Annotated in this window: 47 protein-coding genes (1 of these 47 running past the window's edge); 6 read left to right on the top strand and 41 right to left on the bottom strand. The window is 54.9% G+C overall.

Annotated features, from left to right (window positions below):
- Positions 1 to 11: the 3' portion of an alanine racemase gene (gene alr / locus DEP07_RS02415; protein ID WP_122964071.1), read on the top strand. It extends 1,171 nt beyond the left edge of the window; the window shows 11 of its 1,182 coding nt (coding positions 1,172–1,182); its start codon lies off the left edge, out of view; the stop codon is at positions 9 to 11.
- A gap of 122 nt (positions 12 to 133) precedes the next feature.
- Positions 134 to 1,735 (top strand): alkaline phosphatase family protein, encoded by a 1,602-nt coding sequence (locus DEP07_RS02410; protein WP_280648750.1) that lies wholly within the window; start codon positions 134 to 136, stop codon positions 1,733 to 1,735.
- A 14-nt stretch (positions 1,736 to 1,749) separates the two neighbouring features.
- Here DEP07_RS02410 and DEP07_RS02405 read toward each other — a convergent pair whose 3' ends face one another.
- Complete coding sequence (locus DEP07_RS02405) at positions 1,750 to 2,223, bottom strand: DUF4188 domain-containing protein (protein ID WP_122963983.1); 474 nt, start codon at positions 2,221 to 2,223, stop codon at positions 1,750 to 1,752.
- 10 nt (positions 2,224 to 2,233) lie between these two features.
- Positions 2,234 to 2,872, bottom strand: coding sequence for a TetR/AcrR family transcriptional regulator (locus DEP07_RS02400; RefSeq protein WP_122963982.1), 639 nt, complete (start codon positions 2,870 to 2,872; stop codon positions 2,234 to 2,236).
- Positions 2,873 to 3,051: 179 nt separating this feature from the next.
- Between DEP07_RS02400 and DEP07_RS02395 the strand changes: the two genes are divergently transcribed.
- The gene (locus DEP07_RS02395; protein WP_122963981.1) at positions 3,052 to 4,179 is read left to right on the top strand and encodes a glycosyltransferase family 1 protein; all 1,128 of its coding nucleotides are present in this window, start codon (positions 3,052 to 3,054) and stop codon (positions 4,177 to 4,179) included.
- 48 nt (positions 4,180 to 4,227) lie between these two features.
- On the opposite strand, the gene DEP07_RS02390 is transcribed toward DEP07_RS02395, so the two are convergent.
- Positions 4,228 to 4,971: an IclR family transcriptional regulator gene (locus DEP07_RS02390; RefSeq protein WP_122963980.1), complete on the bottom strand. Its 744-nt coding sequence runs from the start codon at positions 4,969 to 4,971 to the stop codon at positions 4,228 to 4,230.
- Between the two features lie 186 nt (positions 4,972 to 5,157).
- On the opposite strand from DEP07_RS02390, the gene DEP07_RS02385 reads away from it, so the two are divergent.
- On the top strand, positions 5,158 to 5,943 hold the full coding sequence (locus tag DEP07_RS02385; protein ID WP_229049719.1) for a YheC/YheD family protein: 786 nt from the start codon (positions 5,158 to 5,160) through the stop codon (positions 5,941 to 5,943).
- A gap of 170 nt (positions 5,944 to 6,113) precedes the next feature.
- Here the strand turns inward: DEP07_RS02385 and DEP07_RS02380 are convergent, their stop codons facing one another.
- The 33 genes from DEP07_RS02380 to DEP07_RS02220 all read right to left on the bottom strand — a co-directional run bounded on the left by DEP07_RS02380 (position 6,114) and on the right by DEP07_RS02220 (position 46,095).
- Entirely contained in the window at positions 6,114 to 6,938 is an 825-nt protein-coding gene (locus DEP07_RS02380) for an aldo/keto reductase (protein WP_122963978.1), read from the bottom strand.
- A gap of 108 nt (positions 6,939 to 7,046) precedes the next feature.
- Positions 7,047 to 7,685 (bottom strand): pyridoxamine 5'-phosphate oxidase family protein, encoded by a 639-nt coding sequence (locus tag DEP07_RS02375; protein WP_173596885.1) that lies wholly within the window; start codon positions 7,683 to 7,685, stop codon positions 7,047 to 7,049.
- Between the two features lie 87 nt (positions 7,686 to 7,772).
- On the bottom strand, positions 7,773 to 8,717 hold the full coding sequence (locus DEP07_RS02370; protein WP_229049720.1) for a GntR family transcriptional regulator: 945 nt from the start codon (positions 8,715 to 8,717) through the stop codon (positions 7,773 to 7,775).
- A gap of 133 nt (positions 8,718 to 8,850) precedes the next feature.
- Complete coding sequence (locus DEP07_RS02365; RefSeq protein ID WP_122963975.1) at positions 8,851 to 9,378, bottom strand: phage tail protein; 528 nt, start codon at positions 9,376 to 9,378, stop codon at positions 8,851 to 8,853.
- A gap of 16 nt (positions 9,379 to 9,394) precedes the next feature.
- A complete protein-coding gene (locus DEP07_RS02360) occupies positions 9,395 to 9,892 on the bottom strand; it encodes a phage tail protein (protein ID WP_173596883.1) in 498 nt (165 codons plus the stop codon).
- Positions 9,893 to 9,923: 31 nt separating this feature from the next.
- On the bottom strand, positions 9,924 to 10,436 hold the full coding sequence (locus DEP07_RS02355) for a phage tail protein (RefSeq protein WP_122963973.1): 513 nt from the start codon (positions 10,434 to 10,436) through the stop codon (positions 9,924 to 9,926).
- A gap of 107 nt (positions 10,437 to 10,543) precedes the next feature.
- Positions 10,544 to 15,523 (bottom strand): Ig-like domain-containing protein, encoded by a 4,980-nt coding sequence (locus DEP07_RS02350; RefSeq protein WP_173599124.1) that lies wholly within the window; start codon positions 15,521 to 15,523, stop codon positions 10,544 to 10,546.
- A gap of 246 nt (positions 15,524 to 15,769) precedes the next feature.
- A complete protein-coding gene (locus tag DEP07_RS02345; protein ID WP_281868176.1) occupies positions 15,770 to 16,765 on the bottom strand; it encodes an agmatinase family protein in 996 nt (331 codons plus the stop codon).
- On the bottom strand, positions 16,762 to 18,036 hold the full coding sequence (hutI, locus tag DEP07_RS02340) for an imidazolonepropionase (RefSeq protein WP_287102057.1): 1,275 nt from the start codon (positions 18,034 to 18,036) through the stop codon (positions 16,762 to 16,764). The genes DEP07_RS02345 and hutI overlap by 4 nt, the downstream gene beginning before the upstream one ends.
- A 5-nt stretch (positions 18,037 to 18,041) precedes the next feature.
- Entirely contained in the window at positions 18,042 to 19,712 is a 1,671-nt protein-coding gene (gene hutU / locus DEP07_RS02335; protein ID WP_281868174.1) for a urocanate hydratase, read from the bottom strand.
- Between the two features lie 165 nt (positions 19,713 to 19,877).
- Complete coding sequence (locus tag DEP07_RS02330; protein ID WP_173596878.1) at positions 19,878 to 21,374, bottom strand: helix-turn-helix domain-containing protein; 1,497 nt, start codon at positions 21,372 to 21,374, stop codon at positions 19,878 to 19,880.
- Between the two features lie 93 nt (positions 21,375 to 21,467).
- Positions 21,468 to 22,037, bottom strand: a complete 570-nt coding sequence (gene lepB / locus DEP07_RS02325) for a signal peptidase I (RefSeq protein WP_122963967.1) — start codon at positions 22,035 to 22,037, stop codon at positions 21,468 to 21,470.
- A gap of 142 nt (positions 22,038 to 22,179) precedes the next feature.
- Positions 22,180 to 23,955, bottom strand: coding sequence for a sigma-54-dependent Fis family transcriptional regulator (locus tag DEP07_RS02320; protein WP_173596877.1), 1,776 nt, complete (start codon positions 23,953 to 23,955; stop codon positions 22,180 to 22,182).
- A gap of 64 nt (positions 23,956 to 24,019) precedes the next feature.
- Complete coding sequence (locus DEP07_RS02315) at positions 24,020 to 25,183, bottom strand: ArgE/DapE family deacylase (protein ID WP_287102055.1); 1,164 nt, start codon at positions 25,181 to 25,183, stop codon at positions 24,020 to 24,022.
- Positions 25,184 to 25,199: 16 nt separating this feature from the next.
- Positions 25,200 to 26,441 (bottom strand): diaminopropionate ammonia-lyase, encoded by a 1,242-nt coding sequence (gene dpaL / locus DEP07_RS02310; protein ID WP_287102054.1) that lies wholly within the window; start codon positions 26,439 to 26,441, stop codon positions 25,200 to 25,202.
- 440 nt (positions 26,442 to 26,881) lie between these two features.
- Complete coding sequence (locus DEP07_RS02305) at positions 26,882 to 27,763, bottom strand: putative RNA methyltransferase (protein ID WP_287102053.1); 882 nt, start codon at positions 27,761 to 27,763, stop codon at positions 26,882 to 26,884.
- A 240-nt stretch (positions 27,764 to 28,003) separates the two neighbouring features.
- On the bottom strand, positions 28,004 to 28,987 hold the full coding sequence (locus tag DEP07_RS02300; RefSeq protein WP_173596873.1) for an ATP-grasp domain-containing protein: 984 nt from the start codon (positions 28,985 to 28,987) through the stop codon (positions 28,004 to 28,006).
- Positions 28,984 to 30,267: a diaminopimelate decarboxylase gene (locus tag DEP07_RS02295; RefSeq protein WP_173596872.1), complete on the bottom strand. Its 1,284-nt coding sequence runs from the start codon at positions 30,265 to 30,267 to the stop codon at positions 28,984 to 28,986. The genes DEP07_RS02300 and DEP07_RS02295 overlap by 4 nt, the downstream gene beginning before the upstream one ends.
- Entirely contained in the window at positions 30,254 to 31,432 is a 1,179-nt protein-coding gene (locus tag DEP07_RS02290; RefSeq protein ID WP_173596871.1) for a DegT/DnrJ/EryC1/StrS family aminotransferase, read from the bottom strand. The genes DEP07_RS02295 and DEP07_RS02290 overlap by 14 nt, the downstream gene beginning before the upstream one ends.
- A gap of 2 nt (positions 31,433 to 31,434) precedes the next feature.
- Entirely contained in the window at positions 31,435 to 32,463 is a 1,029-nt protein-coding gene (locus DEP07_RS02285) for a GNAT family N-acetyltransferase (protein ID WP_173599114.1), read from the bottom strand.
- Positions 32,432 to 33,079 (bottom strand): sugar transferase, encoded by a 648-nt coding sequence (locus DEP07_RS02280; RefSeq protein ID WP_122963958.1) that lies wholly within the window; start codon positions 33,077 to 33,079, stop codon positions 32,432 to 32,434. The genes DEP07_RS02285 and DEP07_RS02280 overlap by 32 nt, the downstream gene beginning before the upstream one ends.
- Positions 33,063 to 34,076, bottom strand: coding sequence for a polysaccharide deacetylase family protein (locus DEP07_RS02275; RefSeq protein WP_173596869.1), 1,014 nt, complete (start codon positions 34,074 to 34,076; stop codon positions 33,063 to 33,065). The genes DEP07_RS02280 and DEP07_RS02275 overlap by 17 nt, the downstream gene beginning before the upstream one ends.
- Positions 34,042 to 35,268 carry a glycosyltransferase family 4 protein gene (locus tag DEP07_RS02270; protein ID WP_287102052.1) on the bottom strand — a complete coding sequence of 409 codons (1,227 nt, stop codon included), beginning with the start codon at positions 35,266 to 35,268 and terminating at the stop codon, positions 34,042 to 34,044. The genes DEP07_RS02275 and DEP07_RS02270 overlap by 35 nt, the downstream gene beginning before the upstream one ends.
- Positions 35,237 to 36,436 carry an O-antigen ligase family protein gene (locus tag DEP07_RS02265; protein ID WP_281868159.1) on the bottom strand — a complete coding sequence of 400 codons (1,200 nt, stop codon included), beginning with the start codon at positions 36,434 to 36,436 and terminating at the stop codon, positions 35,237 to 35,239. Before DEP07_RS02265 ends, DEP07_RS02270 begins: the two co-directional genes overlap by 32 nt.
- 3 nt (positions 36,437 to 36,439) lie before the next feature.
- Complete coding sequence (locus DEP07_RS02260) at positions 36,440 to 37,156, bottom strand: phosphocholine cytidylyltransferase family protein (RefSeq protein ID WP_280648737.1); 717 nt, start codon at positions 37,154 to 37,156, stop codon at positions 36,440 to 36,442.
- On the bottom strand, positions 37,101 to 37,928 hold the full coding sequence (locus DEP07_RS02255; protein ID WP_122963953.1) for a CDP-alcohol phosphatidyltransferase family protein: 828 nt from the start codon (positions 37,926 to 37,928) through the stop codon (positions 37,101 to 37,103). Before DEP07_RS02255 ends, DEP07_RS02260 begins: the two co-directional genes overlap by 56 nt.
- On the bottom strand, positions 37,925 to 39,346 hold the full coding sequence (locus DEP07_RS02250; RefSeq protein ID WP_173596866.1) for a flippase: 1,422 nt from the start codon (positions 39,344 to 39,346) through the stop codon (positions 37,925 to 37,927). The genes DEP07_RS02255 and DEP07_RS02250 overlap by 4 nt, the downstream gene beginning before the upstream one ends.
- Before the next feature lie 28 nt (positions 39,347 to 39,374).
- Positions 39,375 to 40,064: a CpsD/CapB family tyrosine-protein kinase gene (locus DEP07_RS02245; RefSeq protein WP_063228054.1), complete on the bottom strand. Its 690-nt coding sequence runs from the start codon at positions 40,062 to 40,064 to the stop codon at positions 39,375 to 39,377.
- Entirely contained in the window at positions 40,045 to 40,797 is a 753-nt protein-coding gene (locus tag DEP07_RS02240; RefSeq protein ID WP_122963951.1) for a YveK family protein, read from the bottom strand. Before DEP07_RS02240 ends, DEP07_RS02245 begins: the two co-directional genes overlap by 20 nt.
- Positions 40,790 to 41,899, bottom strand: coding sequence for an LCP family glycopolymer transferase (locus tag DEP07_RS02235; RefSeq protein ID WP_287102050.1), 1,110 nt, complete (start codon positions 41,897 to 41,899; stop codon positions 40,790 to 40,792). Before DEP07_RS02235 ends, DEP07_RS02240 begins: the two co-directional genes overlap by 8 nt.
- Positions 41,896 to 43,794 carry a polysaccharide biosynthesis protein gene (locus DEP07_RS02230; protein WP_287102049.1) on the bottom strand — a complete coding sequence of 633 codons (1,899 nt, stop codon included), beginning with the start codon at positions 43,792 to 43,794 and terminating at the stop codon, positions 41,896 to 41,898. Before DEP07_RS02230 ends, DEP07_RS02235 begins: the two co-directional genes overlap by 4 nt.
- Before the next feature lie 44 nt (positions 43,795 to 43,838).
- A complete protein-coding gene (locus tag DEP07_RS02225; protein ID WP_287102059.1) occupies positions 43,839 to 45,119 on the bottom strand; it encodes a nucleotide sugar dehydrogenase in 1,281 nt (426 codons plus the stop codon).
- On the bottom strand, positions 45,112 to 46,095 hold the full coding sequence (locus DEP07_RS02220; protein ID WP_287102048.1) for an NAD-dependent epimerase/dehydratase family protein: 984 nt from the start codon (positions 46,093 to 46,095) through the stop codon (positions 45,112 to 45,114). The genes DEP07_RS02225 and DEP07_RS02220 overlap by 8 nt, the downstream gene beginning before the upstream one ends.
- 224 nt (positions 46,096 to 46,319) lie before the next feature.
- Here DEP07_RS02220 and DEP07_RS02215 point away from each other — a divergent pair, with 224 nt between their 5' ends.
- Complete coding sequence (locus DEP07_RS02215) at positions 46,320 to 47,858, top strand: glycosyl hydrolase family 28-related protein (RefSeq protein WP_173599109.1); 1,539 nt, start codon at positions 46,320 to 46,322, stop codon at positions 47,856 to 47,858.
- A 67-nt stretch (positions 47,859 to 47,925) separates the two neighbouring features.
- Here the strand turns inward: DEP07_RS02215 and DEP07_RS02210 are convergent, their stop codons facing one another.
- The 5 genes from DEP07_RS02210 to DEP07_RS02190 all read right to left on the bottom strand — a co-directional run bounded on the left by DEP07_RS02210 (position 47,926) and on the right by DEP07_RS02190 (position 56,190).
- Complete coding sequence (locus tag DEP07_RS02210) at positions 47,926 to 48,321, bottom strand: hypothetical protein (protein WP_122963945.1); 396 nt, start codon at positions 48,319 to 48,321, stop codon at positions 47,926 to 47,928.
- A gap of 130 nt (positions 48,322 to 48,451) precedes the next feature.
- Positions 48,452 to 49,675 (bottom strand): MFS transporter, encoded by a 1,224-nt coding sequence (locus DEP07_RS02205; RefSeq protein WP_287102047.1) that lies wholly within the window; start codon positions 49,673 to 49,675, stop codon positions 48,452 to 48,454.
- Between the two features lie 38 nt (positions 49,676 to 49,713).
- On the bottom strand, positions 49,714 to 51,498 hold the full coding sequence (locus DEP07_RS02200; RefSeq protein ID WP_287102046.1) for an ABC transporter ATP-binding protein: 1,785 nt from the start codon (positions 51,496 to 51,498) through the stop codon (positions 49,714 to 49,716).
- A gap of 59 nt (positions 51,499 to 51,557) precedes the next feature.
- The gene (locus DEP07_RS02195; protein ID WP_122963942.1) at positions 51,558 to 52,100 is read right to left on the bottom strand and encodes a MarR family winged helix-turn-helix transcriptional regulator; all 543 of its coding nucleotides are present in this window, start codon (positions 52,098 to 52,100) and stop codon (positions 51,558 to 51,560) included.
- Positions 52,101 to 52,404: 304 nt separating this feature from the next.
- Complete coding sequence (locus DEP07_RS02190; RefSeq protein WP_281868148.1) at positions 52,405 to 56,190, bottom strand: DNA translocase FtsK; 3,786 nt, start codon at positions 56,188 to 56,190, stop codon at positions 52,405 to 52,407.
- A 168-nt stretch (positions 56,191 to 56,358) separates the two neighbouring features.
- Here DEP07_RS02190 and DEP07_RS02185 point away from each other — a divergent pair, with 168 nt between their 5' ends.
- Positions 56,359 to 57,627 carry a hypothetical protein gene (locus tag DEP07_RS02185; protein ID WP_122963940.1) on the top strand — a complete coding sequence of 423 codons (1,269 nt, stop codon included), beginning with the start codon at positions 56,359 to 56,361 and terminating at the stop codon, positions 57,625 to 57,627.
- The last annotated feature ends 44 nt before the right edge of the window (positions 57,628 to 57,671 follow it).

The following is a 57,671-nucleotide window of genomic DNA, read 5'->3' as shown; positions in this document are numbered from 1 at the left end:
CAAAAGGATAACCGCTTGCCCACTCCCCTGTACGAACAGCATCCGCTGTCAGCAGGGGAGTTTTTTCGCATAGATTAGCCGCCAGCAACAAAACATAAGAGAATCTTGCCATGGAAAGGATTGGATTGAACCCATGAAGTCACGATGGACCTGCGCCATTCTTGCCTTTTTGCTGCTCAGCCTGCCCCTTTTCGGCTGCAAGGCTGGTGAACCATTTCAGCTCCAGGAGAAAAAGGGGCCAGCCCCGCTTTCTGACGACGGCTCGGTTCAGGCGCATAAGCCAGTCGTGGTCATCCTGATCGATTCGTTAATGGACAAGCCCCTGCAAGAAGCCATCCGCCAAGGCCGCGCTCCTGCCCTGGCTTTTTTGCAGGCAAAAGGACACTACTTCCCGCGCATCGTCAGTTCTTTTCCCACGATGTCTGTCACCATCGACAGCACGCTGCTCACAGGAAGCTACGCCGATCGCCACCACATCCCCGGACTTTCCTGGTACAGCGAAGCGGAAAACCGGATGATTTACTACGGATACGGCCCGAAAGAAGCGCTGAAAATCGACCAGCCGCAAGTGCTGCTCGATGCCATTCAGCAATTGAACCAAACCCAGTTGAGCAAAGACACAAAAACGATCCACGAAGAACTCGCGGACCTGGGCAAAGACTCTGCTTCCATCAATGCGATTGTCTGGCGCGGAAAAACAGCCCATACCTTGAAAATCCCCCATCTGATCGAGGTGGCCGCTCAACTTCCCGGCGAGCTTTCGGTTACGGGACCGACATTCATGTCCTACGCCGCCTTTGCCCAACTCGATCCGAATCAAAAGCGGCACACGCGAATCTGGCGCAAATACGGCATGAACGATGAGTTCTCTGCGCAGGAAACCGCCTTTTTGATCGATCATAGCCGACTGCCTCCGCTGACCATTGCCTACTTGCCGGAAAATGACGCAGAGGTACACAAAAAGGGGCCAGCGACGATAGACGGGATTGAAAATGCGGACAAGGCGCTGCAAAGTCTGCTTGATACTTTTGGATCGTGGGACCAGGCGGTCGAGGAAGTGCGTTGGATCGTCATGGGAGACAGCGCACAAAGCGCGGTAAAAGCGGATCGGCAAGCCGCTATTATCGACCTGCGCAGCTTGCTCGCGCCTTTTCTCATCCCCCCGATCAGCCGTCCTCCGCAAGCGAATGACCAGGTCGTCATCGCCGCCAATGAACGGATGGCGTATGTGTACGCCCTTGATCCAAAACTCTCCCTCTCTGCGCTCGTCACTCAGCTTCAGCGCGAGCCGAGGCTCGATATCATCGCGCGCAAAGAAGGATCGTCCATCGTCGTCTCCGCTGGCGGAAGCGATGGCAAACGCCGGGTGGCGTACAAGCCAGGCGGGCCTTTTCAAGATGAGTACGGGCAGTCGTGGAGCTTGCAGGGTGACGCGAGCGTGCTCGATATCAAGCGGGCAAAAAAGCGCATCACGTACGGAAAATACCCCGATGTGCTTGCCAGGCTGAACGGTGCCTTGAACTCCCATCCTGGGCGCTACGTGGTTGTCACCGCCCAGCCTGGCTACGAGCTGGCGACAGAAAGCTCTCCTGCCCATCTGGGAGGTGCTGCACACGGCTCGCTGCATGAAGTCGATTCACTCGTCCCGCTCTTGGTCACCGGGACGGACAGCCGACCGAAAACGAACCGCATCGTCGATCTCAAAGAATGGCTGCTTCGTCTCGTAAACGAATAGGCTTGCCGACGCGCTTATTCTTTGTTGATTCGCTGCCGGGCTGATTCCCGCTTGCCTGTGGCGGGAACCAGCTCTCCCACTTCTCCCAGGCCAAAAGCAGGCATATTGACGTACACGCACTCGTAGTTCCCTGCTTCCACCAGATACGTCTCGTGATAAATCCCTACCGAGCCATCCGTCCCTACCGCCTGATTGAATTTTCGCCACGCTGTCAGGTGAAGGGGCGCATGCCGCGCATACTTTTCCAAATGCTCAAACGACCGCCAATATTGAATCTGCGTAATCGTCCGCATGTTGACGCTGGAGCGGCTGCCCAAAAACCCGAGTTCGGGATTTTGATACAGTTCCTGCATCATCCCGCCCATCGCCTTCGCCACCGGAACCCATTTGTGCACAGCCAGCAGCTGGTTGATTCGCATACCGATAATGAACACCACATAAGACCCATCCACTTTTGCCGTATACCGCCCTGGCATTACGTTTGCCATCTGCAATCCCCTACCTTGTCAACGTTTTGAGATGAAGCTCATAGTAAGCCATGAAATCATCAGAATGAAACAAATGCGCCGACAAATACGCTCCGTAAAACATCGAGAATAACAAAACGACTGCCTCTTCGTTGCTGACATGAGCAACCAACTGTCCGTCTTCGCGCGCTTCCTGCACACACTGCTCAAAAATCTGGTGCATGTTCTTGCCGCCGATTTCAGCTCGCTGCGCCGCTTCGACATCGGGGAACAGCAAGGACAGTTCCGCCTCCGACAGTGCCGGAACGCACGGATGCATCTTTTGCTCGGCGAGAAAGCTGATCAGGCTGAGCATGATTCCAGGCTGCTTTTCCGCATATTCCGCTACCATGGAAAAAGCGTGGCGCACGGCGGCAAAGCCTCGCTTCCCGTTGTCTGCCAGCTCTTTGTAACACCGCACCTGCCAAATGCTCATAAAATAAATCAGCAGCTCTTCTTTTTGCGGGAAAAATTTGAAAAAGGTCACCTTGGAGACTTCTGCCTGCGCGCATATGTCATCCACAAGCACGCTGCGGAATGTGCCTTCGTTGATCAGCGCAAGCGCTGCCTCCAGCAAGGCGAGCTTCGTCTTCGCTTTCTTTTTCTCACGCAACGAAATCGTTTCAGCCATTGTTTCCTTCCCTTCCAGTTACACCCAAGACTAGGATAGCACTTAAGTTAACTTTAGTAAAGTTTTATATTAGAGTAAACAAAACTCAAAATCGCTTGCTGATTTCTCCTCCCCCAGTAGCCAATGGCCCAAAAACCCATACGATAGGGAAAGAGCCTTGTTGAAGGAGAGAATCCCCCGTGAGAATTTGTTTTTCCTGCAATCTCATCGAGTTCAAGCCAAAGGGGAACGTCCTGCAATTTTTTATTTTGCTGCGCTCCCTCGACCGCAAAGTGGCGAAGCTTGGGGCAAACGAACGCAAGCGGTACGTGCTCGACTGCGTCCTCCCCTTTCAGTTTCGCAACGGGATGGGCGGCTTTACGTTTGAACACGTCCGCTTTTACAAATCCGACCAGCTCGTCGACGACCTCATTGCCCGCGACCAAAAGCACAACTACGACTTTTTGTTTATCCGCGGCCGCAACGAAGCGTTTCATCTGGTGGAAAAAAAGCCGTCCCTCGGCAAAAAGCTGCTGTATTTGGCCGTCCAGTACAACTTGCGCGATCCGTACATCATGGGCAGGCTGGATCACATCTTTCAGCATTCCCGCGTCGTTTTTTTCCAGACCGAGCCGAATGCCGAGCGCTATCGCCGCTACCAGTTAAGCAAAGCCAAATACGCGGAAAAGGAACTGAACCGCAAAATCCAGGTGCTGCCCCAGTTTGTCGAGCATCAGGAAGACGGGGCGCTCATCCGTCAGCCGGGAGATCCGCTGCACCTGATCTGGGCAGGCGTCATCCGACCACGCTATGGACTTGCTGTAGCCACCAAAGCGATCCGCCTGATCCGCAAATCGGTTCCGCAGGCGAAGCTGCGCGTCCTTTACCCGTCCATCGTCGGGAGCTATCAAAAGAAAGCGCGGCTTCTGCTGCGCACGCCCGGAGTAGCCGACCACGGGCAAAAATCGATGTGGGCGACGAAAAAAATGATCGTCCAGAGCGGGATCGGCATTGCGCTGCTCTACGACAACACTCCGGACCAAAACCCGTCCCACTCCTACTTGTCGCGGATCATCGAATGCATGGCGCTCGGCGTACCCGTGCTGACGACCCGGACGATCGGCAATCTCGCTCTGCTCGGAGAAGCGTATCCCCTTTTCGTGCAAGATGCCCACGACATCGCTTTTCATTACGAAAAGCTGCGCAACCCGGCCTATTACGCGGACATGAGCGCGTACGTGCGGTCGCGCGGGGAGCGCTTTCTCGCCGACAACGCCGTCCAGTCTTTCTGGCGCGTCCTGCAAACGGAATTTAGCTACCGCAAATAGCCAAAAGCCAACACGCTCCTTGAGCAGAAGCTGTGTTGGCTTTTGGCGTTATTTCATCATTTTTCCCATGCGATAGGCTGCTTCCATAATGTACGGCGCGTACTGGCTCATTTTTTCCGGTGTCAGACGATTGGACGGGCCAGAAGCCGCAATCGATGCGACAAGCTGCCCGTTGCGGTTGAAGATCGGAACCGCGACCGCCGCTGTCCCAAGCTCCCGTTCCTCCACACTGGTGGCAAATCCTTGTCTTCTGATCTGGTCGAGCTGCTCGATGTACGCTTCCTGATTCACGAAGTCGGGCCAGTTCGGATCGTTCAAGACTTGCTCCAGCACATACGGATCGGCATAAGCCACCAACACCTTGCTGGACGCTCCCACAGCCAGTGGCATGCGCGCCCCGATCGGAGCGACCCGGCGAATCGGTTGTCTGCTCTGCACAGCCTGAATACGTATCCGCTCGTTTCCATCCCGCACATACAGGCTGATTGTTTCTTCGACCAAATCCCGCAATCTCTCCATCTCAGGCAAGAGAAGCGTAGCCGGATCATCGTTATGCGTCAAATTGGCCGAAAGCTCCCAGATTCGAAAGCCCAGCCGGTATTTCTCCGTCTGAACATCACGGATGAGAAAGCCCTTGTTCTCCAGCGTCGCCAGCAGACGATGCACGGTGCTTTTATGCAAGGAAAGGCGACTCGATATCTCACTAAGCCCAAGGTCTGTGGCGTCCGTAAAACAGAGCAGGATATCCAAAGCACGTTCGACAGAGCGAACGTTTGCTTTTTGTTCATCCATTGTTTCTTACCCCTTCTTCCTACTTGGTTCCGTTCGTTTCATCTGATGAAACAAATATGCTACTTTTCAGTATACAAAAATTAAAGGCATAGTAAAGAGCGAATCTTCGCCCTCCCCGCCATATCCTACCTATTTTTTGACAGCAAGGACATTCCCACAAGCGCTGAAACAAGCTGCACATACATTATGAAGAAGCAAAAGACGTTTCATATTTCGATTGGGGGAATGACCTCTTTGGGCAAAAAAAGCGAGTCCAAGCTTACCAAATACTACGTCTTGCGCGCAAGCTCCACCCTGTCCGGCGCATTGCCGCGCACGCGTCCCTTTTCCAAACGCGCCTTGTACGATTTCCTCGATCGCTACAGCAAAGTGATCGCCAAGCCAGCCGCAGGCAGCGGCGGAGCCGGAGTCATTCTCGTAACCGGACTGGGCCGCAGCAAATACCGCATCCAGCGCGGTGCCAAACGCAAGACCAAGCACAGCAAAAAATCGACCTACAAGTATTTGCGCAAAAAAATTAACAGCCGCTATCTCGTGCAGCGAGGCATCTCTTTGGCTCGCGTCAGCGGATCTTTGTTTGACGTCAGAGTCATGGTGCAGCGAAAAAGCGGTCAGCCGTGGGTCGTGACCGGAATGCTTGCCAAAGTGGCCGGACGCGGCTATATCATTACCAACATCAAGCGCAGCGGCGGCAAAGTGCTCCCGCTCTCCACAGCCCTCCACCGCTCGAACATTCGCGGCGCTTCTCCTGCTGCCGTCATCGCCCGCATGCGGCAGGTTGCTCTGCTCGCTGCCCAGCGTCTGTCCCGCTACTATACAAGTCAGCGCGTTTTCGGCCTGGACATGGGCGTCGATGCAAAAGGGCGGGTGTGGATCATTGAAGCAAACTTGCGTCCTGACATCTCTCTATTTTTGAAGCTCGCGGACAAAAGCATGTACAGAACGATCGTTGCCTATCGCAGGCGCAGATAAACCGGGCATAAGCTCCTGATCGGGACGAAATCGTCCGGCGGGGGCTTTGCCTTTTTTGAGCACGCCTTGCCTTGATCTTGTTCGACCAGGAAAAGGCAAAAGAAAAGGGGCACATCCCCTTCGTCTGCGCGAGACGTTCGGGACAGCCCCCTGCTATTATCACCGTGATTTTAGAAATCGAAGTTGTCCGGGTCTGGCCCAAAGCGCTTGTTCTCGTTCAACGCACTGATTTTGTCCACGTCTTCCGCGCTCAACGCAAAATCAAAGACGTCGGCATTTTGCTCAATCCGAGCAGGCGTGATCGATTTCGGGATTGTGACGACCCCGTTTTGCAAATCCCAACGAATGACGATTTGCGCAGGCGATTTGCCGTATTTTTGTCCCAGTTCCACCAGCAGCGGATGATCGAGGTTTCCTTGCATCAGCGGACTCCACGCCTCCAGCTGGATAGCGCAATCCTTGCAGTACGCATGCAGCTCCTTTTGCGTGAGCAGCGGATGGTATTCGACCTGGTTGACAACCGGCGTAATTTCGCTGTGCTTGCGCAGCTCCTCCAGATGGTGAATGTGGAAATTGCTCACGCCGATCGCGCGCACGTAGCCGTCCCGATACAGCTTTTCCAAGGCTTTCCACGTGTCCACGAACTTGTCTTTTACCGGCCAGTGGACCAGGTACAAATCAAGCGTGTCGAGCTTCAGCTTTTTCATGCTCACGTCAAAAGCTTTGAGCGTCGACTCATAGCCCTGATCCGCATTCCAAACCTTTGTCGTGATGAACAGTTGATCGCGATCGATTCCCGCCTGACGGATACCTTCTGCTACGCCTTCCTCGTTGCCGTAGACAGCTGCCGTGTCCACACTGCGGTAACCCGCCTCAATAGCCGAGCGGACTGCCACTGTTTCGTTGCCTTCCTTTGCTTTCCAGACACCCAGGCCCAACCAAGGCATTTCCACTCCGTTGTTCAAAACGGAACGATCCGTGATTTTTGTTGCCATCCGATCTCCTCCCGACTAACGCTGTTTATGTACTTACATTAAGAAAGTATATCACAGGTTGGTCGATCGGAAAACTTGTCTCATACAAGCTGGCAAAAAGCCCACCTTTTAGTACAACCGATTTTTATAGCTATCCTGCAATCCCTCAGCCACTTCTTTCGCCCCTAAACCGGGCAGCTTCACATGATCCGCGATCATTTTGGCGATATCCGGGGTCGTTCCAGCCTCAGGCCACGTGTCCGGCTTCCACAGCCCGGAGCGCATGAACGCCTTGGCGCAATGGGCGTAACATTCTTCCACTTGCACGCCGATTCCATGCGTCGGCACCTTGCCTTTGACCGCCATTTTCTCCAAAATATCCTGATCCTGGATGATGCACGCCCGACCGTTGATCCGCAGCGTTTCTTCCAAGGTCGGAATCAAAAAAATCAGGCCGATGTGCGGATTCACGAGGATGTTGGTGATCGAATCCATCCGCTTGTTGCCCGGGCGCTCCGGGATAACCAGATGGTGGTCGTCGACGATGTGCACGAAGCCTGGAGCATCGCCGCGCGGGGATGCGTCACAGTTTCCTTTTTCGTCGGCAGTCGAGATAATCAAAAAAGGCGACTGGGCTATATAATTGCGGCAATGGTCGTCCAGTTGGGTAATCACCTTGTTTTGCACCAGACGGCTCGGCTCTCCGAAAATTTCCCGCAATTGGGTTTCCGATGTGATTACTTCACGAAATATTCCGAATCCTGACATGATAGCACCTCTTTTTCCTTTTGTGGAAAAGCTCTCCCCTTCATCATACCATAACGATCGGCGGACAAGTCCGGGGATTTGCTTTGCTCACTGCCGGAAGCCTTCGACGAATTGCTGAATGTACTGCACCGACTGGACATTCAAGAAGCGATCTTCAATCAGCAGCGGCAAAAAACGCGCCTGCCTTTTCAAATAGGCACCGACGATGCTGGTGCAGACAATCAGCTCGGGCTTGGCCGCCAGCACTTCATCCAGGGATGAGGGGTACTCCATCGTGCCGACCAAAAGCTCCAGATGAGTCATCCCGGCATTCATAATCGACTGGCGGAAATTGTGCGCGCCCTCCCAGGTCGTGCCCCCGATTCCGACCAGGCTTCCGGGCGGCAATTGCTGAAGCTCGCGGATCGACTGGAGATTGGAATCCAGGAGGCAGCCGATGACGATCGGCACGTTGTCTCCTTCCAGACGATCCAGCCATTTTTGCACTTCTTCTATATGCAAAAACGTCGTGACGACGAGATCGTAGTAGCCGTTCACGATGCTTGTGGCAAACTGGTCCAAGTCTTTGATCAGGCATGGCTTCACCGTGTAGCCTGTCGCTTTTTCCAGCTCGACTGCGTACTCCTGCACTTGCACGACATTGCACTCGGCAAACAGGATCGCTGGCTTCGTCCTTTCCTCCCGCTTGAAGCTGGCCGGATGTCCCGGCTTTCCTGAAACGGGCGGTGAAACAGCGGCATCCTTCTGCTGCTCTCGCGAAGAAATGCCACTCGCAGCGGGCATTCCGCTTTTTCTCGGGAGCGGGTCCGCAACCACTGCTTCGCCATCGTTTCCAATCGTGACGTAGCCCTCTGCTTTCAGCGCCTCGTACGCCTTTTGCACGGTATCCTGATTCAGCCGCAAAAAGCCGGATAGCGCACGGACTGTTGGCAATGTTTCACGTGGCTGATAAATTCGTTGTTCCATCAAACTTTTTAGTTGCTCTTTCAATTGAACAGAGACAGAGATCGAGGATGAATCATGGACAGGCATCTGCATCAAATCACCCCAAGGAAACGGTATCGCAGTAATATTCTGTCATCTTACAATAGGTCAATCGGACAAAGCAAGTGCCAGATGCAGGGCAGCTTCGCATCTGGCACTTCTTTTTGAGATCAGGCTTTTGTTACGGCTTTTGTGGAAATTCGCCTTCCAGACAAATGATATAGTGAACACCCAAAAACGGCTGTCGATTGTTGTGCGGCATTCCTTCACCCGCAACTGAAATCGCGGCTTGGCTGAAAGGAGTCTGCTCCGAAGCGTTCGGCGCTCCATAGGCAAAGACACGTCCTCTGCCTTCCGTGTTCGCCCAGATCATCCCGTCCGGATTGTTCGTCGTCGGCTTTTCCGCTGCATTGGGAATGTGCGTATGCGCAGGCATCTCCTGAATCGTCAGTCCGACCTCGCTGCTCCCGCCCTGCTCGCCAATCGTGCGCGGCGTCAAATCCGGCGCTGCTCCATGGTGCATAGGTGCCGCCCCTTGCAAATTGGGCAGAGCAAAGGTGTTTATGCCATCTCCGCCAAATCTCGTGCCCAGGATGGCGTACAGAGCGGTATTCTGCCGAATTTGCATTAAGGCTCCATCGCAAAAAGCCCAGCCTCTTGGAGCGAACTTTCCTGTAAAAATGCGAATTTCCCCGTAATAGGCTTCCATTCGTTTTCCTCCTCTATCAATCGCGGCTCGGATATACTCCTTGGGTGGCAATGCAGTAATTGAACACCTGATACGGCTGCATGTTATAGTGCGGCTGGCCCCCGCCCGTTGTGAGCAGAGCATCCTGGCGCATCGTCGCATTAGGCTGGGCAGCAAATGCCTGATAATCCGTCTTGGCCCATACGTTCGCAACTGCTTTTTCCGTTACGCCCGTTGTGACAAGAGGCTTGGCCACGTGCTGATGCTGCGGCATTTCGCGAACCGTCAGAGCATGGACCTCCTCACCGCCAGCTTGTCCATACCCCACGCCATTTCCGACATGCACAGGCACTCTGCCCCGCAAATCCGGCAAGGCAAACGTCGTTTTTCCGTCCCCTCCGTAGGTTGTTCCGATAATGGAGTACAGCGCCTGATTTTGGTTGATCGGCAAAATCTGCCCATCGCACAGCGCCCATCCTCTCATCGGAAAAGGAAAAGCAAAGGCGCGAATTTCGCCGACATACGGTTCTGACATGATCGTCAACCTCCAGTGGTTAATAGTTTCCTTATGATTGCGGTGGATAATAGCCTTGCGTGGCAATAATGAAGCTGATTACGGTAAACGGCATCATGTTGGAATGCGGCTGGTTTCCGCCCTCAAATGTTACAGAGCCTGGGCTCATCTGGATTGCGGCGGGATTTTGCGAGAATTGCACGATTCGTTTTGCCCATACGTGCTGGCCCGGCTCGATTTCTGTGCCTTCTGCTGACGACACGTTGACCGTGTGGGTGTGGATCGGCAATTGGTTTGTCTGCAGGTGTACCGTCTCTGTTCCCCCTTTTGCCCCGATAGAAAAGGTTGTTTGCGTACGCGGATTTTTTCCCTGATGGACGGGAACCCGCCCACGCAAATCAGGAAGGCCAAACGTAGTCATGCCATCGCCGCCATAGGTCGTCCCAATCAGGTTGAACAATGCATCATTTTCCGCGATGCTGAGCAATTGACCGTTGCAAAAGGCCCAGCCTACTGGCGCAAATTCTCCGGCAAACATTCTGATTTCTCCCAAAATTGATTCCATCTTTGTCGCTGCCTCCTTGATTGCTTGTGGCGGATCAGAAAAAGCGCACATCCTATTGCGAAAGGGCCAGCTAAATCATCCAGCTGGCACCTCTCTCCTGTTGCTTGCTACTGCCTGACCTCTACTGTGATTTTGGCTGTCTTGCCTTTGTAGGTGACCGTAATCGCAGTTCTTCCGGCTTGTTTGGCGACCACATTTCCGTCGACTACTTCCGCAATCTCGGGGTCCTCGACCGCCCATTCCACTTCTTCTGCAATGAGATCTGTATAGCTTTTGCTGTATGTTCCGATCAAGGTAATCGGCTTTTCCTGACCTTCTTTCAGACGCACATACGAAGGAGCAGCCTCCAAGCGAACCGGGATTTTCTCGTCTACAACCATGAGGCGAACCCGGAATTTGCTCTTGTCCACTTTTCCGGAAATTACCGCGGTACCAGTCGCTTTGGCGATCAGCTTGCCTTCTTCTGTTACCTCCACGACTTCAGGATCGGAGGATATCCAGTTTGCCTGCTCGGTAATATCTTCGGTCTCGTCACCGTCCAGCATGACAAGCTCCAGCTGCCGCTCCTCGTCTACTTCCAGCACGCCTTCGCTGCGAGTCAGCAGCTTGATTCTGGCGTCTGTACCGCTTGCAATCGTAACGGGGATGTGCAGCTCTTGCCCTTCATACGAAACCGTGATTATGTCTTTGCCCGTTTTGCTGCCTGCCTGAATCTCGCCCGCTGTCACCGTGACAAGATCGTTTTCGGTGGAATACTCTACCGCTTCATCCGTGGTGATGTCGACCTTTTTAGCGCCATCCACTTTGAAGATTTGGAAGCTTTGCCGCTCTTTGGGCTTCAGGCGAAATGCTTTTTGTGATGCCTGCAAAACGTCAGAAACAGTTGCCTTGACGGTTACGTCCGCCGTTGCGGTATAGCCGCCGTCTGCCGTTGTGACGGTGATGCGCGCGGTACCAGGTGCTACGGCCACGATCTTGCCTTGCTCATTCACTTCCGCTACGGTACGATCGCTGCTCTCCCACTTGACCCGCTTGTCAGTCGCATTTTCCGGCTGAATCACGGCCTTCAGTTCGTGCGTCTCGCCAGCTTTTAGCACCAACTGGCGAACGTCCAGCTCCACACCCGTTACCTTGACCGCGCTTGGCGGCTGATAGACAGACAGTCTGATCTGCGCTTCCAGCTCGGTCGTGTTATGCGCTTCGTCGCGCAGTTGCAGCAGCACCTTTTTCATGCCATTGCCATACGCGAGCCGCCAAGACGTGCTTGCAGCGACCTGTTGCCAATCGCTCCAGCCCTCGTTTTCATTGGCAAAACGCATTTCTACCGTCCCTAGCGAGTCCGTGGCGGTTACATTTAGCGTCACGTAGACGGAGCTGGATGTTTGCGCGCCGCTGTTGATGGCAAACGTGCCTTGCGGAGCAGTCTTGTCAATCGTAAAGGCAATGCGTGTGACATGGCTCGCGGCATCCGTGACGACAAGCTCATGCTCTCCTTCACTGCTTACGGTCGTTCCGCTGGTAAACGGCTGACCGTCGAGGGTTGCCGTCCCTTCGTTGAACGTAATCTGCACATCGTCTTTGTAGCTTTTGCCGTTCTCCACGCCCGAAACGACAGGCGCTTCCATATCAAGCTCGATGTTGGCGGAGACGTCGGCTACATTGCCCGCCTTGTCACGAATCTGCATGTGGACGGTTTTTTGCCCGTCGTTAGCTGAAAGCATCCACGTCTGTGTCGGAACCGCATCGTTCCAAGCGCTCCATGCATTACTTTCGTTGGCGAAGCGAACCTGGACAGGTCCATTGGCATCAGTAGCGGTGACAGTCAGATTGACCGTTTGATCCTGCGTCACGCTGGCCCCTCCATTAATGCTGAGCGACCCTGACGGCAAGGTTGTGTCCAACGTAATTTCATCTTGCATGTTCGCGATGTAACCCGATTTGTGCAGCAATTTCACATAGACGGTTTTGACACCGTCACCGACTGGCAATTGCCACGCTTTTGTTAGTGCAAAAGGTTCTGGCACGCTCCAGGTAGTACCGTCCATCGAGAAAGACATGCTTGTGTCAGCTGCACTTTTGCTTGTTGTCACGTGCAAGGTCACGTCTCGCGAGGTGGTGAACGGCGCATCTTCATTGATCGAGAAGGCGCCAAACAGCGGCGTCTTGTCGATGGAGAAGACGACGGTCGTCTTGTTTCCGGCTTCGTCTGTCACGACAAGCGTGTAGTTTCCTTGCTCCGTGACAGTCGTGCCGCTCGCGAATGGCGCGCCGTTCAGCGTAGCTGTTCCTTCCGAGAAAGTAATCAGCCTGTCTGAGTTGTACACGCCCTCATCGTCAACGCCTGTTACGACAGGAGCAGTCGCATCGAGAGTAATTGACTTTTGCAGGTCAAGCACGTTGCCAGCACGATCGCGTATTTGCAAAAATACCGTCTTCGCGCCATCCCCGTCTGACAAAGTCCACGATTTTGTCTCCTGTACCGCTTCCCATCCAGACCAATCGCCGCTGCCTGTCGGAGAAAAGCGCATTTGCAACTGATCGTCGGCATCGGCGTATTGCAGCTTCAGTGCCACCTGCTTCGCGTTTGTCGCACTCGCGCCGTCATTGATCGTGAAGCTTCCGGTCGGAGCCGTCTGGTCGACGATGACGGTCGCTTCCAATGTTGCGGTATTCCCTGCTGCATCTGTTATGTTTGCCGTGACTCGCTTCTCTCCGTCTCCGGGAGCAAGCGTCCATGTCTTCGTGCTTGCGTACGGCTCTGGCAAACTCCAGTTGGCCCCGTCATTGGAATAGACAGTGGTCATGGAAGTCAAATCCGTCACGTTCAACTGCAAGCTGACTTGCGATTGATTCGTGTGAGTGTCGCCATTGCCGATCGTCATCGTTCCTTGCGGCTTCGTCTGATCCACGGTAAAAGACAGCGTTGTGACATTGCCCGCCTCGTCTGTGACTACAAGCGTGTAAGCCCCGTCTTGGGAGATCGTATCCCCGCCGCTGAAAGGCTGGCCGTTCAGCAAAGCTGTTCCTTCCGAAAACTGAACCGTAACAGCCTGCTTGGAAATCTGGTTCGCCGCAACTCCTGTCACGACTGGCGGAACCGTGTCCAGCAAAATGCTCGCTGATTTGCTCGTTTCATGCCCGGCCTGATCGCGGAATTTGGCGTAGACGGTTTTGGTGCCGTCGCCATTCGTGAGCGTCCAGGACATTTCCGGTTGCACCGGCTGCCAGCCGTCCGCGAACACGCCGTCAGTGTTGGACAGGCTCACTTCTACCGGCCCGTTAGCGTCTGTCGCTTCGAACAACAGCTTCACTGCTGCCGTGGAAGTCGCCGTATTGCCCGCATTCGTGCCTTTAATGGACATGGTGGCTACCGGAGGAACCGTATCCAGCATGATGCTGTCAGAATATTGCTGCTCATGCCCTTCGCCATCCTTGAGCTTCATGTACACGGTCTTGTTTCCGTCTCCAGCAGCCAGTTGCCAAGCTTTGGTGGCGGCAAGCTGCTCCCAAGTAGACCAAGTCGTTCCGTCATTGGAAAAGCTCATCTGGATTTGTCCACTTCCCGCGCCGTCTGTACCCGTGATCGTCAGTGCAACGTCCCGTGTCGTCGTGAACGTCTTGCCGTTTTCGATCACAAGCGTTCCGGTCGGAGGAGTTGTGTCCAGAAAAAAGCGAATGGTCGTCGTATTGCCGGCCATATCTGTCACGACCAATGTATGGTCGCCATCTGCCGTTACCGTTCCGCCGCCGACAAATACAGCGCCGTCCAATGTCGCTGTTCCTTCGTTGAATGTGATTGTCACTGCTTGCGAGTAGGAGCCGTTATTGCTCACTCCAGATACCACAGGAGGTGTCGTATCCAGCGTGATATTGGCGCTCGCGGAAATTTGGTTGTGAGCCTCGTCGCGCGCCTGCATATAGACGGTCTTCGCTCCGTCGCCCGCAGTCAGCGCCCAGTTATAGGAGGTAGCCGCACTGTAAGGCTTCCAGTCCTCCGTCCACTGATCGGACGCATTGGAAAAACGCACCTCTAACGGCTTGCCCGTATCGGGGTCGACAACGGTTGCCTGCAGATTAACCTGACTGGAACCGGTGGCCAGCATTCCGCCATTGATTTTCAGCTCGGCAGAGGTAGGCGGCTCCTGCACATCCTCGATTTGAATGGTAAAAGCTTTGGTGAATGAGCCTCCCGACGGATCGCTTACCTTGATCGAGACGGAATAGCTGCTTTTCGCTTCGTAGTCAAACGATTGCGTTGTGTACAAATTGTTGTCAACCAGCTTGAAGGCGCTTTGATCGCCCCCTGCGAGCTCGAAGGTCAAATTCCCTTGGTCTTCGCTGTCAGGGTCTGTCGCGCTCAATGTTCCGACCAGCGTGTTCGGTGGCAGATTTTCTTTTACGGATTGTTTGCTGAGTGAAATGTCTGTCGGTGGGGAGTTATCGACATACTTGATTTCGAGTCTGGGAAGCAAAGGTGAGTTGTTGGAAGCTTTGTCGTAAAAAAGGACTTGTACTTGCGCATTTGGGATAGGCGGAGCGGTTTGAGCACCCTTTAGCACAAAGCTCGCCACTTTGTCGTTCGATTGGAGCTTGATGTAATCAGTCACATCAAAAGACACCCAGCTGTCCTTTTGCAAACTCGAGCCGGACGCGGGAGCTTTTCCAAGGGCAGTGCCGGTAGCAGGCAAGGTCATGTCCAACTGCGACCAGGAGTCATTGTCCACTCCATACAGGTCGAGAAAAGGCTCGCCCCCTGTCCTGTCCACTTTGGTCAGGTAAAGCTTCAATTGGGCAGATTCGATCTTTCGGCCAAAGTCCACCTTGTCTGGCCCCAAATGAAACTTCATTGCAGCATTCGCAGGTCCAAAAGCAGCGTCATACCCGACAAATACACGATTGTTTCCTCCTAGGCCATCTGCTTCCCCGTACGGATACGCACCCATAGGATCTACAAAAAAATCTTCATCGACAACGATTTGAAACGGATCTTCTACCTTGGCTACGGCAACACGCTCAGGCAACACCATCGGCTGCACCAGCGAAAAAACCAACAACATGGACAACAGCCTTGAAAGCATCTTTTTCATATCGGCCTCTCCATTCCTCCTTTCGCAAATAGTAAAAATGGCTCATTCCCTCGTCTTCTGCTGACTTTCTTCCGTCATGGATAACCCAAGAAATGGCAAGTAAATTCTACCAAAATTTGCTTGAAAAAGAACCTTACTAAAGTTAGCTTTTTTTCGACAAAAAACCGCTGTCCCTCTGTCAGCAGCAGAGAAACAACGGTTCGCCAAGCAAAAAAACTTTTGCAGGAGCAGATTTGACGCCAAAAATTACTTTCGCTGCCGATATCCCGTCAAAAAGGACAGCATCACATGAACGGCTGTTTTGACTGTCGCCTCCGTCCGGTCTTTGTACGGGTCGAGACATACGATGTCCATGGCTTTGACCTTCGGGTGCAAGCCTGCCTCATAGACGGCGTCAAACAGCTCGTCGCTCCGCATACCCCCGGGAGTAGAAGCAGGGACGCCCGGCCCGTAGCCGATGTCGAGCACATCCATATCGACGGTCAAATAAATCGTATCGACTTGCGAGGCCAGCCGTTCGAGTGCTTCCTGCACCGTTTGGGCAACGCCTTTTTGCCGCGCCTGGCGCAGCGTCGTATAGCGCACGCCTGCCTCATCCGCGTAAGCCTTGAGCGACCGGGCATTGAAAAAGCCGTGCAAACCGATGTTGTGAACGTCCTCGGCCTGGATCGTCTTGCTTTCGATCAAATTGCGAATCGGCGTGCCGTTCGAAGGTCCGTTATCCGTCAGGTCGCGCAAGTCAAAATGGGTGTCCAGCTGCAAAATGCCTACCCGCTCGTCCGTGTGAACGTCCTTGTAGCCTTTGATCAGCATGGCCGTAATCGAGTGATCGCCGCCCATCATCACGGGCAAAAGCTGAGGATGGTTCGTGCGCATGTGCGCCATGGCTTCGCGAATGTTGCGGTGGCACTGGGCGATGTCGGTAACATGCTGCCTGACGTCGCCCAGATCGACCACGCGAAGCGATTGCAGGTCGACATCGTAATCGAGATTGTACGTCGTAAAATATTTCCACGCCCGCCGCATCGCATCTGGATTTTCGCTGGCGGCCGAGGCCGAGATGGACGAACGGGAAAGCGGCACTCCGAGCAGCGCTACGTCGTAGTCGCTCCAATCAGTGCTGCCCGCCGTTGCCACCTCTAGCGTCTTGATCCATTCGCTCACTTTTGGCTCGGCTGGCGCGGCACTCCTGTCCCAGGCAAAGCTGGGCGGTTTAAGCAGCGGGTACGGGTATGCCGTCATACGAGCCGCCCTCCCGCCACGACTACTGCTCCGTTTTTGATTACCGTATCCACATGGTTCACACCGTAACGGTATTGCAGCGTCATGAAGTCAGGCACAGCAAAAATGGTAACATCGGCTTTTTTTCCGGCCTCGATGCTGCCGACCTCGTGGGCGCAACGGATCGCGTGTGCCGCATTGATCGTCGCCGCCGTCAGCACTTCTGCCGGGGTCATGCCCATTTTCAGGCAGCCGAGGTTCATGATGAGCGGCATCGAGACAGTAGGCGAGGAGCCGGGATTGCAGTCGGTCGAGATCGCGACTGCCACGCCACGGTCAATCATTTTGCGGCCGTTTGCGGAATCCGCCATGAGGAAAAAGGCCGTTCCCGGCAGCAGTACCGCGATGACGCCTGCTTCCGCCATTCGCTCGATGCCCGCATCTGACGCCCGCAACAAATGATCGGCGGACACCGCTCCCAGAGACGCCGCCAATTCGGCTCCCTCGTACGGCTCGATCTCATCGGCGTGAATTTTCGGCAAAAGGCCGTGCTCCCGGCCCGCTTCGAGAATGCGCCGCGACTGCTCGGGAGTGAACACGCCACGCTCGCAAAACACATCGTTGAAGACGGCCAGCTTGCGGCGCGCTACTTCGGGAATCATCTGCTCGATGACGAGATCGACAAACGCATCCGGCGTTTCCTTGTACTCGCGCGGTACCGCATGTGCGCCCATGAAGGTGCTCACGAGATCGATCGGGTGGGTTTCATGCAGCTTTTGCGCTACTTCCAACTGCTTGATCTCGTCTTCCAAAGTAAGGCCGTAACCGCTTTTCGCTTCGACCGTCGTCACTCCGTGCAGCAAAAACTGGTCGAGCCGCCGCTTGCTCTGCTCATACAGATCGTCATGCGTCGCCTGTCGCGTCGCAGCCGTCGTGGCGTGGATTCCGCCGCCGTTGTTCATGATTTCCATATAAGTAGCGCCAGAGAGCCGCATGTTGAACTCGTTTTGCCGCGTGCCTGCGTGTACCAGATGTGTGTGGGGGTCAATCAGGCCAGGCGTAACCAGTTTGCCTGTGGCGTCAATGACATCCGCTTCGTGGGCGCGTTCGCGGAACCACTCAGCCAGTTCTTCATCCGTGCCGACGCGTTCGATTACACCGTTTTCCAGCCAGACGCTGCCATTTTCGATGATGGACAGCTCGTTCATTCTGGCACCTGTCACCGGAGAGTGAGTGCCGCCAGCCAGCGTGGCAAGCTGGCTGGCATGGCGAATCCATACTGGTTTGTTCATCGCTTTTACTCCTTCAACATCGGGATGTGGACGCCTTTTTCCTTGGCGGTCTGAATCGCCAGCTCGTAGCCTGCATCCGCATGGCGGACGATGCCCATTCCCGGGTCGCTGGTCAGGACGCGCTCCAGGCGACGCGCCGCTTCCGGCGTGCCGTCTGCCACGATGACCATACCTGCGTGCAAGGAGTACCCCATCCCGACGCCGCCGCCGTGATGCACCGACACCCAGCTTGCGCCGCCTACCGCATTGATCATCGCGTTCAGGATCGGCCAGTCGGAAACAGCGTCACTGCCGTCTTTCATCGCTTCTGTCTCGCGGTTTGGCGAAGCGACAGAGCCAGAGTCGAGGTGATCGCGGCCAATGACGATCGGCGCTTTCAGCTCGCCGCGCGCCACCATCTCGTTAATGATTTGGCCAAAACGCGCCCGCTCGCCATACCCCAGCCAGCAAATACGGGAAGGAAGTCCCTGGAACTGAATCCGCTCCTGCGCCATGCGAATCCAGTTGCACAGATGCGTATTATAGGAAAACTCGCGCAGAATGACTTCGTCCGTCTTGTAAATATCTTCAGGATCGCCGGACAGCGCTACCCAGCGGAACGGGCCTTTGCCCTCGCAAAATTGCGGGCGGATGTAAGCCGGCACAAAGCCAGGGAAGCGGAATGCGTCCTCGACACCCTCGTTTTTCGCTACTTGTCTGATGTTGTTGCCGTAGTCAAACGTAACGGCACCCTTCTCCTGCAAAGCCAGCATGGCGCGGACGTGGTTGGCGATGCTCGCTTTGGAACGTCGCTCGTATTCTTTCGGATCGCGCGTGCGCAGCTCTGCTGCCGCTTCCAGGCTCATGCCCTCCGGAATGTAGCCGTTGAGCGGGTCATGCGAAGAAGTCTGGTCCGTCAAAACGTCCGGTATAAAGTTGCGGTCAAGCATCGCATTCAGCACTTCCGGCGCATTGCCCAAAAGTCCGATCGAAATGCCTTTTTTCTCCCGCTTGGCTTCCTCCGCCATTTTGATCGCTTCATCGAGGCTGTCTGTCATCACATCCAGGTAGCGTGTATCCAGTCTGCGCTGGATGCGTGTCGGGTCGACCTCGATGTTGATGCTCACGCCGCCATTGAGCGATACGGCCAGAGGTTGTGCGCCGCCCATGCCGCCGAGGCCAGCAGTAACCGTGATCGTGCCAGCGAGTGTACCTGCAAAATGCTGGCGAGCCAGCTCCGCAAACGTCTCGTACGTTCCCTGGACGATCCCTTGGCTGCCGATGTAAATCCAGCTACCTGCTGTCATCTGTCCGTACATCATCAAGCCCTTTTTGTCCAGCTCGTGGAAGTGCTCCCAGTTGGCCCAGGCCGGAACGAGGTTAGAGTTTGCCAAAAGCACGCGCGGCGCGTCCGTGTGGGACTTGAACACCGCCACTGGCTTCCCGGACTGGATCAGCAGTGTCTCGTCACTCTCCAACGTTTGCAATGTTTTGACAATGGCATCGAAACATTCCCAGTTGCGCGCCGCTTTCCCGATCCCGCCATACACGACCAAATCTTCCGTACGCTCCGCCACGTCGGGATTCAGATTGTTCAAAAGCATCCGCAACGCCGCTTCCTGAATCCACCCTTTTGTATGCAGTTCAGTGCCCGAGTAAGCCTGAATCAATTGCTCAATGGATTGTGTCGTTGTCATCCTGCTTCCACCTGCTTTTCCTTAGAGTGTGTATCTCTTAGCTATATTGTAAAAGCCGGAAAACAGACAAAAAAGGCACCATGCTTTCGATTTGGTGCCTCTTCTTTCGATTGAATCAAGGGAAGCAGATTGAATTTTCTAAAAAACTCTCTTTTCTTTCGATTTCTATCTTTTTTTTTGATTTCGTAACAAACGTGGGGTTGTACCCGTCTTTTCCTTAAAAATTTTACTAAAGTAATTGGCATTGACGAACCCGCTACGCTCGGCCACCTCCTGGACGGACAACGCCGTTTCCAGCAGCAGGCGCTGCGCTTCCTTCACCCGCATCGCCGTGAGAATTTGCCGGAAGGAGCTGCCTTGCTTCTGCGCAAACAACGTGCTGAAATAAGCCGGGCTGCGGTCGACATGCCGGGCCACATCTTCCAGGCGCAAAGCCGGATCGGTGTAACGCCCCTCCATGTAGCGCAGCGCTTGCTCGATCACATCCGCTTTGATCTCGTCGCCCCTGTTGTTGAAAGTATCGAGCAGTTCGTTGATAAAAAGCAGCAGCTCCGTCACGATCCGGTACAAGATCGGAGCGTACAAAATCGTCTCAAACACACGATGGTACGCTTCTTCGAGTAAAGCGCTGTCCAGCCCGTGCGACTTCATGTAGCGCCTGACCTGCGCGAGAATGCTGGTCAGACGAATGCGCAACAGCCCTGGCTCGGGATACGGCTCGTCCTTGTAAAAAAAATGCGCATACAGCCACTGCTTCAGCTGCTCGCGATTGCCGCTGTGCAGCATGTCGATCCACGTTCGCTGCTCGCCTGGCGTCAGGAACGGGTCGATCATCAGCCAGTTTACGCTGCCTTCCACCATGCTCACTTGCCGATAGCCCTTGAAAAAACGCAAGTGCAGCGCCTGGCTCGCCTGCTCGTATTTTTGCTGCAAGCTCTGCTCGGAATCTTCGGCATCGTGGATGACGAGAAAAAGCGGAGCATCGCTCGACGCCTCCCAGTCCATCAGCAAACGCTTGCCGAATTGGTGCCACTGGGACAAGGACAAGGAAGCGTCTGCCGGAAAAACAGCGGCAATCGCGTCTTTGGTCGGCAACAGCACAGGCTTGTCGCGAAACGGGTAGCCGGAAAAAAAGTCGAGCAGCTCCGAATGTCTGCGGGCATCCTCCAATTGGGCGAGCATGACTTTTTGCTGACCAACTGGCGACGATCCGGGCAAAAACAAGTCGAGATACGAGATTTCCTTGCGCAGCCCCTGGACGCTCCCCGCTCCTGGCTCCAGCCGTTCGTCTCCTGAGCGTTCCTGACAGCAGCGCGTCAAAACGCGGCGGATGTATTCAGGTGTTTGCGGCTTCAGCCACAAGTCCCGCGCGGAAAGCTCGATTCCTTGCATCGCCCGCTCAAAGGTCGCTTCCGAAGTCGTGACCAGCACGATCGGCCGATATTGGGCGACCAAAAGTTTGAAGCGCTCCCAGTGCGCCTTGTCAATCATATCCAGTTCCATGCAGACGACTTGCGGCAGGTGTGCTTCCATCACCTGAAACACTTCCGCCATCGTCCCGGCCGTATGTACTTGGTCATACGGGATGGCGCAGCTTGCGACGAGCCAGCTGATCCCGGCCCGCTCTGTCGCGTCCCTGTCTGCAATCAGTATGCCGGGCATCGTCAGCCCTCCTTTTGCGGCTTGCCAGAAAAATGCGAGAACTTCTCTTATTGCAAACAAAGGTTGCCCGTGAATGGACAACCTTTGCTCCTGCTATTTCTCTTCGTTTGTAAACGGATTTTGGATCATCGTGCCCATGATGTGATCAAGTGGAATAAAGCCGATCTCACGGGAATCCGTGCTATGGTTGCGGTTATCCCCCATGACGAAAATATGGTTGGCTGGCACTGTCACTTTTCCATCGGATACGTACTCCATCGTTTCCTTGATGTACGGTTCGTTGAGCACCGTGCCGTTGCGATACACCTGATTGTCTTTGAACTCCAGCACATCGCCAGGCTTGCCAATCACTCGCTTGACGTACATCGAGTGGTCGTCGTCCGCTTTCCCTGTCACCAGCGCCACCAATGGGTGACTGACGACATCGTCCACAAGGGACCTTTTGCGTTCCACGCGACTGTCGATGACGACGATATCGCCATAGTCCGGCAAATACGAAAACGTATGCGATAGCTTGGACACGTAAATGCGTTGCTGGTCTTGCAAGGTAGGGTCCATCGAATGACCATCAACCTTGTACGGCTGGAACACGAAGATTCCGAGAACCAGAGCGAAGACGATTGCAAAGGCAATCGAACGGACCCATCCCATCAGCTCTTTCATTATGCTATGCCACTCCTCTCATACAACTTCGTTCCCCTATCCTCTACCCTCTATCATATCACAAAAATGACGCAAACCCAAAAAGCCGGTCCCATAAGCTCCCCGGCTCTTTTCGCTCTTCATCCACGTCAGCACGCGAGAGTCACAACAGTCCGTACTCGCGCATTTTCCGAAACAGCGTCGCCCGGCTGATCCCGAGCAGCGCGGCTGCTTCTTCCTTTTTGCCCTTGCGCATCCGCACTTCATTCAAAGCTTGCGCCACAGCAGACTTTTCCAGCTCTTTGAGCGTCGCGATCGGCTTTGGCGCTTCGCTGCTATCTGTGCGTCCCGTTCTTTCCGCAGGCTTTTGCAGCCGGAATGTGTGTCCAGGCAGGCTTGCCGCTTGTATCCAGTCGGAGTTTTCCAGATTGGCCGCGTATTCAACCGTATTTGCCAGCTCGCGGACGTTGCCAGGCCAGTCATGGCAAAACAGCACGGACTGCGCCTCCTGGGAAAAGCCGCGAATCGTTTTCCCCAGCGTTTTTGTATACGCAGCCAGAAATTCATGGGCGAGCAAAAGAATGTCTTCCCTGCGCTCCCGCAAAGCAGGCAGTTGAATCGGAATGACGTGCAGGCGGTAATACAAATCGAGGCGAAACTGGCCTTGCGCGACCCGCTCCTGCAAATCGAGGTGGGTCGCGGCGATAATCCGCGCTTCGACGGGAAGCGTTTTTCCGCTGCTGCCCAGCCGCTGGAACTCTTTTTCCTGCAACACCCGCAGCAGCTTGCCTTGCAAGTGCATCGGCAAATCCCCAATTTCGTCGAGAAACAACGTCCCTTTGCCAGCCGCCTCAAACACGCCTGCCTTTCCGCCTTTTCGCGCGCCGGTAAACGTGCCGTCTTCATAGCCGAACAGTTCGCTTTCCATCAGATGCTCGGGAATCGCCGCGCAATTGATCGAAATTAGCGGCTGTTGCCGCCGCGGACTGGCCTGATGGATCGCTTTGGCGAACAGCTCTTTTCCCGTGCCGCTCTCTCCCTGGAGCAAAATCGTCGATTCGCTGCCCGCCACTGTCCGCGCGATCGTTTTGGCCTGGAGCAGCGCAGGGCTGTTGCCGGAAATCGCCGCAAAAGCATCCCCTGCATCTGTGGCCGTGACCCGGCGCGCCATCTCGACGACTTCCTGCGCATCGTCGAGCGTAATGACCCACTCCTTGATCTCGTCGCCAAGCTGAACAGGGCGGATGGCAAACAAAAACGTTTTGGCTTTTCCGCCAACCGAAAGCACCACTTGCTTGGGCGTGGGCTGCGAGCCATCGGCCAAGCGAATGGCGGCAATCCATTCTGCGGCCTGACTGTCGTCTGCATCGAGTTGCAAATATTGCCGCGCCCGCTGATTCGCTTCGACGATGCAGTTTTTTTGATCGATCAAAAGCATTGCCTTGTCCATTTCATCCATGACGACACGCAGCTTTTCGGCAATGAGCTGTTGCCTGGTGTACATGATGTGCTCTTTGAGCTTGACCGCAATCAGCTCGGCCATTTTTTGCAAAAAGCCGAGAATCGCCTCGACATCGGCGAACAACCGCTCCCTTTGTTCGTCGTCAAAAGCGAGCAGCCCGATCACGCCTACGCTTTGCCCATCCAGCCGGATCGGACAGCATATTTCCCCCGTCTCCGCACAGCTTCCATAATGCGTGCAAGGGCGGCATTTTTCATCCTGCCCCGGTCGGGTAATCACGACAGGCTCGCCATTGACAAGCGACGCCCGGTAAATATGATCTTCGCCTGCCATCGTGCGCAACACGCCGGATTCGGTTTTGCCCGTCCCTGCAATTCGCAAAAAATCGCTGTCGGCAATCTCTACTTCCACTCGCAGCACGGCGGCGACTGCCTGGGCGATTTTTTGCACGCTCTCCTGAATCTCCCGCAAGGACATCGGCTTGTTCCTCCTCTGCTTGTCTTTTTCTCATTATAACGCGGCGACAGGAGGAACCGCCTGTCTACTCCTGGCAAAACTCGCAAATCGTTTGGGCCAAAATATAGCTCATGTCCACGAGGCTATCCACCTCGACGTATTCCACTGCCGAATGCAGTCCCGCTCCCACCGGGCCGAACAGGACGGTCGGAATCCCCGCTCCTTGCAGCAGCGCGGCGTCTGTCCAGCCGGAAAAGCCGCAAATGCCGGGCGCTGCCCCCAGCCGCTTTTCGCAAGCCGCTTGCAGGGCGAGAAAAATCGGCTCGGCCAGTGCCACCTCAAACGGCTCGCGCCAAAACGTCAGCTCGGCACTCGCGCGGAATGCCGCGTCCTCTGCCCGCAGCTTCGCAAGCAACGATTCGATTTCCAGAGCCACTTGTTCTTGCGTCTCGTTCGGCACCGTTCTGCGCTCCCAGTCGATCCGGCAATAGTCGGGATACGTAGACAGTTCTGTTCCGCCTTGAATCAGCGACGCGTGAACAGATGGCGTCCCGAGAATCGGGTGCGGCGGCTCTTGCGCCAGCTTTTCCGACAAGCTTTCCAGCTCGCGCAGCACCCTGCCCGCGTGAACGATCGCATCGATTCCTTCTTGTGGCCTGCTGCCGTGCGCCGCCTTGCCGAACACCTCGCACTTGACCCAGGCAAAGCCTCTGTGCACAACGCCGATTTGCAAATCAGACGGCTCGCAGCAGATCGCGGCATCTGCGGAATAGTCCTGCACCAATGCTTCCGTCCCGATGCTCTTGTACTCCTCGTCGGCGACAAACGCCAGGATCACATCGCCCGCAAGCGGAACTTTCGCCTGGGCAACCGCTTCGACTGCCGCCAGCATCGCCCCGAGACTGCCTTTCATATCCTGACTGCCTCTGCCGAAAATTTTGCCGTCCGTTACAGTCGGTTCAAAAGGCGGGATCGACATGCGCTTGGCGCTCACCGTGTCCATGTGCCCGTTCAGCATGAGCGACTTGCCGTTTCCACTCCCGCGCAAAATCCCGATGACGTTGCACGCCGTCTCGTTGATCGGAATGACGGCTACCTCAAGCCCGATTGACTTGAGCTTGTCGGCAATAAACGCAGCAATCCCGGCTTCTCCTGCTCCATCCGCGTCCAGGTACGGATTGACCGAATCGATGCGAATCAACTCTTGCACAAGTTGAACGAGTCTTTCCCGGTCGATCGTGACATTCATCGTCGCTTCCTCCTTTTTACTTGTCGTCAGACGAACACGCGCCCTCCCAAACAATGCGCCGATAAGAATCCCGGTCCGTATCTCCTTCGGTGCTGAAGCACAAGACGACCGACTCTTCGTTTAGCCCCAGTTGCTTGGCAAGTCCTCTGTACTCCGGCTTGTTCATTAGCGCCGCCAACAGCCCTACTCCAACAGCACCGCTTTCGCCACTGATGACCTGAGGGTCGCCTGCTTTTGGCGCAGCCAGCATCCTCATCCCGTTTGCCGCGATGAAATCTGGACAACTGACAAAGAAGTCGGCATGGTCGCGCAAAATTTCCCAGGCAACCGGATTCGGCTCGCCACAAGCGAGTCCGGCCATAATCGTCGCCAGCTCCCCGTGCGCCACTTGCGGCTCTCCGTCCGCTGCTTCGGCAGACAAGACCATGCAATTCGCCGCATGCGGCTCGACGATGACGCTGACCAGCTCCTCCCCGCCAGCTTCTGCGACGAAGTGTCCCAGCACAGCCGCCGCCATCGAGCCAACGCCCGCCTGCAAAAACAAATGCGTCGGCTTTTTGTCCGGCAAAAGGGCCGCCAACTGCTCGCGCGCTTCTGCCGCCATCGTCGCATAGCCTTGCATGATCCAGCCCGGAATCGTCGTGTAGCCCTCCCAAGCCGTATCTTGCACCACCTGCCAGCCGCGCTCCCTGGCTACTTTTTCCGAAAGGCGGACAGCCTCGTCGTAGTTGCCATTGATGACATGCGCCTGTGCCCCCAGCGAGCGGATCGCTTCCACCCGTTCTGCTGTCGAGCCTTTTGGCAAATAGACAACCGCGCGTTGCCCCAGCTCCCGTGCCGCCCAGGCAACTGCCCGGCCGTGATTGCCGTCGGTCGCGGTGACAAAGGTCACTTCTCCGATCTGTCTTCTCGCCTCTTCCTCGCCGAGAGCAGCGAAGCTCATCCCCTCGGGCGTGTGCCCCAGCTTTGCATACAAATACCGGGCCATCGCATAAGACGCGCCCAACACTTTGAAAGCGTTCAGCCCAAAGCGCAGCGATTCGTCCTTCACCAGCAAATGCCCAACTCCCAGCTCGCGGGCGAGTTGCGGCAGCGGGACGAGCGGCGTCGGCGCATAGACCGGACAAGACGCGTGAAAGTCGCGCGCAGGCTGTGTTTCCTCTGCGGACAAAAAGACAGGGATTGCCTGGCGCTCGGCTTGCGAGCCGCGCTGCTTTTTCGTGTTTGCCACTGCTCGTATCGTTTTTTCTGCTGACATCGGCAGTTTCCTCCTTTTGCTGGCTTTTGCCATTCTGGTTGACTATTTGAATTGCAAGGAATGTGCCAAGGCGGTTGAAGGTATGAGGATAGGCAGCCCGGCGATTTGCTCATCCCGTTCCGTCTCTTCTGGACAGAATATCCATATCAAAATGAGATGACAGAAGGATCATTTTGAGACTTTTTGTATCAAATTGAGACTATTGCATAAAAAAGCTTGGCTGCGCCAATGGTTGTGACAGAACCTTTCACTGGCTGATATCCGCCCTTTGCATTTGCGCGATACGAATTTCCATCCCGGTTTCTTTAGCAAAAAAACGCCGCCCGCACCTTCACTCCCAAAGGAATGAAACGGTACAGGCGGCGCTCTCCGTCATTCTGTTTTGCCTAAAAAGGCGCGCTACTGCTGCAAGCTATCCGCGGCGCGCGCGGCCCCCTCACTCATTTTCTTCCAACAAGAACCGTAAACTCGACGGAAATCTCTCCGCCCTCCAGCTCATGCGCCTGTGCCAACTGCTGCGGTGCGGCCCCCCACGTCAGCGGCGTCATCTGGACCAGCGCGGCCAGGCTCGGCTGGTCCAGTCGAAACGAATACGCCACCCGCTCGCAGTCGATCAGCGAAAAGCTGGCGGCGAAGCGCTGGATCGTCGCTGCATTGGAATACACCTGCTTTACAGGCTGGGCATAAAGGCGCTCGCGCAGTTCCAGCAAATATCGCTCGCCCGGCACGACCTTGATGACGAACCCGTCTTTTTTCAGCATTCGCGCAAACTCCCGCGTATTGGACGGCGACAGCACGTTGAGGATGGCCGCAAAGCGATTGTCGGCAAACGGAGCATTCGCCAGATCGCCGACGCACCAGATCAGCTCGGGGTGCGCCTTGGCTGCGAGGGCGATGCCCGCTTTGGACAGATCGACACCCGCGCCGACGACATCGACTGACTGTCGCGCTATCACCTCTTCGCGAATGCGGGCCAGGTGCGAACCTTCGCCGCACCCGGCATCCAGCACGTACAGCGGCTCGCCGCTGGTCGCTGCGTACTCCGCCAGCTTTTGACTGACAGCAGCGTGCAGCGGAGAAAAAAAGCCTTGCTCGCAAATCGTTCTTCTCGCCAAAAACATTTCTTGCTCGTACTTCGATCGGTAGCCCGCATTCGCCAGGTGCACATAGCCGTGTCTCGACACATCAAAGCAATGGCGGTTGGCGCATACAAGGCTGGCTGTATGGATGAGCGTCAGCGCCCCGTGGCAAACCGGGCATCTAAGCATCCCGCTATGCCGGGCCAGCAGTTCGGCCTGCCGCTCTTTTTTGGTTGGAAGCATAAAAAAAGCACCCCATTCATTCGAAATCGGTGAATGAAAAAAGGCACAGTCAAATAAACCCCGGCTCTCCTTTTGAAAAAACGAGCGGGATCAGGCTAGACTGTACCTTTTCTTACCGATAACGCATGAATTGGGGACTCATAGTCATAGCGGACGACACTCCTGTCAAAATGCTCACGGGGGCATTTCTCCCCCGTACCTTGCATTGTACAACAGATCGCCCAAGACCGCCGCGCTTTTTTACATCTCCTCCCCCGCCAGCCGACTGCTGTGGACGAGCATGACCTGATCGTATTTCAGCATGATCGTCCCTGCTTCGTAGTCGCCTACGTTCGGCTTGCTCGCCTCTTTGCGCAAATTGCGGAACAGAGCAGCGACGGCGTTCACGCCGCTTTCGTGTGCATGAGGATAGCCGCCGCCAAACCGCGGATTGATCTCGGAGATCACGTACTGGTCCCCGAGCAAAAAGCAGTCGATGTCGAACGGTCCGCGAAGCGGCAAGACAGAGACGAGCGACGCGGCCAGCGACGTCAGCCGCTCGTCCCGGATCGCCAGCGAGCGGTCTGTCTCGCCTGCCCGCATGCGAATTTTTTTGCGCGTAAAAAGCGTCGTCAGTTCACCCGTGACGAGATCGGCGTAGCCGTCCACGCCGTATTCCTCCGCCTGCAAAAACGGCTGGACAATCAGCTCCTCTGTCTTTTGCGCGAGTGCGGCAAGCTCCGCCCCGCTCTCGATACGGACCAGGCCCAGGCTGGCGCTGCCTTTGCGCGGCTTCGCCAATAGCGGATAGGCAAGCTCTCCGCAGGCAAGCGCCGCTCGCGCCTCTTCCAGCGTGTAAGTAGGAACGCACGGCAGCCCGTGGTCGCGCAAAAAATCGCAGGTCGCCTTTTTATCGAGGCACAAGTCCACCACGTCCGTCCGAGAGACGACGGCCTGCACGCCAAGCCGCGAAAACTGCTCGGCATGGGCGGCGAGCACGCCAAGCTCGGGATCGATCAAGGAGAGCACCGCCCTGATGTCATAGCGCAGGCAAATTTGCTCCAATGCCTGTACGTAATCCGGGTCGTCGATGCGCGGGACGATCTGCCTGTGATGGGCGGCGAACAGCGCGGGAGCCGTAGGATCGCAGTCCACCGCGATAATTTTGCCATCACTGCCCCACTCTTGGACGAAATACTCGATCAGCTTGACCCTGCGGCCTACGCTCGTCATGAGCACATTCATTGGGCGTATCCTCCTGTTTTGCCAGCCTGACCAGCCGGAAATTCATAGAGCGACTCCGGGAAAAACTCCGCCAGCGTCTCTTTGCGCCTGGCGACGACGACATCGCCGCCTGCGATAGCCAGGACAGGCGGCCGCTCGCGAATAAACGGCGGATTGAATACGAGCGTGTACGCCCCCGTGTGCCCGAACACGAGAAAATCTCCCGGTTCCGGCACTTTGCCGCGAAAGCCTTGCAGCAAATAGTCTTTTTCCATGCACGTATAGCCTACGACATGGTACGTCCCTTCCCTTGCCTCGCTGCTCTGTGTCACGACGGTGGCGGGAAGCCGATGTGCATGCATGGTCGGCTTGATATTGTGGACACTGCCGTCTACAAGCACAAAGCGATCGTTGCGGTTCACCTTGACATCCACGACCTGGCAGACGAACTCGACCGCATCGGCCACAAGCGAGATGCCCGGTTCCAGAATCAACTGCGGCAAGCGTGCCGCCTCCGCCAGTTCGTCCTTGAGTACAGAAGTGATCGCTGCAGCGTAATCGTCAAAGCTCGGAACGCCGACCATCCCGAACGTGGCGGGCAGCTCGCCGTAAAATCCGCCCCCGATGTCGATAAATTCAAGCCGCTCTCCGAGATGCGCTTTGCCCAGTCGGCACAGCTCGCGGGCAATTTGCCGATACACCCCCACGCTGCGGTTCGTGGAAAAATGCCCGTGCAAGCCCGTGACCCGCACATTCGGCACAGCAGACAACAGCGCCAGCGCTTGGGCAAAGCTGCCGTTTTCCACGCAAAAGCCGAAGCGGCTCACTTCATAGCCGTTTTGCAGCGGACTGACGCCGCCGCGCGTCAAATCGAAATTGACGCGCAAGCCGACGTGGACCGTCTGTTCAGGGTGCTGTCTTGCGTAGGTGAGCACAGGGGCAATCTCCGAAAACGAATCCAGATTGACCAGGCTGCCCAGCTCCAAAGCCAGCCGAATATCTTCTGCCGTTTTCAGCGGCCCGTTGAAAACGATGGCAGCAGGCTCGACACCAAGCTTCCGGGCGAGATCGTACTCCAGCCTGGACACGACCTCCGCCTGCGCCCCGAGCTGGTGCAAAGATTGGCAGACATACGGCACGTAGTTCGTCTTGTACGAGTAGGCAACGCTCACCTGCTCATAGCGACTGGCAAACGCTTCGTAAAACCGTCGGTAGTTGTCGCGGAGCCTGGCCGTATCCAGCAGGAAAAACGAAGATTGACAAAGCTTTCGCCACTCGGCAAGCTGCTCATAAGTGTACATGACCGACCTCCTTCGCGCGTCCCGACAGGCAGCTCCTGATCACGGAAATGACCCGCTCCTGCTGTTCGTCGCCCAGACTGGAGCCGGAAGGAAGGCAGACGCCACGCGCGTACAGCTCGTCAGACACGCTGTACCCCGGCTCGTGCGGGTAGTAGCGGCACCCTGCAAACAGCGGCTGGCGGTGCATCGGCTTCCACACGGGCCGCGCCTCGATGTTTGCCTTTTCCAATGCATCAATCAGTTGCGTTGCGGTAATTCCGGCCTGCTCGGGGTCAACCGTCAGCGCCGTCAGCCAGCGCGTCGCTCTCCCTGTCGGAGATTCCGGCATGAAGGTGATGCCAGCATACGGCTGAAGCGCCGCTGCATAGCGTTGATAGATTCGCCTTCTCGCCGCCACCCGCTCCTCCAGCACGCGCAATTGCCCTCTGCCGACAGCCGCCAGCAAATTGCTCAACCGATAGTTGTAGCCCATCTGCACATGTTCATAATGGCGTTCCCGCTCGCGGGCCTGCATCGCCCAAAACCGCGCTCGCTCCAAAGCTTCGAGATCGTCCGAGACGAGCATGCCCCCGCCGGAGGTCGTAATGATTTTGTTGCCGTTGAACGAAAAAATGCCGAAATGCCCCAAGGAGCCGCTCATTCTCCCTTTGTAGTCGGCGCCCAGCGACTCTGCCGCGTCTTCCACGACCGCGACCTTGTATTGCTCGCACAGCGCAATGAGCGGCCCCATGTCGGCGCTTTGCCCGTACAAGTGAACGATGACGACAGCCTTGGGCAATTGCCCTAGCTCGTTTGCTTCTCGCAGCGCTCTCGCAAGCGCCGCCTCCGACATGTTCCAGGTCGCTTCATCGGAATCGATAAAGACGGGAGTGGCTCCCAAGTACAAGATCGGGTTGGCGCTCGCCACAAAAGTCAGACTGGAGCAAAACACGAGATCGCCCGGCCCGACCCCGGCCAAGCGCAGCCCCAGATGGATGGCCGCCGTGCCTGACGAGACGGCAAGCGCTCCTTTTGTCCCGACATACCGGGCGACTTCGTGCTCAAACGCATCGACATGCTCCCCGAGCGGCGCAATCCAGTTGGAGGCGAAGGCGTGGGCAACAAGCTCCTGCTCCTCTGTTCCCATGTGCGGCGGCGACAAAAAAATGCGCGATTGTTCCCCCATATTCATTTCCCCCATGCGCGGTAGGCGGGAAAAAAAGTCGAACTTCCCGCGTCATCCGCCCGATTTTGTTCGCATAGCACCTGGTACACCTCTTCGTCGTGCACACGCTTGCCCATCCAGTAAGGATAAGGCGCATCTTTTGTAAACGATGCCTTGAAGCGAAACAGACCGTCTTGCTCCTGATTTCCTCCCCCGAGCAGCAAGTAATCCAGTCCGTCCTCCTTCGCCAGCGAAATCATCGCATCGAACAGCAAATGATTGATCCCGAGCGGCATGTCCTCCGTGTGCGATGCTCCCAGATGGAAATGGGCATAACGGCTGCCGCACAGCATGATCGCGCCCGCTACCGCGATGTCATCGTGAATCGCCAGCAACAGTCGCGGCTTGCACAGCGCCGTTTCCTGCAACAGTCCGGCAAAAAACGGATTGTCATAATAATAGGAAGCGCCAGCGTGATTGCGCTCCATCGTCTCGCGATACAACGAAATGAAAGCCGCGAGGTCATGATTGCTTTTTCCTTCCACTATTCTCACCGCATGGTCTTTGGCCTTTTTCATATTGCGCCTGACATTTTGACTGTACTGCGCCTGAATCTGGGCGAGCGAGGGCCGCACATCGACAGCAATCGTTTCGCGCACGAGATCAAGCTGCATCTGATCGCGAAACAGTTCGGCGTTGTTCAAAAGCGGGTGAAAACGCACCGTTTCTGTTACGTACTTTTTGCTCTGGCAATAGGCGTGAAACTGCGCGGAAAACGACTGGACCACGCTTTGCTTGGAACACAGCGACGGGCCGCCGTACCCGATCGATACGATATCCGAATAGCCCGGGAGGAACGAGTCGAGGGAGCGCACCACATACGGATAAAAAATCCGCTCCTCTCCCGCGGAGAAGAACACCGCTTCCGGCACTCCCCCTTCTCGCTCGGCATACAGGCTTACGTACTCTTTTGTGTAGGAAATGTCCAAATGCGCCACCTCGCGCATACAGCACGTCCAGTCATCCTGATTCGTAAGCACGATCAAACTCACGCAAGTCCCTCCTAGCCTGCTCTGCCTGTTTGCTTCCCGTGAATTTTTCCATCGTGACGCAGCCTTCGTGACTGATTCCGGTTTTTTGCAAGACCCGCTTGACGGTCAACAGCAATATTTTCATGTCGAGGAGAAAGCTGCGATTTTCCACGTACCAGACATCCAGTTCGAATTTTTGCTCCCATGTAATCGCGTTTCGTCCGTTGACTTGCGCCCATCCGGTAATGCCCGGCAGCACATCGTGCCGTTTCATTTGCCGGGGGGTATACAGCGGGAGATACTCCATGAGCAGCGGCCTCGGCCCGACGAGACTCAGCTCGCCCTTCAACACATTCCACAACTGCGGCAGCTCATCCAAGCTGTATTTCCTGAGCATCATGCCGAATGGCGTCAGCCTCTGGGCGTCTGATAGCAACTCGCCGGACGTGTCCCGCTGGTCGGTCATCGTGCGAAATTTATAGATGAAAAAGGGCTTTCCGTAGCGGCCCGGGCGCTCCTGGACGAAAAAGACCGGGGCACCGAGCTTGCAGCGAATCAACACGGACAACACGAGCAGCAGAGGCGAAACCGCGATTAACAGCGACAAAGCGACCAGCCGATCAAACAAAAGCTTCATGCCGCCCCTCCTTTTGCTTGTTCCAGCCCGCTGCCGCCTCCTCCATGCTGAGACTCTGCATCCCGTACTGGCGGCGCAAATCGGCAAAATAAGCGAGAAGCCGCTCCAGAAAACGCACATTTTCCGCCGGATAGCTGCCGAAGTTTTCCGGGTGCCACCACAAGTGATACAGTCGCTGATGTTTCGCGGCAAACAGCAAGTCGCGCCTGAGCCGTGCATACCGAAGCTCTTCCAGCCAGCGAAGCTTGGGCGAATAAGGCCGCAAAAAACGGCTGGAAGGGACGTTGACAAGCCCTTCCCGACTCGTGAACAGCTTGTCGTAAGCGTGATGTCCGCTCAAATTGACGTACGAGTCGGCAAGCCGCAAAGCCCGTTTGAACAGCGAGTCTTCCGCTCCCGGCCCGGCGCGGTACATCCACGCTGGCTCGTTTCCGCGGTACGAAGTGAAGCCGTGCTTTTTGCAGAGCGCCAAATAGGCAGGCTGGAGCTGATTGCGCGGAAAAACGATGCTCGTCGGGGAATGTCCTTTCTTGCGCGCCACTTTTTTGCAGGCGGCCAAATCTGCTGCAAACGTCTGGGCGGTCTGTCCCGGCTCCAGGCAATAGTAGTGGGAGTGCGTGTGGCTGCCGATAAACTGGTGCGGGTAGGAGGAGATCAGTCGAATGAGGGACGGAGCGTAGTGATACGGATCGGCCTGCTCGCGTTCTCCCACTGTTCCCGACTGCAAGTAACGGTAGGGCGACAAGTTGGCGTCTGCATAGTCTGGCAACAGTCCGGGAAGCGTGCTCATCAGTTCCTCGCGCGACTCGCAGAACAAAAAGCCGACCGTCGCCCAGGTAGCGTGAATCTCGTATTTTTGAAAAAGCTCCAAAATGGCGGGAATGACCTGGCGAGTTCCGTGCAAATTTTCCTGGCAGGAAGACAGCGCTCTTTTGTCGCGCACGCCCCAGTACAGTTCAAAATCAAGGGATATGACCAACGCTCCTGTTGTGCCCAATCCGTTCGTCAACCTCCTTTTCCGTGCGCGGCGGCTTTGTTTTGACGGCGATCAAGTCGGCGAACAGGCGGGCTTGCCTGTCGAGGACATGTCGCTCGTTGAAATGCTCCTCCGCAAGGTAGCGGCTGTTTTGTCCGTACGCTTCGCGAAGCCTGGCGTCCAAAGCGAGCTTTTTCAGAGCCTTGTACAAATATTCGCTATGCTTCGGCTCTACCAAAAGTCCATTCACGCCGTCCGTCACTTCTTCCCGGCAGCCGCGAATGTTCGTGGCGACGATCGGCTTGCCCATCGCCATCGCTTCGATGATCGACCGGGGCAAGCCTTCGCGGTGGGAAGGCAGGACGAAGATGTCGCTTGCCGCAAGCAGCTGCGGGATGTCCGAGCGAAATCCGGTCAGGACGATTTGCGGATGCGACAGGCAAAGCTGCTGCAAATCTTGTCCGCGCTGGTCCCGCTCGCTCGCCAATACTTCCCCCACCAGCAAAAGACGCACGCGCGACGATTCTCTCGCCAGCCTGTGAAACGCCTCCAGCAGCTCGAATATCCCTTTTTCGCTCACCATCCGGCCCACGTACGCGATGACCAGCTCTTCCTGGCCGATGCCGAGAGCAGCGCGCACTTGCGCAGCCTCCTCGCTCGTGACTGCCTGCGGATGGAAGCGGCGTTCCACATCCACCCCGTTTCCGAGGTGCACGATCCGCTCCGGAGGGGCAAAACCTTCCTGCACGCTCAATTCGTAATCCTCCCTGCTTTGCAAGAGCAAGTAGTCTGTCAGGTGCTTGGCGAACCACTTTTCCAGCCCGTAGTAAAACTGGTACTCGCCCCTGCTCATTCCGTCGTGGAAGTAATAGCCGTGCGCCGTATAAATGACCGGACGGACGCCCGCGAGCTTCGCTGCCACCCGCCCGAGAACCGCGGCTATCGGCGTGTGAACGTGCACCGCATCGTACTGCTCCTGCTTCATCAGCCGGTACAGGGCGTGGATGGAACAGCAATTGGAGACGGGGGCGATTTTACGTTTGATCGGGATATGCCAAAGGACGTGGCCCATAGCCCGCAGCGACGCGAACCGTCCGGTATCCGTGCAAGCGGTATGCACTTCGTGGCCTTCGTCCGTCAGCTTTTCGATCAGCGGCAGCAGCAAGCTTTCCACTGATCGGTCAATTGCGCAAATTTGCAAGATTTTTCCCATGCAGGTCACCGCCATTTTTGATTGAGCCAAGACTCAGTCCGGCTGTCACACAATAGAGCGCCAGCAAGATCCAGAAAAACGTTTCGCGGATGCCGTTGTGCGTCAAGCCGTACACAATTTGAAAAAAGAGCGGATACCAGGAGTACAGCCGATGCCCTCTCACGCCAGCGTACAAAAGCAGCAAAAACAGCAGCGTGCCCACAATGCCGTACGAAAAGAACAGATTGGCAATCGTCGAGTGCAGTTCGAGCGTAATCGTGCTCTCAAACCGCTCATACTGCCCTTCTCCGGCACCGAAAAACACGTACTGCGGATGATTGGCGATCCTGTCGTAGCCTCTGGATGCCAAATTGTCGTCCGAGTCCTCCCCCAATGTTTCCATCCGCTCTTTTACTTGTGTGTAAATGGTCGCATCGTGCAATACGTTTTCATTCGTGTACAGCGATACGCAAAACAGCAGAAAAAAGAGAGCGAGCACACACACCACGTTTTGCCAAAAAAGCCCTGTCCGCTCTTTTGACGAGACAAACAGAAACACGAGGTACATCAGCACGGCGCTCAAGATCGCTGCTTTGGACAACGAGGCGGCAATCACGCTCAGCGAGCAGCCGATAACGAGGAACAGGTAGAGCGATTTGACAGGAAAAAAGCGGGCGCAAAACAGGCAAATCCCGAGACAAAGCAAGCCGTAGTAGCCGAGCTGATTCGGGTTGTTGAAAAACAGCGCCTGACGGAAGTCGTGCTCCCCCGGGGCAAGTCCAAAGAGCAGCGCAAGTGTCTGCACAGCAAGCGAACAGGCGACCGCCCAAAACAGCCATTTCGCATAGCCGCGGGGATCACGCTGGCCCAGCACGATGATGGTCAGCATGACCGCTCCGTTGTACAAATACCATTTCGTCGACTCAAACACTTCCATGACGCCGCCCAAAGCGATCGCCCAAATCCCATTCACCAGCAAAATATCGTATAAAAATAACAGTGTAATCACGACGAAAAAACGGTATTTGCGTTCCAGCCATTTCAGTTGGAACAAAAACGTATACGCGATGAGAATCATCATGACAAAATCGGCAATTTGCGGATTTCCGCTCGGGAAGAAGTAGAAGGGCTTCAGCAGTACGTAGAGAAACAGCAGAACTTTGTCCAGCGAGAGCTTTGCTTTAGCCATCGCCTACATATGCGCCAAATGATTCGTAAAATGAAGAATCCGCTTGTAGTCCTCCCATGTATCTACCTCTGCCCAGAACAGCCCCGGCGGTATTTGTGCCACATGCACGTCTCTTTCTCCCAAAAACGAATACAGAACATTTTCCCACCACAAATCGTGCTGCCGCTGCAAAATCAGACTTTGCAGCCGCTCCTGAAAGATCGGGACAAACTCGCGGTGCAGCCGGGCAATCCCGACGTATTCCCCTGTCGTCTCCTCCAGGGGGAGTTCTTTGCCGTGCTTTTGCAAAAGGCCGTTTTCGTAGCCGAATTTGTAATCGCCTTCCGCCCTGCGAAAAGGGTCGGCGAACATGACCGGACTCCTCGTCTCCTGGAGCACGACATCCAATACTTGCTCTTCAAAATACACATCCGCGTTGAGCAAGAGGCAGTCGCTGTCCGTCAGAAAATCGCGGGCAAACCACATGGAGGCGATGCTGTTGGTGCGATCGTAAAACGGGTTGTGAAAAAAGCGGATGTTTTCGCCGCCAAGCAGACTGGTAATCACGTGAGCACGGTATCCGACGACCATGGCAATCTCGTGAATCCCTTTTCGCTTCAACTCCAAAATTGTATTTTCAATCAACGCCTGGTTGCCGATATCGATCGTGCATTTCGGGCTGCCGTCAATTTGCCCGCTGATCCTTGATCCGAGTCCTGCCGCCATGAGCAGAGCCTTCATGTGCTTCCCCTCCCTCTTGTCTCGATGAAGTGACATACTTGATGTTCAGTTTCAGCTTGTATAGCGCTCTGAGGAGTCCCACCAGCAGATGATACCCCGTCCACAAATCGAGAAACTGATGCTGTCCGCTAAATGCCCACATGAGCGCGGCGATCAGCACGCCACTCTGGAAGCCTGTCTGGGTCAGGAACAGAAACACTCCGGCATCGAGCCATCTGCTGCGCTTGCGCATGGATACGGTTTCGTGCGAGATTTTCCCTTGACCAAAAGCGAGATCCGAACCGTTCGTCGCCAATATTTCCGTAAAAATCGTAAACAGGATCAGGTAGATCAAGTACGGCCCGAGAGTCGGCTGGCTGCTGGCGACGCCGTAGATGACGCTGAACGAGACGAGGTACAGCGAGTAGTTCAATCCGATATCGAGCCAGACGCCCCCTGCGCTGTTCTGGTTTTTGATCCGGGCGACTTCTCCGTCGACGCAGTCAGCGAGGTAGCACATTTGGTAGAAAAAACACCCGATCAAAAAGGCCGCGGCCGATCCGTACATGAAAGCTGCGGCGGCGATCAGCCCGGCAGCGATTCCCGCGATCGTGATGGCATTCGGAGAAACCCCTTTTCTTTTTGCCAAAAACAGACTCAAGTAAATCGAGATGCGCCTGGAGAAATAGTACGACCAAAACTCCTCGCGAACCCATGGCTTTTGCACCTGAATCCGGCAATCTCGAATCTTCTCGCTGTCCCAAAACATGTTCGGATACAAGTCTTCCTTCACCGTAAGCCACCTTCTTCATTACCTCGTCTTCGTATCAAGACGGAATTTTTTTCAGAGAAGAACGGGATATACCACGTGCGGAAACCGAAATATCGGTATGCCCAATACGAAGCACAGATATCTCGACAGCTCAGGCTGATAGCGGTGGCGATTGCTGCTCCTGTAATGCCAAGCCAGGGAATCAACAGGCAGTTGCCGCAAATGTTGAGCAAGGCTGAAAAAACCAGGATGTTGCGCGACGTTTTCTGGCGGCCCGTCATCGTCAGAAGCGGAATGACGCTGCCGGAAGAAAAGTTGATGAACTGCCCCAGACAAAGAATGACGAGGACGAGACTGCTGCCAGCGAACTCTTCGCCGAACAAGGTAAGCAACGGGGCGGCAAAAATGGCGACCAGCAAATTGATCGGAGCAGATGCGAAAAAAATGAGCCGATTGGCAAACGCAATCATTTTTCTCAGCCCGTCCATATCCCCACGGGCGTACATCTCGGAAAATTTCGGGGAGAGAATCGTGTTGATGGAGATGAGCGCAAAGCTGGTCACCATCGAGAGACGAATGACGACGCTGTACACTCCGACTGTTTCCGCGTCTGTAAAAATCCCCAGCATGATCGTGTCTGTCCAGCTCATGATCAGCTCCATCGAGGCGCTCAGGTACATCGGAATCGCCATGGCGCAAAGCGTGCGAAAGCCGATGGCCTGGCCTTCCTCCATCTCGCGCGGCTGAATGCCCGCGTTCATGCTTCGCGACACAACATGCCACTTCCCCATGCCGATCAGCGTGTTCAAAATGACAGCGACTGCGAGCAAGCCGATCAACAGATTGGGGGTCGGAGCAAGCAAGGGCAGCGCGATCACGAGAAACAGCAGATGGAGGAAGCGCATGCCCACCGTATCGACGATCACGGACGCCGTCACGCGATGCAAGGCGCGGAAAGCCGAAGCGTACAGTCTGGCAAGCGAGACAAACGGCAGCATCCAGGCCATCACCCGCAGCGTTTGCGCAGGCAGCTCGTTGGCAAACACATAGCTGGAGATCGGCTCGGCAAACAAATAGAACAGTCCCGAAAGCAAGAGAGAGGGCACGAATGTCCAGACCGCAACCTTGTTGAACAGCTGCCGAATCCGCTGGGACGCCCCCTGCGCCCGATACTCGGCCAGCAAGCGGATGATCGCCGTGTCGGTGCCAAACAGCGCCAGCACCATCCCGATGTTGAGCAGCGTGATCGTCAGCGAGTAAATGCCCAGATTGCCTGCCCCGTACTCCCTGGCAATAAACAGCTGCAACGAATAGAGCAGAACAAACCCGAAAAGCCGGAACAGAAACGTAATCGCTGAACCGTGCAATACTTCATGAACGTCCCGATTGTTGCGGACTTTGGCCAACTGCTGCTGCCAAACAAGTTTGAGGGCATTCATCCATTACTCGCCCCCGCTTCTGACTTGACTATTCCATATACCCATAACCGTAATAGCCTTCTCTCTTCCCGAGCTTTTTGTTGTTGAGAACAACCCCGAGCAGGTTGGCCCCGGCCGTCTTCAGCTGCTCGACTGCGCGAACGGCCGAATCCCGCTTTGTTTTGCTCGCGTCCACGACGAGAATGCACCCGTCCGTCTCTCTCGCCAGCACCATGGCATCGCTCACAATGAGCGGAGGACTGTCCACGACGATCATGTCAAAGTTGTTGCGCAGCTGCTCCAGCAATTCCCCCAGTCGCGGCGTTCCCAACAGTTCAGCCGGATTGTGGGGAATCGGCCCCGCTGTCACGATCGACAAATTCGGAACGCCCGCATCCTGAATGATGTCGGAAAACTGGCACATCCCGGTCATATAAGAACTGATCCCGTACAAATTCGGCATCTCAAACGTGAAATGAATGCGCGGATTGCGCAAGTCGAAATCGATCAGCACCGTCTTCCGCCGATCTTTTGCCATCATCAGCGACAAGTTGGCTGCCGTAATCGTCTTGCCCTCCGACGGCCCCGGGCTGCTCACCAAAACCGTCTGCAACCTTTGTCCCTGTGTGGAAAACGAAATGTTCAGCTTCAAGGTGCGGTAGCCTTCCACCAGGGGAGACAATGGCTCCCAATGGGCGATCAGCTTCTGGTAACGATCGTCAGGCTTCTGCCTTCTCATACTCGCTTCTTACCTCCTCCGCCCTTTTTTGCCGCAAGTGCTTCTTTGTCTTTTTGTCGATGACGGCGATGGTGGCGAGCACAGGCAGGCCCAAATATTCCTCCACTTCCTTTTCCGATCTCAGCCGTGTATCGAGATGCTCCATGAAAAACACAACGCCTACAGAAGTAGCCAGCCCAAGCACAAAGCCGATAATCGAGTTGAGCAGCGGCTTCGGACTGACAGGCTTGGCTGCCGGGTTATCGCGCGCTTCCGCCAAAATGTGCACGTTGTTCATGCTCAACATTTTGACCACTTCTTCCTGGAAGGTCGTGGCAATCGTGTTGGCAATCAGCACGGCTCGCTTTTGATCAGGGTCTTCCACTGTAATAGAAATGACTTGCGAATCTTTGACCGGCTCTACTTTCGTATGCAGCAGCAGCTCATCCATGCTCGCTTCCGGCCCGAGTGTCTGCACGACTCTCTCCATGATTCGCGGACTCTCGATAATGACCCGGTACGTCTCGATCAGCTTGAGATTGGAGTCAATCTCGGCAACCGACAGCACTCCCTCCAGATTCGAGTCCAGCGAGCGATTCACCAAAATTTCCGTTTTTGCCTGATAGATCGGCGTCAATGCAAAAAAACTGATGAGTGCCGTTCCTATCGTAAAAATGGAAGTAATGGCGAGAATCACGCCCCAGCGTTTGGACAAAACCAGCAATATTTCCCGGAGATTCACGGTTTCATTCATTTTGCTCCCCCCTTCGCCCCTCCATGCTGTCACTCGCTTGATTCGGCAGTGGCTTGGCCTCACCGGCTTTCTCTGCGCCTTTCTCAACGACTTGCTCGCGAAAGGCAGACAGCCGACGGATCAACTTTTCCCGCTCCCCCTGGCTTACGATGTAGTAGTAAATCCCGTTGATCAGCTGGCCGTTTCCTTCCATCCGAATCGTCTCCACGCTTGATACGGCCGTACCGTAGCTTTGAACAAGCATTTTCATGTCGTCAAAGGTCATGTTCGTCTTCACGTATTTCCCCATGGTATCGAGGACTCCGTTCAAGGTAGAGGGAGACGCCAAAGCCCCCTTTTTTTGCATCAGCGCTTTGATAAGCAGTTGCTGTCGCTCGTTTCTCCCCAAATCTCCCCGCGGGTCTTCATAGCGCATGCGCGCATACACGAGCGCCTGCTTTCCATCCAGGTGAATCGGCCCCAGCGGAAAGTGATAATCGGCGTAGGTAAAAGCGAGCTTGTTCTCGACATCCACACCGCCCAACGTGTCGATGATCCCGGCGAAGCCTTCCATGTTGGCGGCCACCACGTAATCGACAGGCGCGGAAATAAATTGCTCGACGGTGTCAACGGCTTGTTGCAGTCCGCCAAATGCGTAGGCGTGGTTAATTTTATCCAGCGTTTTCGAATGGGCCAGCTGCGTGCGCGTGTCCCGTGGAATGCTGACTAACAGCGCCGATTTTGTCTGCGGATTGACCGTCAACACGAGGATCACATCCGAGCGCCCCTTGTCGTTTTCCCGTTCATCGATCCCGAGCAAGAGCAAGGTGACGGGTTCGTGCACTTCTGCTTTCTCTGGCTGCACAGCAGGTTGTGCAGGCTGGGCTTGCTTTTCTGCTCGCTCTTGCTGCCTCACGGTTGGCACAGGAAGGGAAGATGCCTTGGTCTTCTCTGTCCGCAGCGGGACGTACATGCTGTTTACGGTCTGTTTGATCGAAAAATAGACGTAAGTCGCATACCCTCCCAGTCCAACCAGACAGGCAATCCCCCCTGCCAGCAGGATGCGCGCCCACTTTTGCCTCGCTGTCCGCGCGATTCGCTCTTTCCTCGTCGTCTCTTTCATCCTGTGGCTACCGAGAAAGGAACTGGCTTGGCATCGTCGACAGGCTGGGAGGCAGACTGATAGCTCGGAATGACCGCCTGCAAGATTTCAATCATTTTTGAGTGATCCTCGATCAGTCCGCCCTTTTTGGCCAACTGCTCCAAACGGGAAATTGCAGACAACAGCTCGCTCCAGGAAAAGTCGAGCGGCTTTCCGATGAAAATGCGGTCGTGGCACGTCGAAGTCAGCCCTTCTTCCGCCGTCAAAAGTTCCTCGTACAGCTTTTCACCCGAACGGATGCCTGTGTAGACGACCGGGATATCTTTTTCCGGCTCCAGGCCCGCCAAGCGGATCAGGTCCTTCGCCATATCGACGATTTTGACGGGTTTGCCCATGTCGAGCACGAAAATCTCGCCACCGTGCGCCAGCGCGCCAGCCTGAATGACCAGTTGGGCCGCTTCGGGAATAGTCATGAAATACCGTTCCATCTCCGGATGCGTGATCGTCACCGGACCGCCCGCCCGAATTTGATCGAGAAAGATCGGCACGACGCTGCCTCTGCTTCCGAGAACATTGCCAAAGCGAACCGCCGCAAAACGAGTGTGACCAAAGCGGTTATATCCCTGGATCAAAAGCTCGGCAATGCGCTTCGTGGCGCCCATCACGCTCGTCGGATTGACGGCCTTGTCGGTGGAAATCAGGATGAAGTGCTCGGCTTGCGCTTCCAGAGCGCATTCGGCCACATTTTTCGTTCCCAAAATGTTGTTTTTCAACGCTTCACTCGGGTTTTGTTCCATGAGGGGCACATGCTTGTGGGCGGCGGCGTGAAAGATGACGGCAGGACGATACTCGCTCATGATCGCAGCAATCCGCTGCCGATCGCGTATATCTGCGATGAGGCTTGCTGTAGACAATTCAGGAAATGCTCGCTTCAGCTCCAGACTGATCTCGAAAATGCCGTTTTCCTCATTTCCAAGCAAAAGCAGTTTCCCTGGGCCAAATCTAGCGATCTGACGGCAAAGCTCCGAACCGATAGACCCTCCGGCTCCGGTAACAAGCACGACTTGCTGGCGCAAATAACCCGTGATTTCTTCCAGATTCATTTCCACCGTCTCGCGCCCTAGCAAGTCCTCCAGCTTAACGTTGCGGATCATGCCCATGCTGATTTTCCCGCTGAGAATATCCGAGACGTGCGGCAAAATTTTGACGCTTGCCTTCGTCGTCTTGCAAATATCAAAAATGTCGCGGATCGTTTGGCGCGACGCAGACGGCATGGCGATCACAATATCGGAAATCGCGTGCCGCTGTACGATGCGCGGGATGTCTTCCCTGCTCCCGATTACGGGCAAGCCGTACACGCGCAAATTTTGCTTGCTCGGCTCGTCGTCAATGAAAGCGATCGGCCGTTGCTCGGACAGCGGCGACCGCCGCATCTCCCTGGCAACGAGCACGCCTGCGCTGCCTGCCCCGACAATCAAGGTGCGCCTGCGATCCAGGCTCCTTTTGTCGCGTTCCTCATACCACCATTTCCACAGAAAACGCGAGCCTGTGATCCCGGCAAGCACGAACGTCCAGGCAATCAAAAACAAAGATATCGGAAACCGGATCGGCATCCACAGCCAGTGCCCCAGCGTGTTCAGGAAAAAAGCGAGAATCAGGATGGACAAACTCGTCGCCTTGACAATCGAGACAAGCTCGCCCGCACTGACGTAACGGTAGACGGGTCGGTACAACTCGGCGAGATGCATCCCCGCCAAAACGAACAGCACATGTCCAATGATCAAATAAAGAGGGCGATGCTCGTATATTTCGGCAAAAGAAAAATCAAATCGAACCAGGCAGGCCAGCCAAACAGCCAAACTGATAATTCCTGCGTCCGATAAGCTTAACCAGAATCTTCTCTTCCGGTAGCTCATATTCATCCGCTCCAGGCAGTCTAGATTCGCAATCGTGGCTGCATCTACAAGCGCCAGACAACGATATCAGACGGGCATGTTTTTTGATTCAACACGCTTTTCACATCTGCAATCACTCCGCAGTTTTGGTGCAGCAAAGACGACAGCTCAGCCCAGCTCAGCTGGACGTATTTCGCGTGCGGCACAGCCAGAACCAGCGCATCGGCAGGCTGCAATTCGTGCCATTCCCTCAGCTTGATGCCGTACTCTGTCCATGTCTTCTCCGGGTCTGCCAAATCGTCTGTCACCTGAACTTCCACGCCAAATTCCCGCAGCTCATGGACGATGTCGATCACTCTGCTGTTGCGAATATCCGACACATTTTCCTTGAACGTCATCCCCAAAATCGTGACGCGTGAGCCTTGAATCGGAATATGACGCCAGATCATCTGCTTGACCAGGGAGGTCGCGACGAATTTTCCCATCCCGTCGTTGATGCGCCGTCCCGCCAAAATCACTTGCGGATGGTAGCCTACGCGCTCCGCCTGATAGGTCAAATAGTAAGGGTCTACTCCAATGCAATGACCGCCGACCAGTCCTGGCGAAAACGGCAGGAAATTCCATTTTGTTCCAGCCGCCTCCAGCACGTCGGCTGTTTCGATTCCCAGTCGGTCAAAGATGATCGCCAATTCGTTGATCAACGCAATATTCAGGTCGCGCTGCGTATTTTCAATCACCTTGGCTGCCTCTGCCACCTGAATCGAGGACGCTTTATGAATCCCTGCTTCGACTACCAGCCCGTACATTTGCGCGATCTCGTTACACGTCGCCTGATCCTGCCCGGAGACGACCTTGACGATCTGGGCGAGTCTGCGCTCCTTGTCCCCCGGATTGATCCGCTCGGGCGAATAGCCGACAAAAAAATCGGCACCTGCCCGCATCCCGGATGAGCGCTCCAGCACCGGAATGCACGTTTCCTCCGTGGCGCCAGGGTATACGGTCGATTCATAGACGACAATCGCTCCTGGCTGCAAATGCTTTCCTACTGTCTCGGAGGCGAGCAGCAACGCCTTCAAGTCAGGGCGCTTGGCGTCGTCCACAGGCGTAGGCACAGTCACGATGATAAAGTCGCATTCCGCGAGCAGTCCGGGATCATCCGTATACGTGATGCTGGAACGCGCCAGCTCGTCAGCCGTCAGCTCTCCCGTCTCATCCCGCCCTGTCTGTAGCGCGGCAATGCGCGCAGCGTCCACGTCGTAGCCGATCACCGGAACCTTTTGCCCAAAAGCAGCCGCAACAGGCAAGCCCACATACCCGAGTCCTACGACTCCTACTTTTTTACGCATGGGCATCACCGTAATAATCAAGATACCAATCGACAAAACGGGAAATTCCTACCTCGACCGGAGTATCTGGCCGAAAGCCCGTTTCTGCGAACAGCGCATCGACCGAGGCGAAAGTAGCAGGCACGTCTCCTGGCTGAATCGGCATGTACTGGCGGTTGGCTGGCCGTTTCAGCTTCTGTTCCAGCAATTCGAGGAACGAAAGCAGCTCCACAGGCCGATGATTCCCGATATTCAAGACTTTGTGCGGCGCCTTTCCGTCTTTTGGTCCAGGCAAACGATCCATGAGTCGCAAGATGCCCTCGACCACATCATCAATGTAAGTAAAGTCCCGGATCATTTTTCCGTAGTTGAAAATGCTCACTGGCTGCCCTGCCAAAATCGCCTTGGTGAACGCATAGAGCGCCATGTCCGGGCGGCCCCACGGCCCGTAGACGGTAAAAAACCGCAGCCCGGTCGCCGGAATGTTGTACAGATGGCTGTACGTGTACGCCATCAGCTCGTTCGCTTTTTTCGTGGCGGCGTACAGGCTGTTCGGCTCATCGACCCGGTCGCCCTCGGAAAAGGGGAGTTTCTTGTTCCCGCCGTAGACGGAGCTGGAAGAAGCGTAGAGCAGGTGCTTGACCCCTGTGTGCCGGCAGCCTTCCAATATATGCAAAAATCCCGTGATGTTGGAGGACGTGTATACGTGAGGGTTTTCCAGGCTATACCTGACTCCAGCCTGCGCCGCCAGATGGATGACCCGCTCCGGTTGCATTTTGCGGAACAACTCGTCCATTGTCGTCTGATCGGCTATATCTGCTTGATAGAAGTGGAACTGTTCGAACTCTTGCAGCATCGACAGTCTTTTTGCCTTCAAGCGGGGATCGTAATACTCGTTGCAATTATCCACCCCCCATACGACTTCCCCTCCTTCCAAAAGTCTTTTCGCTACGTGAAATCCAATGAATCCAGCAGTTCCTGTCACCAAAATCGACATACATTCCACCTCTTTGCTTATTCATACGGAGGTTCTAGGACAAATATGCCAGTAGGATGAGGACGGCCAGGAACGGTTCAGGAAGACTAGGACACTTTTGCCAGGCAAACAAGCTCTTGCCTGTTTTGCAAAATGGTTGTCAACTTTTTTCGTTTTTTGAATGAAATGAAAGAAGACAATCTAATCTTGTCTGACTATTTTTTCAAAGTGGAGGAGATTGATGCATGATGCTTGATGTAAAGTCCTACGGGGCGCGAGGAGATGGGGTGACAGATGATACGCAGGCGATATCCGCCGCGCTGGCAGCCGCGGTCAACCAGCAAATTCCGCTGTATTTTCCCCCGGGAACCTATATCATTGAACCGAAAAGACTGGCTGTCACACTAGGGAAAGGCAAAAGCCTGGTGCTGCAGGGTGCCGGTCCTTTTTCCGTTTTGAAACGAAAAGCCAATTCTACCGCCGAGGACTGGAGGTGGCTGTTTTCGATCACCTCAGTGGGTGGAGACGCTGATTCGTTTGTCGTGTCCAATCTGAAAATCGACTCCAATGCGCGCGAAAATCCCGTTCCGCCAGAACCATATGCCTATGAGCACTCCGCCGACTTCTACATTCGCGGCGACGGGCCTGGAAGCTATATCAACTACGTGCTGCTGAGTCACATATGGTGTACCGATGCCGTAGCCGATCATTTTTACTTCGCCGGGGAAGCGAACTGCTACGTCCGCTCCGTGTCGATCAGCGACTTTACGAGCGACAACCGGACACGCACCCGCTCCGACATCACGGTCACCGGAGGCTTGGAGCGTCTGAACGCTGTCAATGTTTCCTGCGACCGCTTTGAAGTAGAGCTGAATGAAGCATACGACGGCAAGCTCCCGATGATCGCCAATCTGAGCAATATCCACTGCCGCCAACAGCTCGATCTGGAAGGGATTGCGACAGCGCCGATTCGCGTCCAGGGAAGCCACCTCGTCTCGCTTGCCAGCTTCAGCCTGAGCTGCTTGACTGGCACGATCAGCGCCTCTACCTTTTATACCGCTACCGCGCAGAAAAACCGGGTCAACTTCATGCGGAACATGACTTTCCACCAGTGCAACTGGGTTCTGCATACAACCTCGCAAGGCGCAGCCAAAACAATCGGCAGCGGCCTGACTATCGACTACAACAACGTCGGTCTTGTGTTTGACGGCTGCTGCTTCGAGGCCGCCGATAGCGCTGCCGTGATCGATGGCTACGCGCTCAGCTTTGATCCATGGGATGTCCCGGCGCAACGAATCGTGACGGTCCGCAACTGCGCGTTCGACCCCCGCCTCAAGCAAAACCTGTACCTGAACCGCTGCGGCAATGTGTATCTGGAAAACAACCGCTACTCCGGCAGCGATCATGTGATTGCGCTGTACGGCTCCGGTTCATACCCGCTTTTTCTCACCGTGGACGGCGGAGATTTCAGCCAGGTCACCGGAAAAATGTTTTATCACAAAGCGGCTGACAAAGTCACACTTTCCATGAAAAACGTGCCCGTACCCGTCAGCCTGACGAGCGGCTACAACTCTGACAACTCTTCCTACCTCCCCAACGTGGCGATTAACGAGCGAATCGTCTACGTCAGCACTCCTCCCAGCTCGTCGGTTAAATACGGAGGGATCAAAGGCGACACGCTCCGGCTGATCACGCCTGTCAACGGGCAGCCGTGCGAGTGGATCGCTACCACGACAAACAAGACCGCCTGCACGTGGCTGGCGACCAAAACCGCAAAAAGCTAACTTTCCAGCACAAAAAAACATCCCTCCTCCCCGGTGAACTTGCCCGGGCGAGAAGAGATGTTTTTTATTAGGCAATCCGCTCCAGATCCGGATTGTATCGCTTCACATAGTCATAGATTTCGTCACCGATGAGACGCACGTGGTTCAGATCGCTTGTCTTTTCGGACAGGTGTTGAACCAATTGTTCGGTGCCTTGCTCAATCCGTCTTTTGGCTGCTTCTGGCAAGGTGAGGACGTGCGGGACGAGCAGTTGCAGGTACCAGTTCCCTTTGTCCTCCTCGGATACATCGATTTCCAGCTCCATATCTTTGCTGTCGAAATCGTAGAGGTGATTGAACAGCGCTTCTCTGATTTCCAGCGTCAGCGCGGAAATATCGATTTTTGCCACACCCAGATAATACTCCTCGTTGAACAACACGATCTTCTCGTCAATTTGCTGATACTTTTTTGCAAGCGGATTCATTGTCTCGTTCCCCTTCCAGCTATCGCCACAATCTATCCTATAGCATACTATCTCCCCGAATCATTCGGCAACAAATTCGTCGGAAAATGTTGAATAGACAAAAAAGTTGCATGTTCAAGCGGCCTTTCCCTTATGTTTGTTTCAACGCCTGATTTTCCGCAGGCGCAGGCACCTCTCGCTGAATCAGCAACGAAGCCAGCAGACCTATGCCGAGGAGCAGCGCCAGTAACGCAAAAGTCAGCAAGTAGCTGCCGCTTTCCATCAAACGGATAGAGATAATAGGGCCGAGACTTGTTCCCGCAAATAGAACAAACGTGTAGACCGAAACGGCAATTCCGCGCGCCTTGCCTGCCAATTGGCCGACGAGAGAGACGAGCGCTGGAACGGAGAGCGCAATGCCCGCCACAAAAATGACACTCATCACAATCAGCAAAGGCAAGCTGGCAATCAGCCCCAACGAAGCCAAGCCTGCCATCGCCAGCAGCAATCCGCCTCGCAGAACCGCGCGAACCCCAAAGCGCATCGCTACTTTTCCGGACAAAGGAGAAATCAGCATGCCCAAAACACCGACAGAGCGAACATAAAGAACTTCTGCTTTATTCAGGCCAAAATCGGGACCGCTCAAGTAATTGCCCAAAACGGTGTACATGCTGACAAAAGACATGAGCAGCACCAATGCCACCACATAGCACAGAACAAGGTTTTTTTGCGAAAATACTTTACCGATTTGCTTCAAAGGTTCCCATATAGTCGCGTGTGGCTGTTGAATCTCTCCTTTTGGCAAGAAGCGAAGAATCAGAACCGCTGTTAAGGCATACACCCCTGCCAGGAGATAAAATACGGCGTTCCATCCGTGCTGCTCACTGATGAGGCTACTGACAACCTGCCCGACGATGCCTGCGACCAAAAACCCGGTGCTGATAAATCCGATCGTCGTCACCCGTTTGTCTGCCGGAAACATTTCTACCGCATAAGCAAGGGCAACTGGCGAAAACGTGGCTGCCGCAAAGCCTTGCAACCCTCTCAGCACAATCATCCAGGAGAAGCTTTCGACCATGCCAAGCAGCAAAGAGATGGCCGCATGCGCAACAAGTCCAATCAAAATGACTTGCTTGCGTCCGTATTTATCCGATAATGCGCCATAAATCAGGCAGCCAATCGCAAAGCCGACCGAAAAAACACTTCCTGTAGCCGCTGCCTGCGTAGGCGTAATGCGATAAAGCTCGGCAAACAAGGAGATTAAAGGGATCGTTACATACAAACTGGACATGACGACCATGCCAGACCAGCATAAAATCGCCGCCATGAGCGAAAAGTTTCTTTTCGTTACCGCTGAACTCGCTGCTTGTGACATAAGGCACCTCTTTTCATAAATGTTGGAGCGTAAATGGACTAAGCTAGAAGCGTCTCCTTCTCTTTGATCATTTGCGGAAACTGCTTATCGTATAACGTTTTGTATCGACCGGAAAGGGTCAGCAGTCCTTCGTGCGTGCCCGCTTCGACAATCCTGCCTTTTTCCAAAACTACGATGTGATCGGCGCTTTGAATCGTGGAGAGACGATGGGCAATCACCAGGCAGGTTCGCCCGGGAAGCAGAGTGGAGAGCGCGCTTTGGATCAGTTGTTCCGATTCTGTATCCAACGCCGCTGTCGCTTCATCCAATATGATCAGGCGCGGATTTTTCAACAACGCCCTCGCGATCGACAGCCGCTGTTTTTGACCGCCAGACAGCTTGACGCCCCTTTCTCCGACCAACGTATCGTACCCTTGCGGAAAAGCTTCAATAAACTCCAGAGCATTCGCAGCTCTCGCCGCTGCCTCGATCTCTTCGCGAGTGGCCTGTGGCTTTCCGTAGGCAATATTGTCCCGAATCGTTCCGTTAAGCAAGATGACATCCTGTGATACAATCCCGATTTGCGTGCGGAGCGATTCAAGCGTGACATCTGTTAGTGGATACCCATCGATGAAAATCGCTCCTTTTTGCACATCGTACAGACGGGCAATCAAGTGCGCGATGGTCGACTTCCCGGAACCAGACGAGCCAACCAATGCGGTAACTTGTTGAGGCTCTATTTGCAAATAAAAATTTTCCAAGACTGGCACGCCTTTTTCATAAGCGAAATCCACATTGTCAAACAGAATCTCTCCTTGAATGGGTGGTAAAATGATCGCTCTCTCTTTGTTCCGCACTGCTGGCACCGTCACCAGCACTTCATGGATTCGTTCATAGGCAGCCGAAGCTTGTTGAATTTTACTAACCATTCGGCTGAAGGAACGAACAGGTCCTTGCAGCAGACGCAAGTAAGCCAAATAGGCGACAATGTCTCCTACAGTAATGTGGTTGTGCATCGCCTGCCACGCACCAAAAAGCAGTACGAGTGTCATTCCGATGTAATTCAGCCACTCGATAATCGGCGGGAAGGACGCGGACAGCCGGGAAGCTTTCACGATTGAGGCCCGATTGATCTCGGTCAGTCCAGCGAATCGATCGATTTCATCGTTCTCGCTCGCAAATGATTTAATCACGCGAATCCCTGACAACGTATCCTGCAAATGATTGCTCAATTCGGCAGAGGATTGTCGTACCGTTCGATAGACCGACTTGATTCGTCCGCTGAAAAACCGCGACGTGTAGAACAGAAAAGGAAACGTGCTCATCAGCAAGAGCGCCAGTTGCCAGTCGACATACAGCAAATAACCGCATATGGCGATAAACGTGAAGAAATCAGCCACAATGGATAATGTGTCGGCCGAAACCAGTTCCTGCAACTGGTTGACATCACTCGTCAATCTGGACATGAGATCGCCGGTGCGATTGCGATCGAAAAAGTTCAAATCCAGGTTCACGGTATGTCGGTACAGCTTGTTCCGCAGTTGTGAAATCGCTCCTTGGCTGACAATCGTCATCACGAAGCTGCTAACAAACCGAAACACTCCCAACAGCAGCGCAGCTCCAACGATCGCGGCTCCCAGTTCAAACAAGGCAGCAATTTGTTGCTGGGGGATGACCTGATCAATGACGACTTTCGTCCACTGCGGAATGATAAATTCAAGGACGGAAATCGCCAGGATAGACGAAGCGGCTACCAAAACAAACTTCCATTGCCCTTTTGCTTGAAAAAACACCTCCCGGAGCATTTCTGAAAACAATCGATAACGGTGGGAACGGGATTTCATCGCATCACCTGAATTTCTCTTTAAAATAGTAAGATTATCTAACTATATGCACAAAAAAATTATCTGCCCACCCCTAACCTTTTTTCTATACTTCCATTCAATTTAACCAAAATTTTCTCAAACAGCTTGCGTTCCTCCGCATCCAAGTCGTCGAGCAAGGAAGCGCAAGTCGCCCAAAAGGTCGGCAGCACATTGTCAATCAAGTCCACTCCTTCTTCGGTAATACGGACATGAATCATGCGGCGATCTTTGGCGCTTTGCTCGCGGGCAATCCATTTTCTTTTTTCCAGCCAGTCGAGCAGAGCTGTTACAGAAGCCCGGCGAATCCCCAGCCGATCTGCGATGGCCGAAGGAGTGACCAGTTCTCTTTCCTCATGCAGCAGAAGCAAAAGCAACAAATCCAGCTTGCTCTCGGTAATTCCGAACGCAGACAAATCCTCGTCGATCACATCCAGGACATTGTCACTGAGCCACAACATCAGCAATCCCATCTGGGCCGATTTGCGATCCGTTCCCTTTGCCATCGTGTTGTTCATCAGTTGCAAATAAGGAGCGATCCCTAATTTGGGCAACTGTTGATCCACTGTGCTTTCTTTTGCCATGACATCACCTCTGTAATTCAATTAGATTATCTAACTAAAATCAGTTATATCTTATTTTGCCTGATCTTGCAAGCAGGAAACTTCTCGGTGAAGCCAACGGACACCTCCCTAACGAAATGAGGTTGCGCGGGTTTGGCACGACGGGAGCGTCCTTCTCTGGGCGCGGTGCCTTTTTATATATTCTGCTGTCTGTTTTGCAAAAAAGCTGCCACAGCAGCGTGTTTACACGCATCTGCCTACCTGCCTCGGTTAGCAAAAAGAGCCTGCCACCTTGGGCAAGCTCCTCTGCTTTTGCAACATTCTTTTACAACAAAGTCGAGCCGTCCGCTACAGCCTGGGCGTCCTCGCGGGTGATGAGAACAGCTCGCGCCTTGCCTCCGCTCTGTCCAGCGACGTAGCCGTCCGCCTCCATCATCTCGATCAGGCGGGCAGCGCGGTTGTAGCCGACCCGGAAGCGGCGTTGCAGCCCGGATGCCGAAGCCTGACCCTGGTCTGCCACGAACAGCAGCGCCTCCATATACAGCGGATCATCCCCTGCATCAAAAGATTGCACCTGCTGCTCCAAATCTTCCTTGCTGAACAGGTACGACGGCTTGCGCTGCTTCTTGATCGCCTGCGTAATGCGCTCGATCTCATCGTCAGAGACGAAGTTGCCCTGCAAACGCACCGGGGTGGTGCCGCTCTCCAGGAACAGCATGTCGCCTCGTCCCAGCAACCGTTCCGCCCCCGACTGGTCGAGGATCGTGCGGGAATCCACCTGCGAGAATACGGCAAACGCCAAACGCGTCGGCACGTTTGCCTTGATGTTGCCCGTAATGACGTCCACCGAAGGCCGCTGGGTCGCGAGCAGCAAATGAATGCCGCAGGCGCGCGCTTTTTGCGCAATCCGGATGATGCAATCCTCCACATCCTGCGGGGAGACCATCATCAAGTCTGCCAACTCGTCAATGACAATCACGATATACGGCAGCTGATCGTCTGTCGTCTGGTTGTAGCGATCAATATCCCGCACACCTGCGTCGACAAACAGGGCATAGCGCTTTTCCATTTCCTCGACCGCCCATTTCAGCGAGGCTGTCGCCTGCTTCGCGTCGGTCACAACAGGTGTGACGAGGTGCGGCAAATGGTTGTACGGTGCCAGCTCGACCATTTTCGGATCGATCAGCAAAAGCCGTACTTGTTCTGGCGTCGCTTTGTAAAGCAGGCTGACGATGATCGAGTTGATGCAGACGCTTTTCCCTGATCCGGTCGAGCCTGCGATCAGGCCGTGCGGCATTTTTTTGATATCCGCAATAATCGGCTCGCCGCCGATGTCCATGCCGAGGGCTACAGCCAATGGCGACGAATGCTGCTGGAACTTTTCCGATCCGATGATCTTCTCGATCAGTACAGGCTGGCTCGCCAAATTCGGAACCTCGATCCCGATCGCGTTGCGTCCCGGGATCGGCGCTTCGATCCGAATGTCTTTGGCCGCCAGATTCAGCTTGATGTCGTCGACCAAGCCGGTAATTTTGTTTACCTTCACGCCAGGAGCAGGCTGCAACTCAAAGCGCGTGACGGAAGGGCCTTTGACGATCCCGACGACCGTTGCGCTCACGTTGAAGTTGGACAACGTTTCTTCCAAAAGCAGCTTTTGCAGCTGCGTATGCTCATCGTCGTCATCGCTTGGCGGCGGGCTCGGATTCAACAGCGCAAGCGTCGGCAAGCAGTACGGAGGTTCCGCGATTTCCGCTTCGCTTGGCTCGGATGGTGTGCTTGATTGCGCCGTACTTGCAGGTGGATTCGCGCTCGGACCCGGTGTTGCCACCCCGGCGGCTGGCGATGTCTGGAAGCCAGTCTGTTGTCCAGCGTTTGGCAGCTGGATCACGGGTGCTTGCGGTGCTGGTTGGGCGTTCTCTGTAGCAGCATCCGCCACTAGAACCGGGGTTGCTTCGGCTGTTTCTGGCTTCGCTTCTGCCACGGTCAAGGTTGCTTCGGCCGATTCCAGCTTCACTCCTGCCACGGGCAAGCTTTCTTCGCCCGTTTCTGGCTTCGCTCCCAACACGGTCAACGTCGCTTCACCCGACTCCGGCTTCACTACTGCCACAGTCGACGTTGCTTCATCCGACTCTGACTGCGCTCCCGCCACAGTCATCGTCACTTCACCCGACTCCGGCTTCACTACTGCCATGGTCAAGCTTCCTTCGCCCGTCTCCAGCTTCGCTCCCACCACAGTCGACGTTGCTTCATCCGCCCCTGACTTCACTCCCGCCACGGTCAGCGTTGCTTCATCCGACCCCGACTTCACTCCCGACACGGTCATCGCTGCTTCATCCGACCCTGACTTCGCTCCCGCCACGTTCAGCTTTGCTTCATTCGACTCTGGCTTCACTCCTGTCACGGTCAACGTTGCTTCATCAGACTCCAGCCGCTTCACGCTCGCCACAGACGAAGCTTCACCGCCCGACTCCGGCATCGCACGCGCCAAAAGACGGTTGACATCGGCATCAAAATGATTGTTGCTTCCCGTAACAGCAGGCTTGGCGCTATCGACTATTTGCCCTTGTCCGTGAACAGCCGCGAAGCCCTCCTCGATTCCTGTGCGCACGGCGTCGCCTAGCGCTGCGATCAGCTTTTGCTGCGCCTGCGCTTCGCTCTCGTCGGTCACCGAACGCCCCTGCGCTGTTAACGTCGCCCCCGCTGCTTCCGCGCTTTCGACCGCTTCACCTGCACCCGCTTGTTCTCGCACGACCACAAGCTCCACGTCAGGCTGTGCCTGTCCCTCCGCGATCTCCGCAGTTGCCGCGGCCTCGTGAAGTTCTCCCTCTGTCTCGGCTTGTCCCGCTGCAAACGCTGACTCTCGCTCCACTCCTGCGCTTGCGCCGCCACGTTCCGCATCCGCCAACTCGCCATCTGCTTCGGTTGTCGTCGCATGATCGGTCGAGAGCACAACCGCTTGCGCCTCGCCTTCCTGATGAACCGCGCCGCTCGCTGCCCTTTGCTGCCATTCTTGCGTGTTTTCTGGACCTAGACCTGACTCATACGCCCCGTCCAGCTGCTCTGTCTGCCCTGGTTCAGTCGTCCATTCAGTTAGCTGCCCGACTTCTGTCTTCTCGCCGTCTCCGTGTTCACCGCCAACCATTTCTGGCGGCTCCACAACAATACGTCCAGGCTCCGAAACCGCTGCTTCCGCCTGCGAAGCCACAAAGGCCGCTGCTGCTGCCTGGTCCTGTGCATCCGCGATTTCCTCTGCTGCTTGCTCAAGCGGAACAGCTTTTTCCCCACCTTGCTCGCTGACCCGGCTGTCCGCCTTCGTCGCGCTTGCGGCATCAATGGTTAAATCGCTCGCAAAACCGTTTGCGGGGTCGCTTGCTGAACCCGCATCGCTCGCTGAATGCACATGCTCCCACGTCTCATCCGGGAAATAACGCTCGCTAATTTCCTGCTCCCACTGCTTGAGCTGCTGGAGATGCTCCTCCTGCTCCAGACGCGGGTACACGATACCGCCTGTCGTATGGATGCGATGCTCAGCCTCACGGGTAGCCGGGGTGATTTTGCCATACACGGGCGACACGATCTCCGATGGCTGGTACGCCTTCTTCCCTTCCGCAATCGAAGGCGCGCGCCCTGCGCTGTCCGGCTGTTTGACAGGCTCCCTTCTCGGTGTCTCGCGCTTGTACTCGGTGGAAGCAGACGGCTTTTTGTCTGCGCCCGTCTCTATAGGCTTGTCCGGTATGTATTCTTCGCGTGCGGCACGAAAAGACTCGCGGGAAGACTCCCTGACGCTTGGCTCCCGCCGTTCACGCACGGGCGGCTGAACTCGCTGGGCCTCTTCTGTCGCCTGCTGCTTCATTCTCTCTTTTCGCTTGTTCTCCAAATAATCGTCTGGCACGACAGGAAAACGAAACTGACGATCCCTGCGTGGACGCGCATCCTCTATATTCCGGCTACTTACCCGCTCTTTCGGGTAAATGCTTTTCGTCTTCGCTTGGGGCTGGCGGGGAGCCGGGCTTGCAGGAGGAGGACTCGCTGCCGGACGCCCTTCCACTACTTCATCTTGCTCCTCTTCGCCCTGAAAAAATTTCATCAGCTTTTGAAGCCACAACCACATGCTGCAACGTCCTTTCTTTGCTAACCATCTATTCCCTTTCATCTTACCATGAAATCGGCGCCGAATTAGACCGATTGTGATTTTTTTCCGTATTTGCGAAACCTTTTCTTTACTAAAACGTAATACATAGAGGAACAAAAATACAAATACATAGGGGAGGAACACAGCATGTGGAAAAAAGGAAGTGCCCTACTGCTCGCAGGTATGCTGGTACTCACTGGATGTGCTGGTGAGGCTTCACTGGTGCGCGATTCGATCGTGGCATCCATCGATAAACCAAACTACGACTTCCAAGGCACTGTAAAATTGACCGGAGACGTAGACAAATTGCCTCAGGCATTTGGGGAAACCAATCCTGACAAAGAAGGACAAGCCATTTTGTCCGCTTTGAAAGCAGGGGTAACAGTAAAAGGCTCCCAGCTTGACTTGAAAAACGCAAAAGTTCAACTGGAAGTAAACGACGACAAACTGCTGCGCGACAACAAGCTCTGGACTGGCGACAAAAAAGCGTCTGTTGAGCTGCTCGTAAGCGACGACAAAGTATTCGTGAAATCTCCGCTCGACAACAAATACTTGGCTGTGGATGCAAACACTTCCGGCGCTTTCACTGGCGTAAGCGGAAACGACAAGGCAAACCCGGCGAAACTCAAAGAATACCAAGACAAAATGAACAAGCTGACGCTTGACTTCATCAAAAAATACGTAGGCAAATACGGCTACAAACTGGCTGATGCGAAAAACCTCGGCACAGAAACCGTAACCTTGCCAAACGGCGAAAAAGTGGAAGCGACTCACGTAAACGTGAAGATCGATGCCAAAGAACTGGTAAAAATGTTCTTCTTCACTGCTAACGACGCGGTAGCAAGCCAAGACGTCAAAACGTTCGCAATCGACATGCTGGTGCTGACCAATTCCCTGACAGAAGAAATGTATCCGGAAATGGGCAAAACGACAGAGGCAGAAAAACGTGCCAATGCCGAAGCTACCATCAACGAAGGCTTGAAAGAAGCAAAACAATGGCTGGAAGAGACAGGCAAAACATACACACCTGAAAAAATCGTAGAAGAAATGAAAAAAGAAGGCTTCCACAAGCTGGCTTGGAACCTCGACTTCTACGTAGACAAAAACAAAATGCCTGTTCACCAAAAGAGCGACCTGAGCGTAACGTTCCAGGCGCCAGAAATGAAAGAGCCTTTGACAGTCGGTCTGTTTGCTGATCAATACGCGTTCAACTTCGGAAAAGCAACCAAGTTCGAAATCCCTGCAAAAGACGCTTACCTGACAGCGGAAGACCTTTACAAAGACGAAAAAGCGATCAACAACTTCAGCGACAAAGGCTTCATGCGCCACTTTGCACAAAGCCTGGTGGACGATCTGAAATGGCAAAAAGAACTGGAAGCGGAGTGGGCTGAAGAAGTAACTCCGGCTACTCCTTAACAGCAGCCTTAGCTGCACTTGTAATCGGGTAGGAGGCTACCCAT

The organism is Brevibacillus sp., from assembly GCF_003521185.1.
Classification (GTDB): Bacteria; Bacillota; Bacilli; order Brevibacillales; family Brevibacillaceae; genus Brevibacillus; species Brevibacillus parabrevis.
The sequence above is the reverse complement of the archived record's forward strand: the minus strand, read 5'-3'. Positions and strand labels throughout refer to the sequence as shown.

What these genes read in the sequence shown, in the direction of transcription:
- DEP07_RS02410 (WP_280648750.1), top strand. Translation starts at nt 134, where the DNA reads ATGAAGTCACGATGGACCTGCGCCATTCTTGCCTTTTTGCTGCTCAGC.
- DEP07_RS02405 (WP_122963983.1), bottom strand. Translation starts at nt 2,223, where the DNA reads ATGGCAAACGTAATGCCAGGGCGGTATACGGCAAAAGTGGATGGGTCT.
- DEP07_RS02400 (WP_122963982.1), bottom strand. Translation starts at nt 2,872, where the DNA reads ATGGCTGAAACGATTTCGTTGCGTGAGAAAAAGAAAGCGAAGACGAAG.
- DEP07_RS02390 (WP_122963980.1), bottom strand. Translation starts at nt 4,971, where the DNA reads ATGGATGAACAAAAAGCAAACGTTCGCTCTGTCGAACGTGCTTTGGAT.
- DEP07_RS02385 (WP_229049719.1), top strand. Translation starts at nt 5,158, where the DNA reads ATGAAGAAGCAAAAGACGTTTCATATTTCGATTGGGGGAATGACCTCT.
- DEP07_RS02380 (WP_122963978.1), bottom strand. Translation starts at nt 6,938, where the DNA reads ATGGCAACAAAAATCACGGATCGTTCCGTTTTGAACAACGGAGTGGAA.
- DEP07_RS02375 (WP_173596885.1), bottom strand. Translation starts at nt 7,685, where the DNA reads ATGTCAGGATTCGGAATATTTCGTGAAGTAATCACATCGGAAACCCAA.
- DEP07_RS02370 (WP_229049720.1), bottom strand. Translation starts at nt 8,717, where the DNA reads ATGCCTGTCCATGATTCATCCTCGATCTCTGTCTCTGTTCAATTGAAA.
- DEP07_RS02365 (WP_122963975.1), bottom strand. Translation starts at nt 9,378, where the DNA reads ATGGAAGCCTATTACGGGGAAATTCGCATTTTTACAGGAAAGTTCGCT.
- DEP07_RS02360 (WP_173596883.1), bottom strand. Translation starts at nt 9,892, where the DNA reads ATGTCAGAACCGTATGTCGGCGAAATTCGCGCCTTTGCTTTTCCTTTT.
- DEP07_RS02355 (WP_122963973.1), bottom strand. Translation starts at nt 10,436, where the DNA reads ATGGAATCAATTTTGGGAGAAATCAGAATGTTTGCCGGAGAATTTGCG.
- DEP07_RS02350 (WP_173599124.1), bottom strand. Translation starts at nt 15,523, where the DNA reads ATGAAAAAGATGCTTTCAAGGCTGTTGTCCATGTTGTTGGTTTTTTCG.
- DEP07_RS02345 (WP_281868176.1), bottom strand. Translation starts at nt 16,765, where the DNA reads ATGACGGCATACCCGTACCCGCTGCTTAAACCGCCCAGCTTTGCCTGG.
- hutI (WP_287102057.1), bottom strand. Translation starts at nt 18,036, where the DNA reads ATGAACAAACCAGTATGGATTCGCCATGCCAGCCAGCTTGCCACGCTG.
- hutU (WP_281868174.1), bottom strand. Translation starts at nt 19,712, where the DNA reads ATGACAACGACACAATCCATTGAGCAATTGATTCAGGCTTACTCGGGC.
- DEP07_RS02330 (WP_173596878.1), bottom strand. Translation starts at nt 21,374, where the DNA reads ATGCCCGGCATACTGATTGCAGACAGGGACGCGACAGAGCGGGCCGGG.
- lepB (WP_122963967.1), bottom strand. Translation starts at nt 22,037, where the DNA reads ATGAAAGAGCTGATGGGATGGGTCCGTTCGATTGCCTTTGCAATCGTC.
- DEP07_RS02320 (WP_173596877.1), bottom strand. Translation starts at nt 23,955, where the DNA reads ATGTCCTTGCGGGAGATTCAGGAGAGCGTGCAAAAAATCGCCCAGGCA.
- DEP07_RS02315 (WP_287102055.1), bottom strand. Translation starts at nt 25,183, where the DNA reads ATGAATGTCACGATCGACCGGGAAAGACTCGTTCAACTTGTGCAAGAG.
- dpaL (WP_287102054.1), bottom strand. Translation starts at nt 26,441, where the DNA reads ATGTCAGCAGAAAAAACGATACGAGCAGTGGCAAACACGAAAAAGCAG.
- DEP07_RS02305 (WP_287102053.1), bottom strand. Translation starts at nt 27,763, where the DNA reads ATGCTTCCAACCAAAAAAGAGCGGCAGGCCGAACTGCTGGCCCGGCAT.
- DEP07_RS02300 (WP_173596873.1), bottom strand. Translation starts at nt 28,987, where the DNA reads ATGAATGTGCTCATGACGAGCGTAGGCCGCAGGGTCAAGCTGATCGAG.
- DEP07_RS02295 (WP_173596872.1), bottom strand. Translation starts at nt 30,267, where the DNA reads ATGTACACTTATGAGCAGCTTGCCGAGTGGCGAAAGCTTTGTCAATCT.
- DEP07_RS02290 (WP_173596871.1), bottom strand. Translation starts at nt 31,432, where the DNA reads ATGGGGGAACAATCGCGCATTTTTTTGTCGCCGCCGCACATGGGAACA.
- DEP07_RS02280 (WP_122963958.1), bottom strand. Translation starts at nt 33,079, where the DNA reads ATGAAGCTTTTGTTTGATCGGCTGGTCGCTTTGTCGCTGTTAATCGCG.
- DEP07_RS02270 (WP_287102052.1), bottom strand. Translation starts at nt 35,268, where the DNA reads ATGGGAAAAATCTTGCAAATTTGCGCAATTGACCGATCAGTGGAAAGC.
- DEP07_RS02265 (WP_281868159.1), bottom strand. Translation starts at nt 36,436, where the DNA reads ATGGCTAAAGCAAAGCTCTCGCTGGACAAAGTTCTGCTGTTTCTCTAC.
- DEP07_RS02260 (WP_280648737.1), bottom strand. Translation starts at nt 37,156, where the DNA reads ATGAAGGCTCTGCTCATGGCGGCAGGACTCGGATCAAGGATCAGCGGG.
- DEP07_RS02250 (WP_173596866.1), bottom strand. Translation starts at nt 39,346, where the DNA reads ATGAATGCCCTCAAACTTGTTTGGCAGCAGCAGTTGGCCAAAGTCCGC.
- DEP07_RS02245 (WP_063228054.1), bottom strand. Translation starts at nt 40,064, where the DNA reads ATGAGAAGGCAGAAGCCTGACGATCGTTACCAGAAGCTGATCGCCCAT.
- DEP07_RS02240 (WP_122963951.1), bottom strand. Translation starts at nt 40,797, where the DNA reads ATGAATGAAACCGTGAATCTCCGGGAAATATTGCTGGTTTTGTCCAAA.
- DEP07_RS02235 (WP_287102050.1), bottom strand. Translation starts at nt 41,899, where the DNA reads ATGAAAGAGACGACGAGGAAAGAGCGAATCGCGCGGACAGCGAGGCAA.
- DEP07_RS02230 (WP_287102049.1), bottom strand. Translation starts at nt 43,794, where the DNA reads ATGAGCTACCGGAAGAGAAGATTCTGGTTAAGCTTATCGGACGCAGGA.
- DEP07_RS02225 (WP_287102059.1), bottom strand. Translation starts at nt 45,119, where the DNA reads ATGCGTAAAAAAGTAGGAGTCGTAGGACTCGGGTATGTGGGCTTGCCT.
- DEP07_RS02220 (WP_287102048.1), bottom strand. Translation starts at nt 46,095, where the DNA reads ATGTCGATTTTGGTGACAGGAACTGCTGGATTCATTGGATTTCACGTA.
- DEP07_RS02215 (WP_173599109.1), top strand. Translation starts at nt 46,320, where the DNA reads ATGATGCTTGATGTAAAGTCCTACGGGGCGCGAGGAGATGGGGTGACA.
- DEP07_RS02210 (WP_122963945.1), bottom strand. Translation starts at nt 48,321, where the DNA reads ATGAATCCGCTTGCAAAAAAGTATCAGCAAATTGACGAGAAGATCGTG.
- DEP07_RS02205 (WP_287102047.1), bottom strand. Translation starts at nt 49,675, where the DNA reads ATGTCACAAGCAGCGAGTTCAGCGGTAACGAAAAGAAACTTTTCGCTC.
- DEP07_RS02200 (WP_287102046.1), bottom strand. Translation starts at nt 51,498, where the DNA reads ATGAAATCCCGTTCCCACCGTTATCGATTGTTTTCAGAAATGCTCCGG.
- DEP07_RS02195 (WP_122963942.1), bottom strand. Translation starts at nt 52,100, where the DNA reads ATGGCAAAAGAAAGCACAGTGGATCAACAGTTGCCCAAATTAGGGATC.
- DEP07_RS02190 (WP_281868148.1), bottom strand. Translation starts at nt 56,190, where the DNA reads ATGTGGTTGTGGCTTCAAAAGCTGATGAAATTTTTTCAGGGCGAAGAG.
- DEP07_RS02185 (WP_122963940.1), top strand. Translation starts at nt 56,359, where the DNA reads ATGTGGAAAAAAGGAAGTGCCCTACTGCTCGCAGGTATGCTGGTACTC.